At 73.1% G+C, this 57,671-nt stretch carries 47 protein-coding genes and 1 tRNA gene (1 of these 48 running past the window's edge); 40 read left to right on the forward strand and 8 right to left on the reverse strand.

What is annotated here, in order from left to right:
- Positions 1–145 precede the first annotated feature (145 nt).
- The 22 genes from JN535_RS05980 to JN535_RS06085 all read left to right on the forward strand — a co-directional run bounded on the left by JN535_RS05980 (position 146) and on the right by JN535_RS06085 (position 26,539).
- The gene (locus JN535_RS05980) at positions 146–346 is read left to right on the forward strand and encodes a ubiquitin-like protein Pup (RefSeq protein ID WP_205203701.1); all 201 of its coding nucleotides are present in this window, start codon (positions 146–148) and stop codon (positions 344–346) included.
- 19 nt (positions 347–365) lie between these two features.
- Positions 366–1,301 (forward strand): proteasome subunit beta, encoded by a 936-nt coding sequence (gene prcB, locus JN535_RS05985; RefSeq protein WP_205203709.1) that lies wholly within the window; start codon positions 366–368, stop codon positions 1,299–1,301.
- Positions 1,298–2,077 (forward strand): proteasome subunit alpha, encoded by a 780-nt coding sequence (gene prcA / locus JN535_RS05990; RefSeq protein WP_205203717.1) that lies wholly within the window; start codon positions 1,298–1,300, stop codon positions 2,075–2,077. Before prcB ends, prcA begins: the two co-directional genes overlap by 4 nt.
- A 7-nt stretch (positions 2,078–2,084) precedes the next feature.
- On the forward strand, positions 2,085–3,446 hold the full coding sequence (gene pafA / locus JN535_RS05995) for a Pup--protein ligase (RefSeq protein ID WP_205203725.1): 1,362 nt from the start codon (positions 2,085–2,087) through the stop codon (positions 3,444–3,446).
- Between the two features lie 13 nt (positions 3,447–3,459).
- On the forward strand, positions 3,460–4,494 hold the full coding sequence (locus JN535_RS06000; RefSeq protein WP_307868284.1) for an FKBP-type peptidyl-prolyl cis-trans isomerase: 1,035 nt from the start codon (positions 3,460–3,462) through the stop codon (positions 4,492–4,494).
- Positions 4,491–5,261: an imidazole glycerol phosphate synthase subunit HisF gene (gene hisF / locus JN535_RS06005; protein WP_205203727.1), complete on the forward strand. Its 771-nt coding sequence runs from the start codon at positions 4,491–4,493 to the stop codon at positions 5,259–5,261. Before JN535_RS06000 ends, hisF begins: the two co-directional genes overlap by 4 nt.
- A gap of 287 nt (positions 5,262–5,548) precedes the next feature.
- Entirely contained in the window at positions 5,549–7,462 is a 1,914-nt protein-coding gene (locus JN535_RS06010) for an ABC transporter ATP-binding protein (protein WP_205204620.1), read from the forward strand.
- Complete coding sequence (locus JN535_RS06015; protein WP_205203729.1) at positions 7,459–9,339, forward strand: ABC transporter ATP-binding protein; 1,881 nt, start codon at positions 7,459–7,461, stop codon at positions 9,337–9,339. Before JN535_RS06010 ends, JN535_RS06015 begins: the two co-directional genes overlap by 4 nt.
- A gap of 84 nt (positions 9,340–9,423) precedes the next feature.
- Positions 9,424–9,885: a phosphoribosyl-AMP cyclohydrolase gene (gene hisI, locus JN535_RS06020; RefSeq protein ID WP_205203737.1), complete on the forward strand. Its 462-nt coding sequence runs from the start codon at positions 9,424–9,426 to the stop codon at positions 9,883–9,885.
- Entirely contained in the window at positions 9,882–11,459 is a 1,578-nt protein-coding gene (locus tag JN535_RS06025) for an anthranilate synthase component I (RefSeq protein WP_205203739.1), read from the forward strand. The genes hisI and JN535_RS06025 overlap by 4 nt, the downstream gene beginning before the upstream one ends.
- Complete coding sequence (locus JN535_RS06030) at positions 11,456–12,109, forward strand: Trp biosynthesis-associated membrane protein (protein ID WP_205203741.1); 654 nt, start codon at positions 11,456–11,458, stop codon at positions 12,107–12,109. Before JN535_RS06025 ends, JN535_RS06030 begins: the two co-directional genes overlap by 4 nt.
- Before the next feature lie 107 nt (positions 12,110–12,216).
- The gene (locus JN535_RS06035) at positions 12,217–12,465 is read left to right on the forward strand and encodes an HGxxPAAW family protein (protein WP_205203743.1); all 249 of its coding nucleotides are present in this window, start codon (positions 12,217–12,219) and stop codon (positions 12,463–12,465) included.
- Entirely contained in the window at positions 12,462–13,010 is a 549-nt protein-coding gene (locus JN535_RS21495; RefSeq protein ID WP_205203745.1) for a DUF4190 domain-containing protein, read from the forward strand. The genes JN535_RS06035 and JN535_RS21495 overlap by 4 nt, the downstream gene beginning before the upstream one ends.
- Positions 13,011–13,021: 11 nt before the next feature.
- The gene (locus JN535_RS06045; protein WP_205203747.1) at positions 13,022–13,453 is read left to right on the forward strand and encodes a DUF2752 domain-containing protein; all 432 of its coding nucleotides are present in this window, start codon (positions 13,022–13,024) and stop codon (positions 13,451–13,453) included.
- A gap of 175 nt (positions 13,454–13,628) precedes the next feature.
- Positions 13,629–14,441 carry an indole-3-glycerol phosphate synthase TrpC gene (gene trpC, locus JN535_RS06050; protein WP_024840197.1) on the forward strand — a complete coding sequence of 271 codons (813 nt, stop codon included), beginning with the start codon at positions 13,629–13,631 and terminating at the stop codon, positions 14,439–14,441.
- A 127-nt stretch (positions 14,442–14,568) separates the two neighbouring features.
- The gene (trpB, locus tag JN535_RS06055) at positions 14,569–15,837 is read left to right on the forward strand and encodes a tryptophan synthase subunit beta (protein ID WP_307868400.1); all 1,269 of its coding nucleotides are present in this window, start codon (positions 14,569–14,571) and stop codon (positions 15,835–15,837) included.
- Positions 15,834–16,748 (forward strand): tryptophan synthase subunit alpha, encoded by a 915-nt coding sequence (gene trpA, locus JN535_RS06060; protein ID WP_205203750.1) that lies wholly within the window; start codon positions 15,834–15,836, stop codon positions 16,746–16,748. The genes trpB and trpA overlap by 4 nt, the downstream gene beginning before the upstream one ends.
- A complete protein-coding gene (gene lgt, locus JN535_RS06065) occupies positions 16,745–17,758 on the forward strand; it encodes a prolipoprotein diacylglyceryl transferase (RefSeq protein ID WP_205203752.1) in 1,014 nt (337 codons plus the stop codon). Before trpA ends, lgt begins: the two co-directional genes overlap by 4 nt.
- Before the next feature lie 140 nt (positions 17,759–17,898).
- The gene (gltB, locus tag JN535_RS06070) at positions 17,899–22,482 is read left to right on the forward strand and encodes a glutamate synthase large subunit (RefSeq protein ID WP_205203754.1); all 4,584 of its coding nucleotides are present in this window, start codon (positions 17,899–17,901) and stop codon (positions 22,480–22,482) included.
- The gene (locus tag JN535_RS06075) at positions 22,475–23,941 is read left to right on the forward strand and encodes a glutamate synthase subunit beta (protein WP_205203756.1); all 1,467 of its coding nucleotides are present in this window, start codon (positions 22,475–22,477) and stop codon (positions 23,939–23,941) included. Before gltB ends, JN535_RS06075 begins: the two co-directional genes overlap by 8 nt.
- A gap of 112 nt (positions 23,942–24,053) precedes the next feature.
- Positions 24,054–25,484, forward strand: coding sequence for a pyruvate kinase (pyk, locus tag JN535_RS06080; RefSeq protein ID WP_205203758.1), 1,431 nt, complete (start codon positions 24,054–24,056; stop codon positions 25,482–25,484).
- A gap of 233 nt (positions 25,485–25,717) precedes the next feature.
- Positions 25,718–26,539, forward strand: coding sequence for a nucleotidyltransferase domain-containing protein (locus tag JN535_RS06085; RefSeq protein ID WP_307868287.1), 822 nt, complete (start codon positions 25,718–25,720; stop codon positions 26,537–26,539).
- Between the two features lie 14 nt (positions 26,540–26,553).
- Here the strand turns inward: JN535_RS06085 and JN535_RS06090 are convergent.
- Positions 26,554–26,627: transfer RNA gene (locus tag JN535_RS06090), tRNA-Leu, on the reverse strand.
- Between the two features lie 190 nt (positions 26,628–26,817).
- Between JN535_RS06090 and JN535_RS06095 the strand changes: the two genes are divergently transcribed.
- On the forward strand, positions 26,818–27,438 hold the full coding sequence (locus tag JN535_RS06095; RefSeq protein ID WP_053370758.1) for an ANTAR domain-containing response regulator: 621 nt from the start codon (positions 26,818–26,820) through the stop codon (positions 27,436–27,438).
- A gap of 234 nt (positions 27,439–27,672) precedes the next feature.
- Positions 27,673–28,341, forward strand: a complete 669-nt coding sequence (locus JN535_RS06100; RefSeq protein ID WP_205203762.1) for a GNAT family N-acetyltransferase — start codon at positions 27,673–27,675, stop codon at positions 28,339–28,341.
- 42 nt (positions 28,342–28,383) lie between these two features.
- On the opposite strand, the gene JN535_RS06105 is transcribed toward JN535_RS06100, so the two are convergent.
- Positions 28,384–28,773: a hotdog fold thioesterase gene (locus tag JN535_RS06105; RefSeq protein WP_205204622.1), complete on the reverse strand. Its 390-nt coding sequence runs from the start codon at positions 28,771–28,773 to the stop codon at positions 28,384–28,386.
- 58 nt (positions 28,774–28,831) lie between these two features.
- Between JN535_RS06105 and polA the strand changes: the two genes are divergently transcribed.
- On the forward strand, positions 28,832–31,537 hold the full coding sequence (gene polA, locus JN535_RS06110; protein ID WP_205203763.1) for a DNA polymerase I: 2,706 nt from the start codon (positions 28,832–28,834) through the stop codon (positions 31,535–31,537).
- 10 nt (positions 31,538–31,547) lie between these two features.
- Here the strand turns inward: polA and JN535_RS06115 are convergent, their stop codons facing one another.
- On the reverse strand, positions 31,548–32,411 hold the full coding sequence (locus tag JN535_RS06115) for a class I SAM-dependent methyltransferase (RefSeq protein ID WP_205203765.1): 864 nt from the start codon (positions 32,409–32,411) through the stop codon (positions 31,548–31,550).
- Between the two features lie 227 nt (positions 32,412–32,638).
- Between JN535_RS06115 and JN535_RS06120 the strand changes: the two genes are divergently transcribed.
- Both JN535_RS06120 and rpsA read left to right on the forward strand, forming a co-directional pair.
- On the forward strand, positions 32,639–33,664 hold the full coding sequence (locus JN535_RS06120) for a 6-phosphofructokinase (RefSeq protein ID WP_205203767.1): 1,026 nt from the start codon (positions 32,639–32,641) through the stop codon (positions 33,662–33,664).
- A gap of 203 nt (positions 33,665–33,867) precedes the next feature.
- Positions 33,868–35,346: a 30S ribosomal protein S1 gene (gene rpsA / locus JN535_RS06125; RefSeq protein WP_205203769.1), complete on the forward strand. Its 1,479-nt coding sequence runs from the start codon at positions 33,868–33,870 to the stop codon at positions 35,344–35,346.
- A gap of 114 nt (positions 35,347–35,460) precedes the next feature.
- Here rpsA and JN535_RS06130 read toward each other — a convergent pair whose 3' ends face one another.
- Positions 35,461–37,371, reverse strand: a complete 1,911-nt coding sequence (locus tag JN535_RS06130; RefSeq protein WP_205203771.1) for an ABC transporter ATP-binding protein — start codon at positions 37,369–37,371, stop codon at positions 35,461–35,463.
- 156 nt (positions 37,372–37,527) lie between these two features.
- Between JN535_RS06130 and JN535_RS06135 the strand changes: the two genes are divergently transcribed.
- From JN535_RS06135 to JN535_RS06145, 3 genes are read left to right on the forward strand one after another with little or no spacing between them, the layout of a single operon-like run.
- On the forward strand, positions 37,528–38,076 hold the full coding sequence (locus JN535_RS06135) for a MarR family winged helix-turn-helix transcriptional regulator (protein ID WP_205203773.1): 549 nt from the start codon (positions 37,528–37,530) through the stop codon (positions 38,074–38,076).
- 59 nt (positions 38,077–38,135) lie between these two features.
- Complete coding sequence (coaE, locus tag JN535_RS06140) at positions 38,136–38,777, forward strand: dephospho-CoA kinase (RefSeq protein ID WP_205203775.1); 642 nt, start codon at positions 38,136–38,138, stop codon at positions 38,775–38,777.
- On the forward strand, positions 38,774–39,391 hold the full coding sequence (locus JN535_RS06145; protein ID WP_205203777.1) for a pyroglutamyl-peptidase I family protein: 618 nt from the start codon (positions 38,774–38,776) through the stop codon (positions 39,389–39,391). Before coaE ends, JN535_RS06145 begins: the two co-directional genes overlap by 4 nt.
- Positions 39,392–39,463: 72 nt before the next feature.
- Here the strand turns inward: JN535_RS06145 and JN535_RS06150 are convergent, their stop codons facing one another.
- A complete protein-coding gene (locus JN535_RS06150) occupies positions 39,464–40,810 on the reverse strand; it encodes a choice-of-anchor A family protein (protein WP_205203779.1) in 1,347 nt (448 codons plus the stop codon).
- 246 nt (positions 40,811–41,056) lie between these two features.
- Between JN535_RS06150 and uvrB the strand changes: the two genes are divergently transcribed.
- From uvrB to JN535_RS06165, 3 genes are all read left to right on the forward strand, one after another.
- Positions 41,057–43,165 carry an excinuclease ABC subunit UvrB gene (gene uvrB / locus JN535_RS06155; protein WP_205203781.1) on the forward strand — a complete coding sequence of 703 codons (2,109 nt, stop codon included), beginning with the start codon at positions 41,057–41,059 and terminating at the stop codon, positions 43,163–43,165.
- Positions 43,166–43,450: 285 nt separating this feature from the next.
- Complete coding sequence (locus JN535_RS06160; protein ID WP_205203783.1) at positions 43,451–44,455, forward strand: TerC family protein; 1,005 nt, start codon at positions 43,451–43,453, stop codon at positions 44,453–44,455.
- Entirely contained in the window at positions 44,455–45,585 is a 1,131-nt protein-coding gene (locus tag JN535_RS06165; RefSeq protein WP_205203785.1) for a TerC family protein, read from the forward strand. The genes JN535_RS06160 and JN535_RS06165 overlap by 1 nt, the downstream gene beginning before the upstream one ends.
- A gap of 203 nt (positions 45,586–45,788) precedes the next feature.
- Here the strand turns inward: JN535_RS06165 and JN535_RS06170 are convergent, their stop codons facing one another.
- The gene (locus JN535_RS06170; protein WP_205203787.1) at positions 45,789–46,088 is read right to left on the reverse strand and encodes a YciI family protein; all 300 of its coding nucleotides are present in this window, start codon (positions 46,086–46,088) and stop codon (positions 45,789–45,791) included.
- A gap of 62 nt (positions 46,089–46,150) precedes the next feature.
- Positions 46,151–46,858, reverse strand: coding sequence for an MBL fold metallo-hydrolase (locus JN535_RS06175; RefSeq protein WP_205203789.1), 708 nt, complete (start codon positions 46,856–46,858; stop codon positions 46,151–46,153).
- 165 nt (positions 46,859–47,023) lie between these two features.
- Between JN535_RS06175 and uvrA the strand changes: the two genes are divergently transcribed.
- Positions 47,024–50,014 (forward strand): excinuclease ABC subunit UvrA, encoded by a 2,991-nt coding sequence (gene uvrA, locus JN535_RS06180; RefSeq protein WP_307868290.1) that lies wholly within the window; start codon positions 47,024–47,026, stop codon positions 50,012–50,014.
- A gap of 65 nt (positions 50,015–50,079) precedes the next feature.
- On the opposite strand, the gene JN535_RS06185 is transcribed toward uvrA, so the two are convergent.
- Complete coding sequence (locus tag JN535_RS06185) at positions 50,080–50,565, reverse strand: OsmC family protein (RefSeq protein WP_205203807.1); 486 nt, start codon at positions 50,563–50,565, stop codon at positions 50,080–50,082.
- A 118-nt stretch (positions 50,566–50,683) separates the two neighbouring features.
- Between JN535_RS06185 and uvrC the strand changes: the two genes are divergently transcribed.
- The 6 genes from uvrC to JN535_RS06215 form a co-directional block, all read left to right on the forward strand.
- Positions 50,684–52,813, forward strand: a complete 2,130-nt coding sequence (uvrC, locus tag JN535_RS06190) for an excinuclease ABC subunit UvrC (protein ID WP_205203809.1) — start codon at positions 50,684–50,686, stop codon at positions 52,811–52,813.
- Positions 52,814–52,833: 20 nt separating this feature from the next.
- On the forward strand, positions 52,834–53,820 hold the full coding sequence (gene rapZ, locus JN535_RS06195; protein ID WP_205203811.1) for an RNase adapter RapZ: 987 nt from the start codon (positions 52,834–52,836) through the stop codon (positions 53,818–53,820).
- On the forward strand, positions 53,817–54,791 hold the full coding sequence (locus JN535_RS06200; protein WP_205203819.1) for a gluconeogenesis factor YvcK family protein: 975 nt from the start codon (positions 53,817–53,819) through the stop codon (positions 54,789–54,791). The genes rapZ and JN535_RS06200 overlap by 4 nt, the downstream gene beginning before the upstream one ends.
- Positions 54,792–54,874: 83 nt before the next feature.
- On the forward strand, positions 54,875–55,855 hold the full coding sequence (whiA, locus tag JN535_RS06205) for a DNA-binding protein WhiA (protein ID WP_205203827.1): 981 nt from the start codon (positions 54,875–54,877) through the stop codon (positions 55,853–55,855).
- Positions 55,856–56,196: 341 nt separating this feature from the next.
- A complete protein-coding gene (gap, locus tag JN535_RS06210) occupies positions 56,197–57,201 on the forward strand; it encodes a type I glyceraldehyde-3-phosphate dehydrogenase (protein WP_205203836.1) in 1,005 nt (334 codons plus the stop codon).
- A 158-nt stretch (positions 57,202–57,359) separates the two neighbouring features.
- Positions 57,360–57,671 carry the 5' end (the start) of a phosphoglycerate kinase gene (locus JN535_RS06215; RefSeq protein WP_205203838.1) on the forward strand. It continues 888 nt past the right edge of the window, so only the first 312 of its 1,200 coding nucleotides appear in the window; its start codon is at positions 57,360–57,362; its stop codon lies beyond the right edge, outside the window.

Genomic DNA, 57,671 nt, shown 5'->3' on the forward strand with positions numbered 1-57,671 from the left:
CGACTAGGCTGGACGTACGACGGCGCCCCGCCCTTCGCGGAACGGGCGCCGTGTGCGAGCAGGGCCGGGAAGGGCGCGAGCCCCGACCGGGTTGGAACGGACAGAGCGTTGGCGCGGCACCGGGCCGACGGACGAGGAGGCAGCCATGGCGGGTACCGAACGCACCCACGCGTCGCACGAGGACCGGCGTCCCGACGACGAGCCCGAGGGCCCCGAGGTCCCGGTCGCGCCGCAGGCGCAGGCGCGCGACGCCGAGGTCGACGCGCTCCTCGAGGAGATCGACGAGGTGCTGGAGACGAACGCGGAGTCCTTCGTCCGGGGCTTCGTGCAGAAGGGCGGCGAGTAGGAAGGGTGACGGCAACCCGATGAGCACGGACCAGTCCGGGCGCCTGCCCGACGCGTTCACGACCCCCGGGTCGTCGTCCTTCCTGGAGTTCCTGGCCGGGCACGCCCCCGACCTGCTGCCGTCGCGTCGCGCCGCCGGCCACGCGTCCGCGGGCGCCGCCCCGGACGCGCCGCACGCGACGACGATCGTCGCCCTCACGTTCGGCGCCGAGGGCGTCGCGGGCGGCGTGGTCATGGCCGGCGACCGGCGCGCGACGATGGGCTCGATGATCGCGAACCGCGAGATCGAGAAGGTGTTCCCCGCGGACGAGTACTCGGCCGTCGGGATCGCCGGGACGGCGGGCATCGCGGTCGAGCTCGTGCGCCTGTTCCAGCTCGAGCTCGAGCACTACGAGAAGATCGAGGGCTCCCTGCTCTCGCTGGACGGCAAGGCCAACCGCCTGTCGACGATGATCCGGCAGAACCTCGGCCTCGCGATGCAGGGGCTCGCGGTGGTCCCGCTGTTCGCCGGGTTCGACCTCGACCGCGGCGGCGGGCGCATCTTCTCCTACGACGTGACCGGCGGTCGGTACGAGGAACGCGCCTACCACTCGGTGGGGTCCGGGTCGGTGTTCGCGCGGAGCTCGCTGAAGAAGCTGTGGCGCACCGAGCTCGACCGGGACGCATCGGTGCGCGTCGCGGTCGAGGCCCTGTACGACGCGGCGGACGACGACTCGGCCACGGGCGGCCCCGACCCGGTGCGCCGCATCTGGCCCGTCGTCGCGGTCGTGACGCAGGCCGGGTACGAGCGCGTCCCCGACGACGAGCTCGCCGCCGTCGTCGAGCAGATCGTGGCCGAGCGGTCCGGGACGGGCGTGGCGCGTCGTCGCCCTGCCGCGACGAACGCCGAGGCGGTGCCGCACGACCCGCCGCACGACCTGTCGCAGGGACCCGCGTCGGGAGGTGACGCCGAGTGAACATGCCCTTCTACGTCTCGCCCGAGCAGCTCATGAAGGACCGGGCGGACTTCGCGCGCAAGGGCATCGCGCGCGGCCGCTCCGTCGTCGTCCTCGCGTACGAGGACGGGATCGCGTTCGCCACGGAGAACCCCTCGCGCGCGCTGCACAAGATCTCCGAGATCTACGACCGCATCGCGTTCGCCGCGGTGGGCAAGTACAACGAGTTCGAGAACCTGCGGGTCGCGGGCGTGCGCTACGCGGACCTGCGCGGGTACTCCTACGACCGCACCGACGTCAACGCGCGCGGGCTCGCGAACGCGTACGCCCAGACGCTCGGGACGGTGTTCACCACGGAGTCCAAGCCGCTCGAGGTCGAGCTCGTCGTCGCGGAGGTCGGACGCACCTCGGCGCAGGACCAGCTCTATCGGATCTCCTACGACGGCTCCGTCGCCGACGAGCAGGGCGTCGTCGTCATGGGCGGGCAGGCCGACCAGCTCGGCCGCGTGCTCCAGGACGCGTGGCAGCCCGGCCTCGGCCTGGCCGAGGTGCTGCGGCTCGCCGTGCGCGCGCTCGGTGCGGGGGGCGACGGGGAGGAGGCGCGGACCATCCCGGCCGCGCAGCTCGAGGTCGCCGTCCTGGACCGCACGCGCCCGCGGCGCGCGTTCCGCCGGATCTCCGGGAGCGCGCTCGAGGACCTTCTCGCAGACGGTGCCGGACCGGCGGCGGCCCCCGACGCCGAGACCGACGACGCGGGGGGCGCGACGGGCGCCGGCCCGGCGACGGACGAGGGGTAGGACCGCGATGGACCGCAGGATCTTCGGGCTGGAGACCGAGTACGGCGTGACGTGCGCGTCCGACGACGGCCGGGGGCTGTCGGCCGACGAGGTCGCGCGGTACCTGTTCCGCAAGGTCGTGGCCTGGGGGCGCTCGTCCAACGTGTTCCTGCGCAACGGGTCGCGCCTGTACCTCGACGTCGGCTCGCACCCCGAGTACGCGACGGCCGAGTGCGACGACGTGCACCAGCTCGTCGCGTACGACCGCGGCGGCGAGCGGATCCTCGAGGGTCTCGTCGCGGACGCGCAGCAGCGTCTCGAGCACGAGGGACTGCCCGGACGGATCCACCTCTTCAAGAACAACACGGACTCTGCGGGCAACTCGTACGGGTGCCACGAGAACTACCTCGTGCGGCGCCAGGGCGACTTCGCGCGGCTGTCCGACGTGCTCGTGCCGTTCCTCATCACCCGCCAGGTGCTCACGGGCGCCGGGAAGGTCCTCGCGACGCCGCGTGGCGCGGTGTACTGCCTGTCGCAGCGCGCCGACCACATCTGGGAGGCCGTCTCCAGCGCGACGACGCGGTCCCGCCCGATCATCAACACGCGCGACGAGCCGCACGCCGACGCCGAGAGCTACCGGCGGCTGCACGTGATCGTCGGCGACTCGTCGATGGCGGAGACGACGACGATGCTCAAGGTCGGCTCGACCGACCTCATCCTGCGCATGGTCGAGGCGGGCGTGCCGATGCGCGACCTGGCGCTCGAGAACCCGATCCGGTCGATCCGCGAGATCAGCCACGACATGACGGGCAAGCAGCCCGTCCAGCTCGCGAGCGGCCGGACGGTCACCGCGATCGACCTCCAGGGCGAGTACCTCCAGCGCGTCAAGGAGTTCGTCGAGCAGGACGTCTCGCCGACGCCGGTCGTCAAGCAGGTCCTCGACCTGTGGGAGCGGGGGCTGCGCGCGCTCGAGACGGGCGACCTCTCGCTGGTCGAGCGCGAGCTCGACTGGGTCATCAAGTACCGGCTGATCCAGCGGTACCAGGCCAAGCACGGGCTCGAGCTCGACGACCCGCGGATCGCGCGCCTGGACCTCGCCTACCACGACATCTCGCGCACCGAGGGGCTGTACAACCTCCTCGCGGCGCGCGGCATGGTCGAGCGCGTCACGACGGACCTCGAGGTGTTCGAGTCGACGGCGGTCCCGCCGCAGACGACGCGCGCCAAGCTGCGCGGCGACTTCGTTCGTGCCGCGCAGGAGGCGCGCCGGGACTACACGGTCGACTGGGTGCACCTCAAGCTCAACGACCAGGCGCAGCGCACGGTCCTGTGCAAGGACCCGTTCCGGAACGTCGACGAGCGCGTGGAACGCCTCATCGAGTCGATGTGATGCAGGACCTGATGTGACGAACCTGGCTCTCGCGGCCGGGCGCCCCGAGCGGGGCGCGCGGCCCGTCCGCCGTCGCGCGCCCGCGCTCCGGGCAGCCCTCGCGCTGCTCGCGGCGCTCGTCGCGACCCTCGTCCTCGCCGCGTGCACCGAGCCGGAGGACGCGACCCCGACGCCGCTCAACACCGACCTCGCGGTGATCGGCTCGTCGGGCGCGCCGCCCGAGCTCCAGTACCGCGCCCCGCTCGACGTCCCCGAGCCGACCTCGGAGGTCGTGTGGCCGGGCGCGGGCGCCGAGCTCGTCGACGGCGGGCCGCTGCTGCTCAACCTCTATGCCGAGGACGTGAGCGACGGGACGGTCCTCCAGAACACGTACACCGACGCGCCGCGCTGGCGCGCGCTGACGGACGAGTCGGTCGGGCGCGACCTGCGCGACCTCCTGCGCGGCCAGAGGGTGGGCGCGCGCCTGCTCCGGCTCGAGGAGGACGACGGCGTCCCCGTCGCGCTGGTCGTGGACGTGCTGCCGACGCGTGCGTCGGGCGAGGCGGTCGCCCCCGTCGAGGGGCTGCCGACCGTGACGCTCGCCGACGACGGGGCGCCGAGCATCACGGTGCCGCCCGAGACCGCGGCCCCCGCCGGGCTCGTCGTGCAGCCTCTGATCCGCGGCGACGGCCGCCAGGTCGAGGTGGGTCAGGTCGTCACCGTCCGGTACACGGGCGTGCGCTGGTCCGACGGCGAGGTGTTCGACTCGACATGGGCCGACGGCGCCGCGCCGACGTCGATCATGATGGGCCTCGGCGAGGTCATCGAGGGCTGGGAGCAGGGCCTCCTCGAACAGTCGGTCGGCAGCCAGGTGCTGCTGGTCGTGCCGCCCGACCTCGCCTACGGCGGGACGGCCAACCCGCTCGGGGGCGAGACCCTCGTCTACGTCGTGGACATCCTCGACGCCCAGTTCCCGGTGACCGCGGAGGAGGCCGCCTCGGGCGGCCCGGACGGCACCGGCACCGACACGACCGGCGACGCGCCGGCCGACCAAGGAGAGTCCTCATGACCGTCGCGATCCGCGTGATCCCGTGCCTCGACGTCGACGCGGGGCGCGTCGTCAAGGGCGTGAACTTCGAGAACCTGCGCGACGCGGGCGACCCCGTCGAGCTCGCCTCCCGGTACGACGCCGAGGGCGCCGACGAGCTGACGTTCCTCGACGTCTCGGCCTCGTCGGGGAACCGGGAGACGACCTACGACGTCGTGCGGCGCACGGCCGAGCAGGTCTTCGTCCCGCTCACCGTCGGTGGCGGCGTGCGCTCGGCGGAGGACGTGGACCGACTCCTGCGCGCCGGCGCGGACAAGGTCGGGGTCAACACGGCGGCGATCGCCCGCCCCGAGCTCATCGCCGAGATCGCGGACCGCTTCGGGAGCCAGGTGCTCGTCCTGTCCGTCGACGCGCGGCGGACGACGGGCGACGTGCGCACGGGCTCCGGGTACGAGGTCACGACGCACGGCGGCCGCCGGGGGACCGGCATCGACGCCGTGGAGTGGGCCGCGCGCGCCGCCGAGCTCGGGGCCGGTGAGATCCTCCTCAACTCGATGGACGCCGACGGGACGACGGCGGGCTTCGACATCGAGATGCTCGCGGCGGTGCGCTCCGAGGTCCGGGTCCCGCTCGTCGCGAGCGGAGGCGCCGGGACGCCCGAGCACTTCGTGGCCGCGGCACGCGCCGGGGCGGACGCCGTCCTCGCGGCGAGCGTCTTCCACTTCGGTGCGCTGACGGTCGCCCAGGTCAAGGACGCGATGCGCGCGCGGGGCGTCGAGGTGCGCTGAACCCGCTGCCCGGCCCTGCGGGGCCGACCCGGTCGCGCCGTCGGGTTCCGTCGGGGCATGTCAGGGGTGCATGAGAAGATCGTGCAACCCCCTGAACGAAAGACGAGGACCGTCCCGTGCCCGGCAGCAGGACGCGCCCCACCGGCGCCGACGCCCCGCCCGCCCCGACCGACCTGCCGGCCCCGGTGGACCGGCCCGACCCGCCTCCGGACCTGCTCCCCGACGAGCCGACCGTCCGCCGCCCGCACGCCCTCACCGGGTCGCGCGTGCGCCGTTCGCTCGCGCTCATGGGCCGCGGCATCCGCGACGAGCCGCGCACCTACGCGCTGGCGATCGGGTCCTCCGCGCTCTTCGGGGCGCTCACCGTGGCGGTGAGCAGCGCGATCGGCACCGCGACGGACGAGGTCGTCGTCCCGGCGCTCGCGGGCGACGCGGCCGCACGCGGCCGCATCTGGCTCGCAGGGCTCGTGCTCGCCGGCATCGCCGTCTCGCTCGCGGCGAGCGTCGCGGCCCGCCGCATCTTCGCCGGCAACGGGTACGCCGCGCTCCAGGCGCGGCACCGCACGGCGGTGACGCGCCAGTACCTGCGCCTGCCCATGTCGTGGCACCGCTCGCACCCCGCGGGCCAGCTCCTGTCGAACGCCAACTCCGACGTCGAGGCGGCCACGGGCGTGTTCAACCCGCTCCCGTTCGCGCTCGGTGTCGTCGTCATGATCGGCGTCGCCGCGGTGATGCTCTTCCGGGTGGACGTCTGGCTCGCGTGCGCCGCGCTCGTCGTCATCCCGCTCGCGATCGCCGTGAACATCGTGTTCCAGCGCTACATGTCGCCCGCCATCACGCGCGCGCAGCAGCTCCGGGCCGAGGTGTCGGACGTGGCGCACGAGAGCTTCGAGGCCGCCCTGCTCGTCACGTCGCTCGGGACGGCGGACCGTGAGGAGCGTCGGTTCGCCGAGCGCACCGACGAGCTGCGCGCCGCGAACGTCCGGGTCGGCGTCGTTCGCGCGTTCTTCGACCCGGTCATCGAGCTCCTGCCGTCGCTCGGCACGCTCCTCGTGCTGGCCGTCGGGACCGTCCGCCTCACGTCGGGCGGCGTCGCGGCGGGCGACATCGTCACCGCCGCCTACCTGCTCACGATCATGGCCGTCCCCGTCCGCGCTTTCGGCTGGGTCCTCGGCGAGCTCCCGCGCGCCCTCGTCGGGTACGAGCGCATCAGCCGCGTCGTCGACGCGGGCGGCGTGCTGCGCCCCGGCACGGGTGGGCTTCCCGGCTCCGGGTCCGGGCTGGGCGTGCGCCTCGACGGCGTCGGCGTGGACGTCCGAGCGGGGGGTCGGGAGATCACGCTGCTCGACGGCGTCGACCTGGACGTCGCGCCGGGCACCACGGTCGCGGTCGTCGGCCCGACGGGTGCGGGCAAGACGACGCTCGTGTCCCTGCTCGCCCGGCTCTCCGACCCGACGCGCGGTCGCGTGCTGCTCGACGGCACCGACGTGCGCGCCGTGCGGGAGGCCGACCTCACCGCCCAGGTCGCGCTCGTCGCGCAGCAGGCGTTCGTCTTCGAGGACACCGTCCGTGCCAACGTCACGCTCGTCGACGACGGCGACCCCGGACCGGACGACGACCAGGTCTGGGAGGCGCTGCGCCTGGCGCGGGTCGACGACGTCGTCGCCCGGCTGCCCGAGGGCCTCGACGCCCCGCTCGGGGAGCGGGGAGCGAACCTCTCGGGCGGCCAGCGGCAGCGGCTCGCCATCGCCCGCGCCCTCGTGCGGCGCCCGCGCCTGCTCGTGCTCGACGACGCGACGTCCGCGGTGGACCCGCGCGTCGAGCAGCAGATCCTCGCCGGCCTCGCTCGTGAGGGGACGGACCGCCCGACCGTGGTGATGGTGGCCTACCGCATGTCGAGCGTCGCGCTCGCGGACGTCGTCGTGCACGTCGAGTCCGGCCGCGTGGTCGACGTCGGCACGCACCACGAGCTGCTCGCCCGCGACCCCGGGTACCGCGAGCTCGCGACCGCGTACGCGCGCGAGGCCGAGCGGCGCGAGCAGGAACGTGCCGACGCCACGGACGACACGGGGCGCGAGGCGGCCGAGGACGGCCGGGAGGCGCACCACGAGGACCGTCGGAGCGACGACCTCGAGCGGCGGGAAGAGATCGAGGAGGACGACGTCGTGCGGCACGTCGAGACGGGGGCGCTGGAGGAATGAGCCGGACCACCACGCAGAGCGAGCGCACGGACGCCCGGAGCGCCGTGCCCGCTCCCGACGCGCCCGGTCGTGCCGCCGACGCCCGCATCGCCTCGGCGAGCTCGCTGGGCGTCCTCGCCACCCTGCGCCGAGGCGTCCAGGTCTCGCCGCAGATCCTCGACGGCATCTGGGTCACGCTCGGGCTCGCGGTCGCGGCCGCGCTGGGCCGCGTCGTCGTCCCGGTGACCGTCCAGCAGACCGTCGACACCGGGGTGCTCGCCGACGGCGGGCCGGACACGACGCGCGTCGCCGTGCTCGTCGGCGTGGCCGCGGTCGTCATCGTCCTCGCGGGCCTGTGCTCGGCCTTCGTCAACGTCCGGCTGTTCCGCTCGACCGAGGCGGGCCTGGCCGGCCTGCGCGTGCGGGCGTTCCGGCACGTGCACGACCTGTCCGTCCTCACGCAGAACACCGAGCGGCGCGGCTCGCTCGTCTCGCGCGTGACGAGCGACGTCGACACGATCTCCCTGTTCGTCCAGTGGGGCGGCATCATGCTGCTGGTCTCGGTGCTGCAGATCGGCGTCGCGACGATCCTCATGGCCGTCTACTCGTGGCAGCTCACGCTCGTGGTCTGGGCGTGCTTCGTCCCGCTGTTCCTCGTCCTGCGCCCGGCGCAGGCGCGCGTGAACGACGCGTACACGCAGGTCCGGGCGCGCGTCGGCGGGATGCTCGGGGCCATCTCCGAGTCGATCGTCGGCGCCGAGACGATCCGCGCGTACGGCGCGGGCGCGCGCACCGCGCGGCGCATCGACGCCGCGGTCGACGCGACCCGGCGCGCCATGGTCCGGGCGCAGAAGCTCGTCGCCGTCGTCTTCTCGAGCGGCGTGCTCGTCGCGAACCTCGTGCTCGCCGTCGTGGTCGTCGTGGGGTCGTACCTCGGCGTGGCCGGCGACGTCTCGGTCGGCCAGCTCCTCGCGTTCCTCTTCCTCGTGCAGCTCTTCACGGGTCCCGTGCAGATGGCGACCGAGATCCTCAACGAGCTCCAGAACGCCGTCGCCGGCTGGCGGCGCGTGCTCGCGGTCCTGGAGACGCCCGTCGAGGTCGTCGACAAGGGGGACGCGGGGGAGCGCAGCCCGCGCGGCCCTGCCCACGTGCGGCTCGAGGGCGTCCGGTTCGCCTACCCCGACGGCCCGGAGGTGCTGCACGGCGTCGACCTCGACCTCCCGGCGCGCGCGTCCGTCGCCGTCGTCGGCGCGACCGGCTCCGGCAAGACGACGATCGCCAAGCTCGTCACCCGGCTCATGGACCCGACGGCCGGCCGCGTGCTGCTCGACGGCACCGACCTGCGCGACCTCGCAGTCGACTCCCTGCGCGAGCGCGTCGTGCTCGTGCCTCAGGAGGGCTTCCTCTTCGACGGCACGCTCGCCGACAACGTCGCCTACGGCCTGCGCGGCGCCGCCGAGCAGGAGCCTGACGCCGCGCGTCGCGCCCGCATCGAGGCCGCCGTCGAGCGGCTCGGGCTCACCGACTGGGTCGCGGACCTGCCCGCCGGGCTCGACTCCCCGGTCGGGCAGCGCGGCGAGTCGCTGTCCGCCGGGGAGCGGCAGCTCGTCGCCCTGATGCGCGCGTACCTCGCCGAGGCCGACCTGCTCGTCCTCGACGAGGCGACGTCCGCCGTCGACCCGGCCACCGAGGTCCGCATCGCCCGCGCCCTCGCGTCCCTCACGGCGGGCCGCTCCACCCTGACCATCGCCCACCGCCTCTCCACCGCCGAGGCGGCCGACCTCGTCGTCGTCGTGGACGGGGGCCACGTCGTCGAGGTCGGTCACCACGACGACCTCGCCCGCGCGGGCGGCGTCTACGCCCGCATGCACGACGCCTGGGTCTCCCAGACCCGCTGAGCCGCGTTCGACCTGGTGCGACGGAGGTGGGACGGGGCCGAGACGGGGGATCGAGCTCGCTCCGGCGTCTGGCAGGATTCTCGGGTGCCCGACTCCACGACCGGCCCCACGACCGACACGTCGAACCGCGCTGCGCTCGACCCCGAGATCGCCGCGCGGCTCAAGCGCGACGACGCCGGACTCGTCGCCGCGATCGTCCAGCAGCACGACACGGGCGACGTGCTCATGCTCGGCTGGATGGACGACGAGGCGCTGCACCGGACGCTGACGACCGGTCGCGTGACGTTCTGGAGCCGGTCTCGCCAGGAGTACTGGCGCAAGGGCGACACGTCCGGGCACGTGCAGGTCGTGCGTTCGGTCGCCCTCGACTGCGACGGTGACGCGCTGCTCGTCCGCGTGCACCAGGTGGGGGCCGCGTGCCACACCGGCACGCGCACGTGCTTCGAGGCCGGGGGCGACCTGGGCGCCGTCGTCGGCGACCTGCCTGCCGGCACGGCCGACGCCGCGACCACGCCCGATCCCGATCCTGAGGAGGAGAACCAGTGAGCGCGACCGTCGACCCGGCCGAGGCCACCACCGTCCCCGCGGGCGGTCCCGCGTGGGGCGCGACGTGGCCCGTGCTCGACGGCTTCCGCGCGCTGGCCGCGTCGCGCCGGGTGATCCCGGTCGTGCGGCGCCTGCTGGCCGACGACGTCACGCCCGTCGGGCTGTACCGCACGCTCGCGCAGGGCCGGCCGGGCACCTTCGTCCTGGAGTCCGCCGAGTCGGACGGGCGCTGGGCCCGGTACTCGTTCGTCGGCGTCGCGTCCCGCGCGACGCTCACGGCGCGCGACGGCCGGGCGGTCTGGTCCGGTGACGTGCCCGCGGGCGTCCCGCTGGAGGGGGACGTCGTGGACGTGCTGGAGGCGACCCTCGACGTGCTCCGGACGCCCGCCGTCGAGGGCCTGCCGCCGCTCACGGGCGGGCTCGCGGGCGCGATCGGCTGGGACGTGATCCGGCACTGGGAGCCGACCCTGCCGTCGCACGCGCCCGACGAGCTGGGCGTGCCCGAGCTCACCCTGTGCCTCGCGACGGACCTGGCGGTCGTCGACCACGCGGAGGGCAGCGTGTGGCTCGTCGCCAACGCGATCAACTTCGACGACACGGACGAGCGCGTCGACGAGGCCTACGCGGACGCCGTCACGCGCCTGGATGCCATGCAGGCGCGCCTGGTGGCCGGCGGGGCGCACGTCGCGTCGGTCGTCGCGCCGGACGTCGCCGAGCCCGCGCTCGAGTTCCGCTCGACGCGGGACGAGTTCGAGGCGTCGGTCGTCGCGGGGAAGGACGCGATCCGCGAGGGCGAGGTGTTCCAGGTGGTGCTGTCCCAGCGCCTGGACCTCGACTGCCCGGCGGACCCGCTCGACGTCTACCGCGCGCTGCGGACGATCAACCCGAGCCCGTACATGTACTACTTCCAGCTCACGGACGCCGAGGGGCGGGACTTCGCGGTCGTCGGGTCCAGCCCGGAGACGCTCGTGAAGGTCGAGGACGGCCGCGTCACGACGTTCCCGATCGCCGGATCGCGTCCGCGCGGCGCGACGCCGGAGGAGGACGTGGCGCTCGGCGAGGAGCTCCTCCGGGATCCCAAGGAGCTCGCCGAGCACATCATGCTCGTGGACCTGTCGCGCAACGACCTCGTCAAGGTGTGCGAGCCGACGTCGGTCGAGGTCGTCGAGTTCATGGCGACCAAGCGGTTCAGCCACATCATGCACCTGTGCTCGACGGTCGTCGGGACGCTGCGCGACGGCGCCACCGCGCTCGACGCGTTCCGGGCGACGTTCCCGGCCGGCACGCTCTCGGGGGCGCCCAAGCCCCGCGCGATCGCCCTCATCGACGAGCTCGAGCCCGCGTCGCGCGGGATCTACGGTGGGACGGCGGGGTACTTCGACTTCGACGGGAACATGGACATGGCCATCGCGATCCGGACGGCGCTGATCCGCGACGGGCGGGCGAGCGTCCAGGCCGGCGGCGGGATCGTCGCCGACTCGGTGCCGGCGCTCGAGTACGCGGAGTCGCGCAACAAGGCGGCCGCCGCGGTCCGGGCCGTCCAGGTCGCCGCGCGGCTGCGAGGGCCGGCATGAGCCGACCTGGCGGCCCGAGCCGCCGGACCGCGATCTGGGTGCTGCTCCTCCTCGGGGGCGCGACGCTCGCGACGGCCGTGCCGACCTGGCTCAGCACGACGGGCGCGACGGCTCTCGAGCCGCAGGTCGAGGTGCCCGTCGCCGGGACGTCGGCCGCCCCGGGCGTGAGCGCGTCCGCGCTCGTGCTCGTCGCCGCCGCGCTCGCCCTCGGGCTCGTCGGCCGGGTCGGCCGGTGGGTCGTCCTCGCCGTCGCCGCGGCGAGCGGCGTCGTCGCGACCGTCTCCGCGCTCGGCGTCGCGCTCGACCCGGAGCCGAGCGCGCGCTCGGCCGTCGCGGACGCGACGGGGGTCACGGAGCTCACGGCCCCGGTCGACCTGACCGTCGCGCCCTGGCTCGCCGCGGCGCTCGGCGTCCTCACGGTGCTCGCGGTGGTGTGGGTCGCCGTCGGCTCGCGGTCGTGGGCCGGTGCGTCGACCCGGCACGAGCGTGCGTCCGGCGCGACGTCGCCCGCCGCCCCGGCGGCGGGGACGGCCGCCACCGAGGAGGGGCAGGAGCCGTCCCGGGGTGCGGAGCCCGCCGCGCCCGACGACCTCACCGACCACGACGCCTGGGACGCGCTGTCCCGCGGCGAGGACCCCACGGACCGCTGAGCAGCGCGGACGTCCCTCGCGTCGTCGCCCCGCGCGCCGGCGCGGGGGACGGGCACCTGCCCCGTCCGATAGGCTCAGACCACATCTTGACGAAAGGCACGACCCTCATGGCCGAGAACCAGCAGACCACCGAGATCGCCTACCTGCCGCCTGCGGCACCGCCCACGAACCACGGTCACACCGTCGCCGCCTGGTTCACCATGATCGGCATCATGGTCGGGGCACTCGTGGCCGCGATCGGGGTGGTCATCGCCGCCGTCTGGCTGTTCTGGGTCGGCATGGGCGTCGTGGCCGTCGCGCTGATCGGTGGGCTCGTGCTGCGGAACGCGGGCTACGGCCAGAAGCAGGCGCGGTGACGCAGCCGCCGGGCCCCGGCCCGTACGACCCCGCAGGCCCGCAGGACGGGTCCCAGGCGCCGTACGGCTCGTCGGCGCCCGGCGGCTCCCCGCAGCATCCCGGGGGCGACCCCGCCGGGGCCTCGTACGCGGCGCAGCCGCCGTATCCCGGCCAGCAGCACCCCGGTGAGCAGTACCCCGGCCAGCAGTACCCCGGCCAGCAGTATCCGGCGCAGCCGCAGTACCCGGGCCAGCCGTACCTGGCCGGCGCCTACGGTGCGCCGCCGTACTACCCCAAGAACAGCCTGGCCATCTGGTCGCTCGTGCTCGGGATCGCCGCGTTCGTCCTGAGCTGTGGCTTCTTCACCGGCATCCCCGCGGTGATCGTCGGTAACGCCGCGAAGCGCGCGGTCGCGGAGGGGCAGGCGGACAACGACGGCATGGCGACGGCGGGCATCATCCTCGGCTGGGTCGCGATCGGCCTGTCCGCGGTCGGCCTGGTCTTCCTGCTGATCTTCTTCCCCGCCTTCTTCGCCTGGGTCGGCACGATCCCGGACCAGTACTGACGGGCGCGCACGTGACGTCCGAGGCCGTGCGACGTCGACGGGTCCCGCGCGCGGCGCGGGCCCCGCTCGCGGTGGGCGTCCTGGTCGCCGCGGCCACGGCCTACGTCGGTGCCGTCGACCCGAACCGCCCGGGGCACTACGTCACCTGCCCGCTCCTCGCGCTGACCGGCCTCGCGTGCCCGGGGTGCGGCGGCCTGCGGGCCACGCACGACCTGGTGCACCTCGACCTCGCCGCCGCGTGGTCCATGAACCCCCTGTGGGTCGTGGTCGCGCCACTGCTCGTGGCGCTCTGGGCCGCGTGGCTCGTCCGGGCCTGGCGCGGGCGCCCGGCTCCCCGCCTCCCGGCGTGGCTCGCGTGGGCCTCGCTGGGGATCCTCGTGCTCTTCGGCGTCCTGCGCAACGTGCCCGCCCTCGTCCCGTGGCTCGGCCCGGTGGCGGTCTGAGACGGTCGGGCAGCCTTGCGGCGGTCGTCTCGGGGGCTGGGCCGTGGTCATCGTCACTCGGCGTCGGCTCTACGATGGCAGGTACCTCCCTGTCAACGGGTCGGCCGAACCTGTGGATGCACGACGGCCGACCGGCCCGGCCGGGGGGCGGGACGACACGGGGAGTGGTGGCACGATGACGGTTCTGGACGACATCGTCGCCGGCGTGCGCGAGGATCTCGCGGTGCGTCAGGCGGCGACCTCGCTCGACGAGCTGAAGGAACGTGCCGCCCGTGTCCCCGGTGCGCTGGAGTGCGTGAGCCGCCTCAAGGCGGACGACGCCGTGGCGGTCATCGCGGAGGTGAAGCGCTCGAGCCCGAGCAAGGGCGCGCTCGCGGCGATCTCCGACCCGGCCGAGCTCGCGGGGGAGTACGAGAAGGGCGGCGCCGCCGCGATCTCCGTGCTCACCGAGCAGCGCCGCTTCAACGGGAGCCTGGCCGATCTCGACGCGGTGCGCGCCCGGGTCGACGTCCCCGTGCTCCGCAAGGACTTCGTCGTGACGCCGTACCAGGTGTGGGAGGCGCGCGCGCACGGCGCGGACATCGTGCTCCTCATCGTCGCCGCGCTCGAGCAGACGGTCCTCACGTCGCTCGTCGAGCGCGTCCACTCGCTCGGCATGACCGCGCTCGTCGAGGTGCACACGCTGGACGAGGTCTCGCGCGCTCTCGACGCCGGTGCGCGGGTCGTGGGCGTGAACTCGCGCGACCTCAAGACCCTCGACGTCGACCGCACGACGTTCGCGCGCCTCGCACCCGCCATCCCGGACGAGGTCGTCCGCGTCGCCGAGTCCGGCGTGCGCGGTCCGCACGACGTCATGGACTACGCCCGCTCCGGTGCGCACGCGGTGCTCGTCGGCGAGGCGCTCGTGACCGACGACGCCCCGCGCGCGTCCGTCGCGGACCTCGTCGCGGCCGGGTCGCACCCGTCGCTGTGGTCCGTGCGGCCCTGAGGCACGACGGCTCCGTCCGTCACGCCGCAGGCGCCGCGCCCCGGCCCAGCACACCCCACCACGCAGGAGGACCGGCCCCGTGCCCGACTCGACGTCTTCGACCACCCCCCGCAGTGCCGAGCACTCCGTGCGCGCCGACCTGACGCGCTCCCTCGCGACCCAGGAGGGTCCCTACTTCGGCGAGTTCGGCGGACGCTTCGTCCCCGAGGCGCTCATCGCCGCGCTGGACGAGCTGGAGACCGAGTACCGCAAGGCGCTCGACGACCCGGCGTTCGTGAACGAGCTCGCGCGTCTCCAGCGCGAGTACACCGGGCGCCCCAGCCCGCTCACCGAGGTGCCACGCTTCGCGCAGCACGCGGGCGGCTCGCGCGTCTTCCTCAAGCGCGAGGACCTCAACCACACCGGCTCGCACAAGATCAACAACGTGCTCGGCCAGGCGCTGCTCGTCAAGCGGATGGGCAAGACCCGCGTGATCGCCGAGACCGGGGCGGGCCAGCACGGCGTCGCGACGGCGACGGCCGCGGCCCTGCTCGACCTCGAGTGCGTCGTGTACATGGGCGAGGAGGACACGCGACGCCAGGCGCTCAACGTGGCCCGGATGCGCCTGCTCGGTGCCCAGGTCGTCCCCGTGACGATCGGGCAGCGCACGCTCAAGGACGCGATCAACGAGGCGCTGCGCGACTGGGTCGCGAACGTCGACACGACCCACTACCTCCTGGGCACGGTCACGGGCCCGCACCCGTTCCCCGAGATGGTGCGCGAGTTCCACCGTGTCATCGGCGAGGAGGCGCGCACGCAGATCCTCGACCGCATCGGGCGGCTGCCGGACGCGCTCGCGGCGTGCGTCGGCGGTGGCTCCAACGCGCTCGGCCTGTTCAACGCGTTCCTCGACGACGAGGGCGTCGAGCTCTACGGCTTCGAGGCCGGGGGCGAGGGCGTGGAGACCGGCCGGCACGCGGCCCGCTTCAGCGGAGGAGCCCCGGGCGTCCTGCACGGCGCGCGCTCGTACCTGCTCCAGGACGACGACGGTCAGACGCTCCCGAGCCACTCCGTCTCGGCGGGGCTGGACTACCCGAGCGTCGGCCCGGCGCACTCGTGGCTGCACGACCTCGGTCGCGCGACCTACGAGCCCGTGACCGACACCGAGGCGATGGACGCGTTCCGGCTGCTGTGCCGCACGGAGGGCATCATCCCCGCGATCGAGTCGGCGCACGCGCTCGCGGGCGCGCTGCGGATCGGTCGCAGGGCTGCCGAGGCCGGTCGCACGGACCACGTGATCCTGGTGAACCTCTCGGGGCGCGGGGACAAGGACGTCGCGACCGCCGCCCGGTGGTTCGACCTCGTGGACGACGACGCGATCGCCGAGACGGCGACGGGCACGGAGGGACAGCTGTGAGCGCGGCGCAGACCAAGGACGCCCCCGGGGCACCGGTCGCAGGGACGACGTCGGTCACGGCGCGTCGCCTGCTCGAGCTCCGCGCGGAGGGCCGTGCCGGGCTCGTGGGCTACCTGCCGGTCGGGTTCCCGACCGTCGACCGCTCGATCGAGGCGGCGCTCGCGCTCGTCGACTCGGGCGTCGACGTGCTGGAGCTCGGCATCCCGTACACCGACCCGGTGATGGACGGACCGGTCATCCAGGCCGCCGCCCAGACCGCGCTCGACGCCGGCGTCCGCGTCGCGGACGTGTTCCGCGTCGTCGCCGCCGTCACGGAGCGGACGGGCGGGCGGGTCCCCGTCCTCGTCATGACCTACTGGAACCCGGTGCTGCGGTACGGCGTCGACGCGTTCGCGCGCGACCTCGCCGCCGCCGGGGGCGCCGGGCTCATCACGCCCGACCTCGTCCCCGACGAGGGCCGTCCGTGGCTGGACGCCTCGGAGGCGCACGGGCTCGACCGCGTCTTCCTCGTCGCGCCGAGCTCGACGGCCGAGCGGCTGCGGCTCACCGCGCGCGCGTCGCGCGGGTTCGTCTACGCCGCCTCGACGATGGGCGTCACGGGAGTGCGGGCGGCCGTCGGGCCGCAGGCGGCACGGCTCGTCGCCGACACGCGCGCCGCCGGGGCCGACCTCGTGTGCGTCGGGCTCGGCGTCTCCACGGGCGAGCAGGCCGCCGAGGTGGGGCGCTACGCCGACGGCGTCATCGTCGGCTCCGCGTTCGTCCGCCCTCTGCTGGCGGACGCCCCGTGGGACGAGCGGATCGCCGCCCTCGAGCAGGTCGCGTCCGCGCTGGCCGCCGGCGTCCGCACGGGCAGGGAGGGGGCCGGCGACGACGTCCCGGCCGCGACGACGTCCGGAGAGGTGGTCGCATGAGCGCCGCGCTCGCCGTCGGGCAGCTCGTGGAGGCCGCGGGGGCCCTGCCCGCCGCGATCCCGAGCCCCCCGCAGCACACGTGGTACCTCGGTCCGTTCCCGATCCGCGCGTACGCGCTCGCGATCCTCGCGGGCATCGCCGTGGCCCTGTGGCTCACGCGGCGCCGCTGGGTGGAGCGCGGGGGAGAGGCGGACGACGTCCTGGAGATCGCCTTCTGGGCGGTTCCCTTCGGGATCGTCGGGGGTCGGCTGTACCACGTGTTCTCGACGCCGGACCCGTACTGGGGACCGAACGGCGACCCCGTCCGCGCGCTCTACGTGTGGGAGGGCGGCCTCGGCATCTGGGGCGCGGTCGCGCTCGGTGCCGTGGGCGCGTACATCGGGTGCCGCCGCCAGCGCGTGAGCTTCCCCGCGTTCGCCGATGCTCTCGCGCCCGGGCTGCTGCTCGCGCAGGCCGTCGGCCGCCTCGGCAACTGGTTCAACCAGGAGCTGTTCGGCTCGCCCACGACGCTGCCCTGGGGCCTGCGGGTGGACGACTCGGTCGCCGCCGCCGCCGGCTACCCGCCGGGTACCTTGTTCCACCCGACGTTCCTCTACGAGATGGTCTGGAACATCGCCGCTGCCCTGCTCCTGATCTACCTGGACCGTCGGTTCCGGCTGGGTCATGGTCGGGTATTCTGGCTCTACGTCTTCGTCTACACGCTCGGTCGGGTGTGGATCGAGATGCTGCGCATCGACGAGGCCGAGCTCGTCCTCGGCCTCCGGCTGAACGTCTGGACCTCGATCCTGGTCGGCGTCGGTGCGTTGATTGCGTTTATCGTTGTCGGGCGTCGTCACCCCGGGCGCGAGGAGACGGTGTCCCTCGACGCGCCGGGCGAGGCGCCCACCACGGAGTCCGAGGAGCCGGTCGAGGAGTCGACCGACGCCGAGGGCACCGAGAAGACCGAGGACTCCGACGACTCGGAGGAGTCCGAGCCGGCAGATGCCGCGCGACCAGACCCCGGTCGCTGAGCATCCGTCATTCATAGGCGAATCCGCCGGGCGACCGCCCGGTGGGTTCTGTCATGTCCACGAGGGCCGACGACGTCCCGAACCCCCCCAGCTGGAATTAGCCCGGCCGACTCGGTCGGGCGCCTGTGAGGACGGTGTTGATGACCACGCCGCAGTATCGGGACGCGCACCGGGCACCCGCCCTGTCCGCCCCTCCCACGGCATCCGGTCTGTACGACCCCGCCGCCGAGCACGACGCGTGCGGCGTCGCCTTCGTGGCGACGCTCCGCGGCACGCCCGGACGCGACATCGTTGACGCGGGCCTGACGGCCCTGCTCAACCTCGACCACCGCGGCGCCGTCGGCGCCGAGGAGAACAGCGGCGACGGCGCCGGGATCCTCACGCAGATCCCCGACGCGTTCGTGCGCGACGTGGTCGACGCGGAGCTCCCGCCCGCCGGGCACTACGCCATCGGCATGGCGTTCCTCCCGCAGGACCCCGAGGCGGCCGCGACCACGGCCCGCGCGGTCGAGGCGATCGCCGCCGAGGAGAAGCTCGAGGTCCTCGCGTGGCGCGACGTCCCCGTGACGGCCGACCTCGTCGGCCCGAGCGCGCGCGCGTCGATGCCGCTGTTCCGTCAGGTCGTCGTGGCCGACCCGTCGCGCGAGCTGGCCGGCGTCGACCTCGACCGCCGCACGTACCGTCTGCGCAAGCGGGCGGAGAACGAGCTCGGCCTCTTCTTCGCGTCGCTGTCGGCGCGCACCCTCACCTACAAGGGCATGCTCACCACGGCGCAGCTCGAGCCGTTCTTCCCGGACCTGTCCGACCCGCGGTACGCGAGCGAGATCGCCCTCGTGCACTCCCGGTTCTCGACGAACACGTTCCCGTCCTGGCCGCTCGCGCAGCCGTTCCGCATGATCGCGCACAACGGCGAGATCAACACGGTGCGCGGCAACCGCAACTGGATGGCGGCGCGCGAGGGCACGCTCGCGAGCGACGCCATCGGCGACCTCGGGCCGCTGCTGCCGGTGTGCTCCGAGGGGTCGAGCGACTCGGCGAGCTTCGACGAGGTCCTCGAGCTCCTGCACCTGTCGGGCCGCTCGCTGCCGCACGCGGTGCTCATGATGGTCCCGGAGGCGTGGGAGAACCACGCCGAGATGGACCCGGACCTGCGGGCGTTCTACGAGTACCACTCGACGCTCATGGAGCCGTGGGACGGGCCGGCGTGCCTGAACTTCACCGACGGGACGCTCATCGGCGCGGTCCTGGACCGCAACGGTCTGCGCCCGGGGCGCTACTGGGTGACCGAGGACGGCCTCGTCGTGCTCGCGAGCGAGGCGGGCGTGCTCGACCTCGACCCCGCGACGATCGTGCGCAAGGGCCGCCTCGAGCCGGGGCGCATGTTCCTCGTCGACACCGGCCAGGGCCGGATCGTCGAGGACGAGGAGATCAAGTCCCAGCTCGCCGCGCAGCGCCCGTACGCGCAGTGGGTCGCGGAGAACGCGGTCTACCTCGACCAGCTCCCCGAGCGCGAGCACGTCGCGCACAGCCCCGCGTCCGTCGAGCGCCGCCAGCGCGCCTTCGGGTACACGCAGGAGGAGCTCAGGGTCATCCTCACCCCGATGGCGAACACCGGGGCGGAGCCGCTGGGCGCGATGGGCACCGACACGCCCATCGCCGTCCTCGCGAAGCGCCCGCGCCTGTTGTTCGACTACTTCACGCAGATGTTCGCGCAGGTGACGAACCCGCCGCTCGACGCGATCCGCGAGGAGCTCGTCACGTCCATCGGCGGGGCGATCGGCCCGGAGCCGAACCTCCTCGTCGACACGCCCGAGCACGCGCGCAAGCTCATGCTGCCGTTCCCCGTGCTCGACAACGACCAGCTCGCCAAGATCATCCGCGTCGACAAGGACCCGCAGCTCGCGGGCATCTTCCGCGCGGTGACGATCAAGGGCCTGTACCGCGTGGCGGGCGGCGGCGAGTCGCTGCTCGCCCGGCTCGAGGAGATCTTCGCCGAGGTCGACGCGCACGTCGCCGCGGGCGCGAGCTTCATCGTGCTCTCGGACCGCGACTCGGACGCCGAGCACGCGCCGATCCCGTCGCTGCTGCTGTCGAGCGCGGTGCACCACCACCTGCTGCGCCGCCACACGCGGACGCAGGTGTCGCTCGTCGTCGAGGCCGGCGACGTGCGCGAGGTGCACCACGTCGCGCTCCTCATCGGCTACGGCGCGGCCGCGGTCAACCCGTACCTGGCCATGGAGACCGTCGAGGACCTCGCGCGCCGCGGCTACCTCGCGGTGGACCCGGCGAAGGCCGTCGCGAACCTCATCAAGGGGCTCGGCAAGGGCGTGCTCAAGGTCATGAGCAAGATGGGCATCTCGACCATCTCCTCGTACCGCGGCGCCCAGGTGTTCGAGGCCGTGGGCCTGTCCCACGACCTCGTGCAGGCGTTCTTCACGGGCACGACGTCGCGCCTCAGCGGCATCGGGCTCGACGTCGTCGCGGCCGAGGTCGCGGCGCGCCACGTCGACGCGTACCCCAAGTCCGGCAACCACCGCCCCCACGTGCGCCTCACGACGGGCGGCGAGTACCAGTGGCGCCGGGACAGCGAGGAGCACCTGTTCGACCCGGAGACGGTCTTCCGCCTCCAGCACTCCACGCGCGAGCGCCGGTTCGACATCTTCCGCCAGTACACGCACCGCGTGGACGAGCAGTCCTCGCGCCTCATGACGCTGCGCGGCCTGCTCGAGCTCCGCGAGGGCGAGCGTCCCGCGGTGCCGCTCGACGAGGTCGAGCCGGTGAGCGAGATCGTCAAGCGCTTCAACACGGGCGCGATGTCCTACGGCTCCATCTCGGCCGAGGCGCACGAGACGCTCGCGATCGCCATGAACCGCCTCGGCGGGCGGTCCAACACGGGCGAGGGCGGGGAGGACCCCGAGCGCCTGTACGACCCGGAGCGGCGCTCCAAGGTCAAGCAGATCGCGTCGGGCCGGTTCGGCGTCACGAGCGAGTACCTGACGAACGCCGACGACATCCAGATCAAGCTCGCCCAGGGCGCCAAGCCGGGCGAGGGCGGTCAGCTCCCGGGGCACAAGGTGTACCCGTGGGTCGCCAAGACCCGGCACTCGACGCCGGGCGTCGGTCTCATCTCGCCGCCGCCGCACCACGACATCTACTCGATCGAGGACCTCGCGCAGCTCATCCACGACGCGAAGAACGCGAACCCGGCCGCGCGCATCCACGTCAAGCTGGTCTCCGAGTTCGGCGTCGGGACCGTCGCGACGGGCGTGTCCAAGGCGCACGCGGACGTCGTCCTCATCTCGGGCCACGACGGCGGCACGGGCGCGAGCCCGCTGACGTCGCTCAAGCACGCCGGCACGCCGTGGGAGATCGGCCTCGCCGAGACCCAGCAGACGCTCGTGCTCAACAACCTGCGCGACCGCATCGTCGTGCAGGTCGACGGCCAGATGAAGACCGGCCGCGACGTGGTCGTGGCGGCGCTGCTCGGGGCCGAGGAGTTCGGCTTCGCGACCGCCCCGATGGTCGTGTCGGGCTGCGTCATGATGCGCGTGTGCCACCTGGACACGTGCCCGGTCGGCGTCGCGACGCAGAACCCCGAGCTGCGTGCCCGGTTCACGGGCAAGCCGGAGTTCGTCGTGAACTTCTTCGAGTTCATCGCCGAGGAGGTGCGCGAGTACCTGGCGCGCCTCGGCTTCCGGAGCATCGAGGAGGCGATCGGCCACGTCGAGTACCTCGACACGCGCAAGGCGATCGACCACTGGAAGGCCCAGGGTCTCGACCTCGGGCCGATCCTCGAGAAGCCGGTGCCCGTCGAGGGTGCGTCGCTGCGCAACACCACGACGCAGGACCACGGTCTCGAGAAGGCGCTCGACAACCAGCTCGTCGCGCTCGCCGCGGACGCGCTCGAGCGACGCGAGCCGGTCCGCCTCTCGCTCCCGGTGCGCAACGTCAACCGCACCGTGGGCACGATGCTCGGTCACGAGGTGACCAAGCGCTTCCGCGGCGAGGGCCTGCCCGACGACACGATCGACGTGACCCTCACCGGGTCCGCCGGTCAGTCGCTCGGCGCGTTCCTGCCGCGCGGCGTCACGCTGCGCCTGTTCGGCGACGCGAACGACTACGTCGGCAAGGGCCTCTCGGGCGGGCGCATCATCGTGCGCCCGGACCGCAACGCGGTCCTCACCGGGTCGAGCAACGTCGTCGCGGGCAACGTCATCGGCTACGGCGCGACGTCCGGCGAGATCTTCCTGCGCGGACGGGTCGGCGAGCGCTTCGGCGTCCGCAACTCGGGCGCGACGCTCGTCGTCGAGGGCGTGGGCGACCACGGCTGCGAGTACATGACGGGCGGCACGGTCGTCGTGCTCGGCCCGACGGGGCGCAACTTCGGCGCAGGCATGTCCGGCGGCACCGCGTACGTGCTCGACCTGCGGGAGGGCGCCGTGAACACGAGCGCGCTCACGACCGGCGAGCTGGGCCTGAGCCCGCTCGAGGACGCCGAGGTGGAGCTCGTCGAGCAGCTCGTCCGTCGTCACCACGAGGAGACCGGGTCGCCGCTCGCGGCCGAGCTCCTCGAGGACTTCCCCGCGGCCGTCCAGCGCTTCACGCGCGTGCTGCCGACCGACTTCGCCCGCATGCGCTCGGCTCTCGAGAAGGCCGAGTCGGCCGGGCTCGACCCCGCGGCCCCGGGCGTGTGGGACCAGATCTTGGAGGTGGCCCGTGGCTGACCCCCGCGGATTCCTGAAGGTGCGGGAGCGTGAGCTCCCGCCCAACCGCCCGGTGGCCGTGCGCCTGCGGGACTGGAAGGACGTGCACGCGCACCTCGAGGAGGGGCAGCCGTTCCTCAAGGAGCAGGCGGGCCGGTGCATGGACTGCGGCATCCCGTTCTGCCACCAGGGCTGCCCGCTCGGCAACCTCATCCCCGAGTGGAACGACCTCGTCTACCGCGACCAGTGGGCCGACGCGATCGACCGCCTGCACGAGACGAACAACTTCCCCGAGTTCACCGGTCGCGTGTGCCCGGCGCCGTGCGAGTCGAGCTGCGTGCTCAGCATCAACCAGCCGGCCGTGACGATCAAGAACGTCGAGGTCTCCATTATCGACGAGGCGTTCGCCCGCGGTTACGTCACGCCGCAGGTGCCGCAGCGCCTCACGGGGTCGACGGTCGCCGTCGTCGGCTCGGGCCCCGCCGGGCTCGCGGCCGCGCAGCAGCTCACGCGCGCCGGCCACACGGTCGCCGTGTACGAGCGGGACGACGCGATCGGCGGGCTGCTGCGCTACGGCATCCCCGACTTCAAGCTCGAGAAGCACCACATCGACCGCCGCGTGGCGCAGATGGAGGCCGAGGGCACGCGCTTCCGCCCAGGCGTCGAGATCGGCGTCGACATCACGTGGGACGACCTGCGTGCGCGCTACGACGCCGTCGTGGTCGCCACGGGCGCGACGGTCCCGCGCGACCTGTCGATCCCGGGTCGCGAGCTCGACGGCATCCACTTCGCCATGGACTTCCTGCACCAGGCGAACGCCGTCGTGGCCGGTCGCGAGGTCGCCGACCAGATCACCGCGACGGGCAAGCACGTCATCGTCATCGGCGGCGGCGACACCGGGTCGGACTGCCTCGGCACCTCGCTGCGCCAGGGCGCGGCGAGCGTGACGACGCTCGCGATCGGCAAGCGGCCGCCGCTCGAGCGGTCCGCGACCCAGCCGTGGCCGACCGACCCGATCCTGTTCGAGGTGTCCTCCTCCCACGAGGAGGGCGGCGAGCGCGAGTTCCTCGCGTCGACCGTCGAGTTCCTCGGTGACGAGAACGGGGCCGTGCGCGCGCTGCGCGTCGCGGAGACCGAGTACCTGCCCGACGGCCGTCGCGTGCCCAAGGAGGGCACCGAGCGCGAGATCCCCGCGGACCTCGTGCTCGTCGCGATGGGCTTCACCGGGCCGGAGACGGCGACCCTCACGACCCAGGCCGGCGCGGACCTCACGAGCCGCGGCCTCGTGGCGCGCGGCGACGACTTCGCGTCGTCGCTGCCGGGGGTCTTCGTGGCCGGCGACGCGGGTCGTGGGCAGTCGCTGATCGTGTGGGCGATCGCCGAAGGGCGGGCGGCGGCGGCTTCCGTCGACGCCTACCTTCAGGGAGGGACCGAGCTGCCCGCGCCCGTGCGCGCGAACACCGTGTCCTTGCGCGCTTGACGTGCACCCCGACGTCGGGTGTCCGGCGCCGGGACGATGAGCGGGGCATCCTAGGGAGGGGCACCCCGCGACGACCGGCTCCCGGCCGGTCGGAAGACTAGAGGCTGGAGATATGCGCAGAGCAAAGATCGTCTGCACCATCGGACCCGCGACCGAGTCGAAGGAGCAGCTCCGCGCGCTCGTCGACGCCGGGATGGACGTGGCGCGGATCAACCGCAGCCACGGCAGCGCCGAGGAGCACGCGGCCGTCTACCACGGCGTGCGCGAGGCCGCCGCCCAGTCGGGCCGCTCCGTCGCGGTGCTCGTCGACCTCCAGGGGCCGAAGATCCGCCTGGGCCGCTTCGGAGGAGACGAGAAGCACTGGCTCGAGGAGGGTGACACCTTCACGATCACGACCGAGGACGTCGTCGGCACCAAGGAGCTCGTCTCCACGACGCACAAGGGCCTGCCCGGCGACGCGCGCGTCGGCGACCCGATCCTCATCGACGACGGCAAGGTGCTCGTCCGCGTCACCGCCGTCGAGGGTCCGCGCGTGGTGACGCGCGTCGAGGTCGCCGGCCCGGTGTCGAACAACAAGGGCCTGAACCTCCCGGGCGTCGCGGTCTCCGTGCCGGCGCTCTCCGAGAAGGACCAGGACGACCTGCGCTGGGCCCTCCGGCTCGGCGCGGACATCATCGCGCTCTCGTTCGTGCGGTCCGCGAAGGACTTCGAGGACGTCAAGCGGATCATGGACGAGGAGGGCCGCACGGTCCCGGTCGTCGCGAAGATCGAGAAGCCGCAGGCCGTCGAGAACCTCGCCGAGATCGTCGACGCGTTCGACGGCGTCATGGTGGCGCGCGGCGACCTCGCCGTCGAGCTCCCGCTCGAGCAGGTGCCACTCGTCCAGAAGCGCATCGTCGAGCTCGCGCGTCGTAACGCCAAGCCCGTCATCGTCGCGACGCAGGTGCTCGAGTCCATGACGAACTCGCCGCGCCCGACGCGTGCCGAGGCGTCCGACTGCGCCAACGCCGTCCTCGACGGTGCCGACGCGGTCATGCTCTCGGGCGAGACCAGCGTGGGCGAGTACCCGATCCTCACGGTGCAGACCATGGCCCGCATCATCGAGGCGACGGAGGAGGCCGGCCGCGAGCGCATCGCGCCGCTCGGCTCGACGCCGCACACGCGCGGTGGCGCCATCACGCGCGCCGCCGCCGAGATCGGCGAGATCCTCGGTGCGAAGTACCTCGCCACCTTCACGCAGTCGGGCGACTCCGCGCGCCGCATGTCGCGCCTGCGCTCGTCCATCCCGCTGCTCGCGTTCACGCCGCGCGAGCACGTGCGCAACGTCCTGTCGCTCACGTGGGGCACCCAGACGTACCAGGTGCCGGAGGTGGAGAACACCGACGCGATGGTCGGCCAGGTCGACACGACCCTCCAGGCCAACGGCCTCGCCGAGGTCGGCGACCTCGTGGTCGTCGTCTCCGGCGCCCCCGTGGGCCAGCCGGGCACGACGAACTCGATCCTCGTGCACAAGATCGGGGACCACACCGACACGCGCGCCTGACGCGCTCGCGCCCGAGCAGGCGTAGACCGCGCACGACGCCGGACGGCGGCGCCCCTCTCGCAGGGACGTCGCCGTCCGTCGTCGGCGGCCCGAGCGCGCAGCCAGCCCCGGCCACCCGGAGGTGCCCGCGCGTCGTCGGCACGCGCCACGACGGAATGGGCACGACATCCGTGCCTGGGTGGCCGTACCGTCGCGGGGTGCGTGCCGTGCCGGACTCCTTGGACCCTGCGGTCGTGCGTCAGGTCGACGCGCGGCTGGACGACGTCGTGCGCGAGGAGCGGGTCGCGATCCCGCTCGCGGTGGAGAGCGGGAGCCGCGCGTGGGGGTTCCCCTCGCCGGACTCGGACTACGACTGCCGGTTCGTGTACGTGCGCTCGGTGGCCGACTACCTGGACCCCTGGCCGCGGCGCGACGTCGTCGAGACGCCGCTGGACGCGGTGCTCGACGTGAACGGGTGGGACCTGCTCAAGGCGGTGCGGCTGCTCGTGCGGGGGAACGCGACCCTGTTGGAGTGGCTGCGCTCGCCGATCGTGTACCGCGCGGACGACGCGTTCCGGGCCGAGCTGGTCGCGCTCGCGGAGCGCGTCGTCGACCGCGACGCGCTGCGGAGGCACTACCTGCACGTCGCGCTCGGTCAGCGGGACCGGTGGTGGGCGGTGCCCGAGGTGCCGTACAAGAAGGTCTTCTACGTGGTGCGCCCGGCGGCGACGCTGCGGTGGCTGCGCGTGCACCCCGACGCCGCCGTACCGCCGATGGACCTCGCGACGCTGCTCGCGGAGGGGGCGGCCCCCGGGGACGTGGTGCGGGCCGCGTCGGAGCTCGTCGCGCTCAAGGCGGTGTCGCGCGAGATGGGCGCGGGTGCCGTCCCGGGATCACTGGTGCGGTTCGTGGACGACGAGCTGGCGCGCGCGGCGGAGGCGGTCGAGCGCGGCGCGAGCCGAGCACGTGCGCGCACGCGCGCGGCGGAGGCGTTCCGCTCGATGGTCGTCCGGCACGGCCCGGAGCCGTCGGCGGCCGGGACGGCGCGTCGCCTCGCGCCGGGCGTGGCGTGGTGACGGGGGAGAGGAGGTGCCCCGGGTGGGATTCGAACCCACACTGGATCGGGTTTGAGCCGAACGCCTCTGCCGGTTGGGCTACCGGGGCGGTGCGCGTCGAGGCCGGTCTCGGGTCCGCCGCGCGTGCACCATCGAACCACACGTGTGCGCTTTCACGAGAATCACACTCCTCCGAGGGCGAAACGCGCGGGCGGCAGGGGGTGCGGCGCACTACAGTGAACCTCGTGAGTGACCAGACAGCGCAGCCCGAGGACAAGCAGCCGCTCGACCTGCCCCCGATGATCGAGCCCGAGCCCGCCGCGACCCCCGCCCCGTCGGGCCGTCCCGCGCGCCGCGCGGTCGTCGCCGAGGACGAGGCCCTGATCCGTCTCGACGTGGTCGAGACGCTGCGCGACGCCGGGTTCGACGTCGTCGGCGAGGCCGGCGACGGCGCGACGGCGGTGAAGCTGGCGCTCGAGCTCAAGCCCGACGTCGTCGTCATGGACGTGAAGATGCCCGAGCTCGACGGCATCTCCGCGGCGGAGCAGATCGGCAAGGCGCACGCCGCGCCCGTCGTCCTGCTCACCGCGTTCTCGCAGGCGGAGCTCGTCGAGCGGGCGCGCGACGCCGGGGCGATGGCCTACGTCGTCAAGCCGTTCACGCCGGCGGACCTGCTGCCCGCGGTCGAGATCGCGATCTCGCGGTACTCGCAGATCACGGCGCTCGAGTCCGAGGTCGCGGACCTGGCGGAGCGCTTCGAGACGCGCAAGCGCGTGGACCGGGCCAAGGGTCTGCTCATGACCAAGATGGGCCTGTCGGAGCCGGAGTCGTTCCGATGGATCCAGAAGACGTCGATGGACCGTCGCCTCACCATGCGCGAGGTCGCGGACGCCGTCATCGAGCAGGTGGGCGGCGCCTGAACCCCTCGGCGACCGGCAGGCCGTGGCCGGTGTCCTGAGCAGGACCTTTGTCACGGCGCCCCGGAGCGGGCTATCGTCTTGGACTGGCGTCCAGTAGTTCCCGGGGCGGTGGACACGCGGTCGCCACGTAGTGCTCAGTCGACGGCCGACGGCGCCGTCCGAGCGACGTGGACCATCTCACGCCCCACGTCCCTCGGTGCCGCCGGTCCCACGGTGCGAACGAGGAGGAGCGCGGTGCGCCCAGCAGTGGAGGTCAGGCCCGCGGTCGGTGACGACCTGCCGGGGATCGCTGTGCTGTGCTCGGAGGCACGTCGCGAGTCGGCGTCCGGAGCCCAGATCTGTGCCCCCGACGAGGACCGCCTGGTGCGGCACCTGTCGGTGCTGCTGACGTTGCCCGGCGGCAACGTCCTCGTCGCCCTGCACGACGGCCGCCCCGTCGGGTTCGTCCTGGCACGCGTCCTCGAGCCGCACCTGTTCGCCGACGAGCCGAGCCTGTACGTCGAGGCCGTGTACGTGGGCGAGGACGCACGCCGTCGCGGCGTGGGTCACGCGCTCCTCAGCGCCACGGCCGAGCTCGCCGCCTCCGCCGGCGCGACGCACGTGTACTCGGTGCCGATCCCGGGCTCCCGGGGCGTGCAGCGTTTTCTCGCCCGGCTCGGCTTCGGCCCGGTGGCCGGCCACCGCGTCGTCTCGACGGCGGTCCTGCAGCGGCGTCTCGCAGCCGACCTCACGCCGGCCCGTCGCGGCACGCGATCGCTCGAGGACCTCATCGCGCGCCGTCGTCGGGCCCGCACCGAGACGATGTCGGGGCCGGTCGACCTGCGCGAGTTCCAGGCGGAGTACCGCAACCGGACCGGCGTCGTGACGACGCCGGTCGAGGCACGCGAGATCCTGCCCGGCTGAGGCGGGACTCCGCCCGTCCGGCTACGGGGCTCGGCGAGCGCGTCAGGCTCGGGCCAGGTCGAGGATCATGCACGTCAGGCGCGCCGTGCACACGCGACGACCCTCGTCGTCGGACACCACGATCTCGTAGCTCGCCGTCGTGCGGCCCCGGTGCACCGCGACCGCCTCTCCGTGGACCCAGCCGTCACGCACCCCCCGGTGGTGCGTCGCGTTGACCTCGATCCCCACGGCCGCTCGGCCGGGGCCACCGTGGAGCTGGGCGGCGATGGAGCCGAGCGTCTCCGCGAGCACCACCGACGCACCCCCGTGGAGCAGCCCGGCGGGCTGCCTGTTGCCCGCCACCGGCATGCGCGCCGTGACGCGCTCGGCGCCGACCTCGTCGAGCTCGATGCCCATGCGCTCGATGAGCGTCCCGGCGGTGTGCAGGCCCATGGCCTCGTAGGCGTGGCGAGGGGCGTCGGGCGTCCGGTCGGGGCCGTGCGTGTCGGTCATGGACTGTAGGTTGGCACCCGTGACGACCTCCGCGCGACCTCGCCTCCTGCTCATCGACGGACACTCCATGGCCTACCGCGCGTTCTTCGCGCTCCCGGCGGAGAACTTCTCGACGACCACGGGGCAGCACACGAACGCGGTGTACGGCTTCACGTCGATGCTCATCAACCTCCTGCGCGACGAGGAGCCGACGCACGTCGCGGTCGCGTTCGACGCCGGGCGCCAGTCGTTCCGCACCGAGATCCTCCCGAGCTACAAGGGCACGCGGGAGTCCACGCCCGAGCCGTTCCGCGGCCAGGTGCCGCTCATCAAGGAGATCCTCGAGACGCTCCGCATCCCGACGCTCGAGCGCGAGGGCTACGAGGCCGACGACATCTTCGCGACGCTCGCCACGCAGGGCGCCGCCGCCGGGATGGAGGTGCTCGTCTGCTCGGGGGACCGGGACTCGTTCCAGCTCGTCGGTCCCGACGTGACGGTGCTCTACCCGAAGAAGGGCGTCTCGGAGCTCGCGCGCATGGACAGCGCCGCGGTCGTCGAGAAGTACGGCGTGCCGCCCGAGCGCTACCCGGACCTCGCCGCGCTCGTGGGCGAGACGTCGGACAACCTGCCGGGGATCCCGGGGGTCGGCCCCAAGACGGCGGCCAAGTGGATCACCGCGTACGGCGACCTCGACGGCCTGCTCGACCACGCGGAGGAGATCAAGGGCAAGGCGGGGGAGAACCTGCGCGCCCACCTCGAGCAGGTCCGCCTCAACCGGCAGCTCAACGCGCTCCTGCGCGACCTCGAGCTCCCGGTCGGCCCGGACGACCTCGTGACGCGCCCGTGGGACCGCGAGGCCGCGCACCGCGTGCTCGACGCCCTGGAGTTCCGTGTCCTGCGCGACCGGCTCTTCGCGATCGCGCCCGAGGGCGAGGTCGAGGCCGAGGCGGGGTTCGACGTCGCGCTGACCGACGTCCTGCCCGGCGGCCTCGGCGCGTGGCTCGCCGAGCACGGCACGCGTCCCCTGGGCATCGAGGTGGCCGGCAAGGCCGTGCCGGGCGGCGGGGACGCGTGGGGCCTCGCGCTGTCCGACGACGCCGGGGCGGCCGTCGCGCTCGAGCTCGCCGACGTGGCGGGCGCTGACGACGAGGCGCTCGCCGCGTGGCTCGCGGACCCGGCCCGGCCCAAGGTCGCGCACGGCGCGAAGTCGGCCTGGCACGAGCTCGCCGCCCGTGGCTACGACCTCGCGGGCGTGACGTTCGACACCGAGCTCGCCGCGTACCTGTGCCACCCCGACCAGCGTGGGTACGACCTGGGTGACCTCGTCGTGCGGCACCTGCACCGCGAGCTGCGCCCGGACACCGAGGCGGGCAGCGATGCGCAGGGCGCGCTCGACCTGTCGCTCGACGGCAACGGGGAGCAGGAGCGCGACGCGATCCGCGCGCTCGCCGTCGCCCAGCTCGGCGACGTCCTCGCGGGCGAGCTGGAGGACCGCGGCGCGACGACGCTCCTCACCGACCTCGAGCTCCCGCTGTCCCGGGTGCTCGCGCGCATGGAGCAGCGCGGCATCGCGGCCGACGTCGCGTACCTGCGCGAGCTCGAGCAGCACTTCGGCGACCTCGTCGCGACCGCCGCCTCGGAGGCGTACGCCGTCATCGGGCGCGAGGTGAACCTCGGTTCGCCCAAGCAGCTCCAGGAGGTCCTCTTCGACCAGCTCGGGATGCCCAAGACGAAGAAGATCAAGACGGGTTACACGACCGACGCGTCGGCGCTCGCGGACCTCTTCGCCAAGACCCAGCACCCGTTCCTCGAGCACCTGCTCGCCCACCGCGACGCCTCGCGCCTGCGCCAGACCGTCGAGGGTCTGCTCAAGTCCGTCGCCGACGACGGCCGCATCCACACGACGTTCCAGCAGACGATCGCGGCGACGGGCCGGCTCAGCTCGACCGACCCGAACCTGCAGAACATCCCGATCCGCACGGAGGCGGGCCGGCGCATCCGGCGCGCGTTCGTCGTCGGAGAGGGCTACGAGACGCTCATGACGGCCGACTACAGCCAGATCGAGATGCGCATCATGGCGCACCTCTCGGGCGACGAGGGCCTGATCGACGCGTTCCGGTCCGGGGAGGACCTGCACTCCTACGTCGGGTCGCGCGTGTTCGAGGTCCCCGCGGCCGAGGTCACGCCCGCGATGCGGTCGAAGATCAAGGCGATGTCCTACGGCCTCGCGTACGGGCTGTCGGCGTTCGGGCTCTCGCAGCAGCTCACCATCGAGGTGGGCGAGGCCCAGAAGCTCATGGACGACTACTTCGAGCGCTTCGGCGGCGTGCGCGACTACCTCACGGGCGTCGTCGACGAGGCGCGGGCCACGGGCTACACGGCGACCATCCTCGGGCGCCGTCGGTACCTGCCCGACCTCACGAGCGACAACCGCCAGCGACGCCAGATGGCCGAGCGCATGGCCCTCAACGCGCCCATCCAGGGCAGCGCGGCCGACATCATCAAGGTCGCGATGCTCAACGTGCAGCGCGCGATCGACGAGCGCGGGCTGCGCTCGCGGCTGCTCCTCCAGGTGCACGACGAGCTCGTGGTCGAGGTCGCGCCGGGCGAGCGGGACGCCGTCGAGGAGGTGCTGCGCGCGCAGATGGGCGCGGCGGCGGACCTCGACGTGCCGCTCGACGTCTCGGTCGGCGTCGGCGCCACGTGGCACGAGGCGGGCCACTGAACCGGTCGCGTCAGCCCGGGAGGCGCGCGCGGAAGATCGCCGTCCCGGGCAGGTAGGCGCCGCGCACCGGGCCCCAGCCGCCCCACACCTCGGTGTTGTCGGCGGGCCAGCCCGGCTCGACGACGTCGCGCAGCTCCAGCCCTGCCGCGACCACCTCGCGCACGTGGTCGCCGAGCGTGCGGTGGTACTCCGCGTAGACGACCCGGCCGGCGTCGTCCGTCTCGACGTAGGGGCGCCGGTCGAAGTAGGAGCGGTTGGCCGTGAGCCCGTGCGTGCCGGGGTCGTCGGGGAAGGCCCAGCGCACGGGGTGCGTGACGGAGAACGTCCACGTGCCGCCGGGACGCAGGACGCGCGCCACCTCGCGATGGATCGCCTCCGCGTCCGGGACGAACGGGATCGCGCCGAACGACGTGAACGCGACGTCGAACGCGTCCTCCGCGAACGGCAGGCGGCGCGCGTCCGCCTGGACCGCTGGGACCCGGACCCCGGTCGTCCGGTCGAGCGCCGCGCCCGCGGCGAGCATCCCCCGGGAGACGTCCGTCGCGACCACGTGGGCGCCCTGGGTGACGAGCCAGCGCGAGCACTGGGCAGCCCCAGCGCCGACCTCGAGCACGCGGAGCCCCGCCACGTCGCCGAGCAGGCGGGCGTCGCGCTCGCGCAGCCCCTCGGGGCACCAGCAGAAGTCGGCCGCGCCGAGGAACGCCCCGTGCTCGTCGAGGTACTCCTGCGCGTTCGCGTCCCACCACCCGCGCCCGGCGCGACCGCCCTCGGCGGCGGGCACGTCCCGGTAGCCGGCGTCGGCCGTCGGTCCGGGCGGGGCGACGTCGTACGGGGCGGAGCTCTCGCGGGGCACGGGGGGCGGGGTCGCGCTCATGCGGCCATTCTCCCGGGACGTGCCGGTCGAGGCCTCCGTCGCGCGCCGCACGGCCCGGGCGCTCGGGACCTTGGTCGTCGGCGTGCCCGAGGACCGGGACGGACGGTGACCGACGGCGCGGGGTTGACTAGGGTTGAGGGCGACGCGGTGCCGCGGAGGTCGGCGCCTCCGTCGGCGCCGGGAACGCGCGCGAGGACGCGCGACGGGACGACGAGACGGAGGAACAGGTGCGCATCGGACTTCTCACCGGCGGAGGCGACTGCCCGGGCCTGAACGCGGCGATCCGGGCCGTGGTCAAGCAGGGGACGGGGGAGTACGGGCACACCATCATCGGCTTCCGCAACGGGTGGCGCGGCGTGGTGGACGGTGACGTGCACCCGCTCGGGCGCCAGGACATCCGCAACGTGCTCCCGGTCGGCGGCACGCTGCTGGGCACGGCGCGGTTCCACCCGCGTGCGGAGGACGGCAGCATGGACGCCGTCCTCGCGACGGTCGAGGCGGAGCACCTCGACGCGCTCATCTGCATCGGCGGCGACGGCACGCTGCACGCCGCAAGCCGCGTCGCCGAGGCGGGCGTCAAGATCGTGGCGATCCCCAAGACGATCGACAACGACGTCGAGGGCACGGACCTGTCCATCGGGTTCCACACCGCGGTGAACATCGCGACCGAGGCCCTCGACCGCGTGCACACCACGGCCGAGAGCCACAACCGGGTCATGGTCGTCGAGGTCATGGGCCGCCACGCGGGCTGGATCGCCGTGAACTCCGGCATCGCGGGCGGTGCGGAGGTCGTCCTCGCGCCGGAGCAGCCGTTCGACATCGACCAGGTCGTGAAGTTCCTCCGCCACCGGCACCGCGCGCACGCGAACTTCTCGATCGTCGTCGTGGCCGAGGGCGCCGTGCCGCGCGAGGGGTCGTCGATGGAGTTCACGCAGCAGCTCGGTCGCTTCGGCGAGATCGTCGCGGGGTCGATCGGCGAGCGCGTGAGCGCCGAGATCGCGGAGCGCACCGGGTTCGACACGCGCCTCACCGTGCTCGGGCACGTGCAGCGGGGCGGGGAGCCGACGCCCACCGACCGCATCCTCGGCAGCCGGTTCGGCGTCGCGGCCGTCGACGCGGTGAGCGCGGGGACGTCGGGCGTGATGACGGCGCTGCGCGGGGAGCGAGTCGAGCTCGTCTCGCTGGCCGAGGTGGCCGGGCGCCCCAAGCGCGTGCCCGAGGAGCTGCTGCGCGTCGCGCGGGTCCTCGCCTGACGCCGGAACGCACGAAGCCCGCGCGACCGCCACAGCCACGTTGACCACCGGGGTGACACCCGGATAAGGTGGACGGCGGTGCGTTGCGCCTGCCTTCGTCCCGGAACACGACGCCAACCATGACGTCCACGGGTCAGCGGCGGCGGCGCGCCGAGAACCCTACCCGCTCGACTACACCTGTCCGCATCGGAGCATCGAACTCAATGACCATCTCTACCCCCGCGAAGTCCGCACCCCAGGTTGCCGTCAACGACATCGGCACCGAGGAGGACTTCCTCGCCGCCGTTGACGCGACCATCAAGTACTTCAACGACGGCGACATCGTCGAAGGCACGATCGTCAAGGTGGACCGCGACGAGGTCCTCCTCGACATCGGCTACAAGACCGAGGGCGTCATCCCCTCCCGCGAGCTGTCGATCAAGCACGACGTGGACCCCGGCGAGGTCGTCAACGTCGGCGACGCGGTCGAGGCCCTCGTCCTCCAGAAGGAGGACAAGGAAGGCCGTCTGATCCTGTCCAAGAAGCGCGCCCAGTACGAGCGCGCCTGGGGCACGATCGAGAAGATCAAGGAGGAGGACGGCGTCGTCACCGGCACCGTCATCGAGGTCGTCAAGGGTGGTCTCATCCTCGACATCGGCCTCCGTGGCTTCCTCCCGGCCTCCCTGGTGGAGATGCGTCGCGTCCGCGACCTCCAGCCGTACGTCGGCAAGGAGATCGAGGCGAAGATCATCGAGCTCGACAAGAACCGCAACAACGTCGTCCTCTCGCGCCGCGCCTGGCTCGAGCAGACGCAGTCCGAGGTCCGCTCCACCTTCCTGCAGACGCTGCAGAAGGGCCAGGTGCGCCCCGGTGTCGTCTCCTCGATCGTCAACTTCGGTGCGTTCGTGGACCTCGGCGGCGTCGACGGCCTCGTGCACGTCTCCGAGCTGTCCTGGAAGCACATCGACCACCCGTCCGAGGTCGTCGAGGTCGGCCAGGAGGTCACGGTCGAGGTCCTCGACGTCGACTTCGACCGCGAGCGCGTCTCGCTGTCGCTCAAGGCGACGCAGGAGGACCCGTGGCAGACGTTCGCCCGGACCCACGCGATCGGTCAGGTCGTGCCGGGCAAGGTCACCAAGCTCGTCCCGTTCGGTGCGTTCGTGCGCGTCGAGGACGGCATCGAGGGCCTCGTGCACATCTCGGAGCTGGCCGTGCGCCACGTCGAGCTGCCGGAGCAGGTCGTCAACGTCGGTGACGAGGTCTTCGTCAAGGTCATCGACATCGACCTCGAGCGCCGTCGCATCTCGCTGTCGCTCAAGCAGGCCAACGAGGGCGTCGACCCGGAGTCGGACGACTTCGACCCCGCGCTCTACGGCATGGCCGCCGAGTACGACGAGCAGGGGAACTACAAGTACCCCGAGGGCTTCGACCCGGAGACCAACGAGTGGCTCGAGGGCTTCGAGGCGCAGCGCGAGGCCTGGGAGGCGGAGTACGCCAAGGCGCACGAGCGCTGGGAGGCGCACCGCAAGCAGGTCGCCGAGGCCGTCAAGGCCGACTACGACGCCGCGTCGGGCGACTCGGGCTCCTCGAGCTCCGCGTCCTCGAGCACGTCCTACTCGTCGGCCCCGGCCGCCGAGGCCACGGGCACGCTCGCGTCGGACGAGGCGCTCGCCGCGCTCCGCGAGAAGCTCACCGGCAACTGATCTCCCCTGACGCTCCGCCGTCGGGCGGAACCGTCGCAGGTCGCACGAAGGCCCGCCACCCGCTGGGTGGCGGGCCTTCGCCGTACTCGGCGTTCGACAACCGCATGCTCGGTGTCAGGCCACGGGCACGGAGGGCGAGTCCGCGAACTGCGTCCGGTAGAGCGCGGCGTACCGGCCGTCACGGGCGAGCAGCTCTGTGTGCGTGCCCGTCTCGACGACGCGGCCGGCGTCGAGGACGACGATGAGGTCCGCCTCGCGCACGGTCGAGAGCCGGTGCGCGATGACGAGCGACGTGCGCCCGCGCAGCGCCTCGGCGAGCGCCGCCTGGACCGCCGCCTCGGAGCCGGAGTCGAGGTGCGCCGTCGCCTCGTCGAGGACGACGAGCTGCGGCGCCTTGAGGAAGACGCGGGCGATGGCCAGTCGCTGGCGCTCGCCGCCGGACATCCGGTAGCCGCGGTCGCCCACGACGGTGTCCATCCCCGACGGCAGCGCCGCGACGACGTCCCACACGTGCGCGCGCCGCAGCGCGGCCTCGAGCTCGGCGTCGGTCGCGTCCGGCTTGGCGTACCGGAGGTTCTCCGCGATGGAGTCGTGGAAGAGGTGGGCCTCCTGCGTAACCACGCCGACGGCGTCGTGCAGGCTCTCCTGCGTGACCTCGCGCAGGTCGCGACCGGCGATCCGCACGTGGCCCGCACTCGGGTCGTACATGCGGGTGACGAGCTGGGACACGGTCGTCTTGCCCGCCCCGGACGAGCCGACGAGCGCGACCATCGCCCCCGCGGGGACGGCGAACGAGACGTCGCGCAGCGTGTCCGTCGTAGGGTCCGTCCCCTCGACGGCGACCGACTCGAGCGACGCGAGGGAGACCTCGGACGCGCTCGGGTAGCGGAACGTCACGCCGTCCAGCTCGAGGCTCGCGCCGTCCCGTTCGATGTCCGCGGCGAGGTCGTGGGCGTCGGGCGCGTCCGTGACCGTCGGCTCGAGGTCGAGCACCTCGAGCACGCGCTCGAAGCTCACGAGCGCGGTCATGACGTCCACCTGGACGTTGGACATGGCGGTCAGCGGGCCGTAGAGGCGCCCGAGGTAGGCGGTGAGCGCGACGACGGTGCCGACCGTCAGCGTGCCGGAGATCGCCATGACGCCGCCGAGCCCGTAGACGATCGCGACGGCGACCGAGGCGACGACGGTGAGGCCCACGCGGAAGACCGTGCCGTACATGGCCTGCTTCACGCCGATGTCGCGGACGCGGCGGGCCTGGGTGGCGAACCGGGAGGACTCGCGGCCCGGGTCGCCGAAGACCTTGACGAGGTGGGCCCCCGCGACGTTGAACCTCTCGTTCATGGTCTGCGCCGCCTCGGCGTTGAGCTCGTAGCTCTCGCGCGTGATCGCGGCGAGGCGCTTGCCGACCCAGCGGGCCGGGAGCACGAACGCAGGCAGCAGCGTCAGGGCGAGGAGCGTGAGCTGCCAGGACATGGAGAGCATCGCGGCGAGGACGAACACCACGGTGAGGAGGTTCGAGAAGACGTTGGAGAGCGTCGAGGTGAACGCCTGCTGCGCGCCGAGGACGTCGCCGTTGAGACGCTGGAGGAGCGCCCCGGTCCGGGTGCGGCTGAAGAACGCGAGCGGCATGCGCTGCACGTGGTCGAACACGGCGGTGCGCAGGTCGACGATGAGACCTTCGCCGATGCGCGAGGAGAACCAGCGCTGGGCGACGCCGAGGGCGCCGGAGAGCACCGCGAGCCCCGCGGCGACGAGCGACAGCGCGACGACGACGCCGACGTCCCCGGCGGTGATGCCGTCGTCGATGATCCGCTGGAAGAGCAGGGGCGTGACCGCGCCCGCGGCGGCGTCGATCGAGATGAGCACGAGGAAGGCCGCGAGCTGGCGACGGTAGGGCCGGGCGAACGTGAGGACGCGTCGGATCGTGCCGCGGCGCAGCCGGCGAGAGGCGACGGAGGAGTCCTGGCGGAACGAGCGCATGCCGCGCCCGCCGCCGGAGCCGGGAAGGGGGGAGGTAAAAGACATGGGGCCTCCTGGGTGGGGGAGGGGCGCGTCGTCCGTGGCGGTCCGGGCCTGCCGGCGGGCGCGGTCTGGTGGCCGCAGGCGCGCGAAATCGATAGTGAGTCTACCTCACTATGAGTGCTTGCCACAAGTGGTTCCTCCGCGGGTACGCTCGGTCTCGTGACGAGCGATGCGACACCGCGCGCCGCGACCGGCGTGCCCCTCACCGGCACGGCCTCGACGACCGACGAGGCGGGGGAGTTCCTCGCACTCCTCCACGGGGCGCTGCGCACCGTGCGCCGCGAGGCGAGCGAACGGCTCGAGCCGGCGGGGACGACTCCCGGCCAGTTCCGCATGCTGCGCTTCCTCGCGCGGTGCGACGGGCCCTGCCGTCTGGGCGCGGTCGCGTCCGCGCTCGACGTCGCGCCGCGCTCGGTGACGTCCAAGGTGGACGACGCGGAGCAGGCGGGGCTCGTCCGGCGCACACCGGACCCGTACGACCGGCGGGCCACCCTCGTCGAGCTCACCCCGCGCGGGCGCGACGTCGTCGAGCAGGTCGGTGCGGAGCGGTCGTCCAGCGCGGGGACGATGCTCGCCCGTCTCGACGCCGCCGAGCGTGCCGAGCTCCTCCGGCTACTGCGCGCGGTCGCGGGAGAGCGGGACGTCGACCCGCGGCGTCCGGAGGCGGACGCCGGCGAGAACGCGAGCGGGTCGCGCGGCCACCGCTGAGCGGTCATGACGCCCCGACGTCCTCGGCGGGGCCACGCTGCGGCTGGCAGGATGGGCGCATGTTTCGCATCGGGCTGACCGGAGGAATCGCGGCGGGGAAGTCCGTCGCGCTCGCACGCTTCGCCGAGCTCGGCGCCGTGGTCGTGGACTACGACCGTCTCGCGCGGGATGCCGTCGCACCCGGGACGGTCGGCCTCGACGAGGTCGTCGAGGCCTTCGGGCCGGGCGTCCTCGACCGCGACGGCGCGCTCGACCGGGCTGCGCTGGGGAGCGTCGTGTTCGGCGACGACGGCGCGCGCGAGCGGCTCAACGCGATCGTCCACCCCGAGGTGCGCCGGCTCGCGGCCGAGCGCGAGGCCGCTGCGGGGGCGGCCGACCCTCGAGCCGTCGTCGTGCACGACATCCCGCTCCTCGTCGAGACGGGGGACCCGGCGCGGTTCCACTGCGTCGTGGTCGTGCACACGCCCGAGGACGTGCGGGTGAGCCGGCTCGTCGAGGGGCGCGGCCTGACGGAGGACGAGGCCCGGGCGCGCCTCGCCGCGCAGGCCGACGACGCGTCGCGCCTCGCCGCCGCGGACGTCACGCTCGACGGGTCCGGCCCGCCCGAGGCGCTGCGGGCGCAGGTCGACGAGCTGTGGGTGCGGGTGCGGGCCGAGGTCGACGCGGAGGTCCGGGCCGAGCTCGAGGAGCACGAGGCGTGACGGTCGTCGTCAGCGGGTTCGAGCCGTTCGACGGTGCAGGCGGCAACCCGTCGTGGGAGACTGCCGCGCGGCTCGCCGAGCGGGGGCAGGAGCTCGTGGGTGATCGTGTGGTGGCCGTGCGGCTCCCCGTGACGTTCGGTGGCGCGTGGCAGGTGCTCGACGCGGCGATCCGTGCCCACGACCCGGACGTCGTGGTCGCCCTCGGCCTCGCGGGTGGGGCGACCCGCGTGCGCCTGGAGCGGGTCGCGGTCAACGTGCGTGACGCCCGGATCCCCGACAACGGGGGAGCGCAGCCGGTCGACGTCCCGGTGGTCGCCGGCGCGCCGGTCGGGTACTGGTCGACGCTCCCGCTCAAGGCGTCGCTCGCCGCGATCCGGGCGGCGGACGTCCCGGTGGAGGTGTCGAGCACGGCGGGGACGTACGTGTGCAACGACGTCTTCTACGCCCTCATGCACCACTGGGGTGCCGGGCCGGGACGGCGAGCCGGGTTCGTCCACGTCCCCGGGTCCGACGTCGTCCCGATCGAGGATCAGGCCATGGCCGTGGCCGCCGTCGTGCGGCACGCGCTCCTCGGGACCCCCGACCCCGTCCTCGCGGGCGGCACGGAGAGCTGACCCGAGCGCGGGGACGCCGAGGGCCCGGCAGGTCGTCCTGCCGGGCCCTCGGTGCGTGCTCGTGCCCGAGCGTCAGCTGGTCGCGCGCCGCCGCCCCACGACGAGGATCGTCGCGCCACCGGCGAGCAGCAGCGCGGCCACCACGGCCAGCACGACGACCGAGCCGCCCGTCGTCGCGAGGCCGCTCTCCGGCGCGTCGGAACCCTTCTCGGCCGGCGCGGGGGGCGCGTCGACGCCGGGGGCAGGAGTCTCGGCAGCAGGGGTCGCCTCCACGGAGGGTTCGCCCGGCTCCACGGTCCCCGGGGTCTCCTCGGTCGTCGGCGGCGTGGTCACGTCCTCGCCCGGGACGGGGCCCTCCGGCGAGGGCTCGGGCTTCGGCTCCTCGACGAACGGCGTCGACTCGCACGGGCCGGCGAACGGGTAGTTGTGGTGCTCGATGCCGGCGCCCCCGGTGTAGGAGACGGCGCCGTTCGACAGGATGCGCCCGTTGGTCGAGGTCGCGACGGTGAGGGTCGCGTCCGTGCGCGGGACGACGATCGTCCCGGGGAACTGGTCGTTCGTGCCGAGCCTCACCTGCGTCGCGTCGGGGAAGCTCCAGAGGAAGTGCGCCGAGAGGTACTGGGTGTCCTGGTGCACGCGCACGCCGCCGTACTCCACGTGCTTCAGGCCCGGCACGTCCACGGTGGACCCGGTGACGGTGAGGAGCACCGGCCCGGTCCCGGTGACGTACAGGGTGCTCAGGGTCGACGCCTGGTCGGCCGTCAGCGTGTACCGGGCGCCGGCCTCGACCGTCAGGACGCCGCCGCGAGGCGTGGCCGCGACGGCGCCCTCGGCCGCGTCGGCCGCCAGGCCCGTCACGAGCGCGGGGAGCGCCGTGTAGGGGCGCAGCGCCGTGTCGCGGCCGACGCCCTGCGTGACGGTGCCCGCGCGGCCGGAGGCGTTGCGGCTCTCGGTGCTCGGGGTCGCGCCGGTGATCGCGCCGCCGACGACGACGTTGCCGCCGCTCGACGCGTGGAAGCCCACCTGGGTGTCGGCCGCGGTCGCGAGGTCGCCGCCGACCACGAGCATGTCGGTCCCGCCCGGCGGGGTGATCGCCGAGCCACCGCCACCAGCCGTGCCGATGTTCAGGCTGGCGGCGCCGGAGAGGTCGGCGTCCCCGCCGACGACGACACGGCCCTCGAGCTCGGTCGCCGTCGTGACGGTGAGGTCGCCCCCTGCCCAGATGCCGACGCCTGCGTCCTCCACGGCGGTGAGCTCGTACACGCCGACCGGTCGCGTGGACGGGTCCGCGGTGCAGACGTCGTCGGCGGTGACCGTCGGCGCGGCCGCGGCGGGGGCGGCGACGCCGACGGCGGTCAGGGCGAGCGTGGCGAGGCTGAGCAGGGGGATTCCGCGGGGGCGCGCGGGGTGCAGGCGCATGGTGTCGGCTCCAGGTCGAAGGTTCGCTAGCGGTGCTGACTTACTGCGGACGGACTCCGTCGCCCGTGATCCGTGCTGTCGTGCTGCTCCATGGGCGTCGGGGAGCGCGGCAGGGTCGAGGCGACCCTAGGGGTTCCGAATGACGCCTTCCAAATTACGTCGAGGTGATTTCACCGGGCTGCGCGGAGTGTCGCCTCGACCGTGCCCCGGGGGACTCGTGTGGGTGGCTCGACGTACCGTGGAGTCATGCGTCCCGTGACCGATCTCCAGCGCGCCACCGCCCCGTTCGAGGTCATCTCCGAGTACCAGCCGTCGGGCGACCAGCCGACGGCGATCGCGGACCTCTCGCAGCGCATCCGCGCGGGGGAGAAGGACGTCGTGCTCCTCGGCGCGACCGGCACGGGCAAGTCGGCCACGACGGCGTGGCTCATCGAGGAGCTGCAACGCCCGACGCTGGTCATGGCGCCCAACAAGACCCTCGCGGCGCAGCTCGCGACGGAGTTCCGGGAGCTGCTGCCCAACAACGCGGTCGAGTACTTCGTCTCGTACTACGACTACTACCAGCCCGAGGCCTACATCGCGCAGACGGACACCTACATCGAGAAGGACTCGTCCATCAACGACGAGGTCGAGCGGCTGCGGCACTCGGCCACGAGCTCGCTGCTCACCCGACGCGACGTCGTCGTGGTCGCCTCGGTGTCCTGCATCTACGGCCTCGGGACGCCGCAGGAGTACGTCGACCGCATGGTCCGGCTCGACGTCGGCATGCAGGTCGAACGCGACGACCTGCTGCGCCAGTTCGTGACCATGCAGTACACGCGCAACGACATGGCGTTCACGCGCGGCACGTTCCGCGTGCGGGGAGACACCGTCGAGATCATCCCGGTGTACGAGGAGCTCGCGGTCCGCATCGAGTTCTTCGGCGACGAGATCGAGAGCATCCAGACCCTGCACCCGCTGACGGGCGAGGTGATCCGGTCCGAGCCGAGCATCCACCTGTTCCCGGCGACGCACTACGTCGCAGGCCCGGAGCGCATGGAACGCGCGATCTCCTCGATCGAGGCGGAGCTCGCGGAGCGGCTCGACGAGCTCGAGCGGCAGAACAAGCTGCTCGAGGCGCAGCGGCTGCGCATGCGCACGACGTACGACATCGAGATGATGCGCCAGATCGGCACCGCGTCCGGGATCGAGAACTACTCGCGGCACATCGACGGGCGTGAGCCCGGCTCGCCGCCGAACACGCTGCTCGACTACTTCCCGGAGGACTTCCTCCTCGTCATCGACGAGTCGCACGTGACCGTGCCGCAGATCGGGGCGATGTTCGAGGGCGACATGTCGCGCAAGCGCAGCCTCGTGGACCACGGGTTCCGCCTGCCGAGCGCGATGGACAACCGGCCGCTGCGCTGGGAGGAGTTCGTCGAGCGCATCGGCCAGACCGTCTACCTGTCGGCTACCCCGGGCGACTACGAGCTCTCGATGGCGGACGGCGTCGTGGAGCAGATCATCCGTCCGACCGGCCTCGTCGACCCCGAGGTGATCGTCAAGCCCACGACGGGCCAGATCGACGACCTGCTGCACGAGATCCGCGAGCGCGTCGAGCGTGACGAGCGCGTGCTCGTGACGACGCTCACCAAGAAGATGGCGGAGGACCTCACCGACTACCTGCTCGAGAAGGACGTCCGGGTCCGCTACCTGCACTCGGAGGTCGACACGCTGCGGCGCGTCGAGCTCCTGCGCGAGCTGCGCCTCGGCGAGTACGACGTCCTGGTCGGCATCAACCTGCTGCGCGAGGGGCTCGACCTGCCCGAGGTGTCGCTCGTCGCGATCCTCGACGCCGACAAGGAGGGCTTCCTGCGGTCGCCCAAGTCGCTCATCCAGACGATCGGCCGCGCGGCCCGCAACGTCTCGGGCCAGGTGCACATGTACGCGGACAAGGTCACGCCGGCGATGGCCGCGGCGATCGAGGAGACCGAGCGCCGCCGCGAGCGGCAGATCGCGTACAACACGGAGCACGGCGTCGACCCGACCCCGCTGCGCAAGCGGATCTCCGACGTGACGGACATGCTCGCGCGCGAGGACGTCGACACGGCCGAGCTGCTCGCCGGCGGGTACCGGCAGCCGGGCAAGGGCGCGAAGGGCAAGGCGCCGGTGCCCGGCGCGCCCAAGGAGGGCGCGTCGTCGGGCAACCGGCTCGCGGGCGCCGCGGCGAGCGACCTCGCCGAGCTCATCCAGGAGCTCAGCGACCAGATGCACGCGGCCGCGGGCGAGCTGCAGTTCGAGCTCGCCGCCCGGTTGCGCGACGAGATCTCGGGCCTCAAGAAGGAGCTGCGGCAGATGCAGGCCGCGACCGCCTGAGCGGCGGCCGTCTCGGGGCCCGTGCGCGCACCGCCTACCGGCGCCCGAGGAACAGTCCACGGTGGTGTGGTGTTGTCACCTCAGGAGGAGCGATGGCCTATGCTGGCTCCTCGTTGAAGGGGAGTATTCCTCCGCGGTGATGTCGTCATCACGGCCGGCGCAGTCGTCGGCCCGGTGTCACCGGTCCCGCAACCACCAGCCCGCGTCCCGTGCGGGTGCGCGTGGCGGTGCGTGGCGGAAGAGACCTTCGGTACACAGTGCTCCCCACGTACCGGAGGAATCTTCATGGATGTGCCTGTCTGGGTCTGGCTCGTCACCATCGGCGTGATCCTCGCGATGCTCGCCGTCGACTACGTCGGCCACGTGCGCACCCCGCACGCCCCGAGCCTGCGCGAGGCGACCTGGTGGTCCGCCGGCTACGTCGCCGTCGCGGTCGCCTTCGGCGGGATCGTCTGGGCCGTCTGGGGTTCGACCTACGGCGGCGAGTACTTCGCCGGCTACATCACCGAGAAGAGCCTGTCGGTCGACAACCTCTTCGTGTTCGTCCTCATCATGACGAGCTTCCGCGTCCCCCGGCTCTACCAGCAGAAGGTGCTGCTCATCGGCATCACGATCGCGCTGATCCTGCGGACGATCTTCATCTTCCTCGGCGCCGCCCTGATCGAGAACTTCAGCTGGATCTTCTACGTCTTCGGCGCGTTCCTGCTCTACACCGCCTGGACGCAGGTCAAGGCGGGCTCGGGCCACGACGAGGAGTTCCACGAGAACGGCGCGCTGAGGCTGACCCGCCGGCTGTTCCCGACGACGGAGACGTACGTCGAGGACAAGATGACGGCGAAGATCGACGGCAAGCGCTACATCACCCCGATGCTCATCGTCATGATCGCGATCGGCAGCGCCGACCTCCTCTTCGCGGTCGACTCGATCCCCGCGATCTTCGGTCTCACGCAGGAGACCTACCTGGTCTTCGCCGCCAACGCGTTCTCGCTGCTCGGCCTGCGCCAGCTCTACTTCCTCATCGACGGACTCCTCGACCGTCTCGTCTACCTCGCGTACGGCCTCGCGGCGATCCTCGGCTTCATCGGCGTCAAGCTGCTCATCCACGCGCTGCACAAGAACGAGGTGCCGTTCATCAACGGCGGTGAGCACATCACCGTCATCCCGGAGATCCCGACCGCGCTGTCCCTCGGGTTCATCGTCGTCGTGCTCACGATCACCACGGTCGCGAGCCTCGCCAAGGACCGCGCCGACCGTCGGCGCTCCGTCGAGAGCTCGGAGGGCTCACGCTGATGGTTCACGAGCTCCCGGTCTGGTTCGAGTGGGCGTCGTTGTCGGCGCTCGCGGTGCTGCTCCTCGTCGACCTGTTCGTCGTGGGGCGCCGCCCGCACGTCCCCTCGATGCGCGAGAGCGCGCTGTGGGTCGGCTTCTACGTCGCGCTCGCCCTCGTCTTCGGGGCGATCGTGGGCGCGGTCGGCGGGGCGGCTCCGGCCGGTGAGTTCTACGCGGGGTGGCTCACGGAGTACAGCCTCTCCGTGGACAACCTCTTCGTCTTCGTCATCATCATGGCGAGGTTCGCGGTGCCGCGGGACCAGCAGCAGCGCGTGCTGATGGTCGGCATCATCGTCGCGCTCGTCCTGCGCGGGGCGTTCATCCTCGCCGGCGCCGCGATCATCGCGCAGTTCGTGTGGGTGTTCTACCTCTTCGGGGCCTTCCTCATCTACACGGCGATCAAGCTCGTGGCGGGCGGGGACGAGCCCGAGGAGTACCACGAGAACCGCGCCGTGCGGGCGCTGCGCCGCGTCCTGCCGCTGGGCACGCAGTACGACGGCGGCCGGCTGCGCACGGTCGAGGACGGCAAGCGGGTGTTCACCCCGCTCGTCGTCGTGTTCCTCGCGATCGGCAGCACCGACCTGCTCTTCGCGTTCGACTCGATCCCGGCGATCTTCGGGCTCACCCAGGACCCGTTCATCGTCTTCACGACGAACGTCTTCGCGCTCATGGGCCTGCGCCAGCTCTACTTCCTGCTGGGCGGTCTGCTCGAGCGGCTCGTCTACCTGCCGATCGGTCTCGCGGTGATCCTCGGGTTCATCGGCGTGAAGCTCGTCCTCGAGGCGCTGCACGAGAACACGCTGCCGTTCATCAACGGCGGCGAGCATCTCGACGCCGTGCCGACGGTCCCGATCTGGCTGTCGCTCGTCGTGATCATCGGTGCGCTCGCCGTCACCACGGTCGCGAGCCTCCTGCGCACGCGGGCGCTGCACGCCCAGGACGACTCCGCCGAGAGGGCCGCGACGGGCGGTGCTGCCACCGTCGTGGAGGACGCGGCCGAGGAGCCCGAGGGCGATGCCGTGGACGGGGGCGCGCCGGTCGGCGAGGCACCGCCGTGGGGCACGGGTCCGCAGGACGGCGCCGCGCGATAGCGCGGGCCCGACGAGCTGCGGGCGAGACGGGGCCGACCCGGTCCGACAGGTCCCGTGGTTCGCGCCCGGCCGCGCGCACGGCGGTCGGCACCATGCTGTCGCTGCACGGCGACCGTCGGCTCCGCGAGCTCGTGGCCGCCGCGGATCGGCCACGGCATCGGTACGGTCGGCGCCGGGACCGCCCCACACGGGCGCGACGCTGGTCAGGCGCGGTCGGCCCAGTCGCCGATGACCGGTGCCCACGGGCGGACCGTGCGCTCGGCGACGAGGCCCGCCCGCCCGAACGGGTCCTCGTCGAGGACCGCTGCGACCGCGTCGGGCGACTCCCCGTCGAGGACGAGGAGGGCACCTGCGGGTGCTCCCTCGTGCGCGGGCAGCGGACCGGACGCCAGCAGCGTGCCCCGGGCGTGAAGCGCGCCCAAGAACGCGCGGTGCTCCGGGCGCAGGGCGTCGAGCTCGGCGGTGCGGTCGGCGTAGACGTAGGTCACGGCGTGGATCGGCATACCGGCAGTGAAGCAGGCAGGCCCGACGGCGCGCGGTCGGGTCCGCACCTCGGTCGTCCGCGCTACCAGCCGCGCTCGCGCCACTCCCCGAGGTGCGGGCGTTCGGCGCCCAGGGTCGTGTCGGCGCCGTGCCCGGGGTAGACGCACGTGGCGTCGTCGAACCGGTCGAAGACCCGTTCGGCGACGTCGGAGAAGAGGGCGTCGAAGCGCGCGGGGTCACGGTCGGTGTTCCCGACCCCGCCCGGGAACAGCGAGTCGCCCGTGAAGAGGTGGACGCGTCCCGCCACCGCCTCGGGCTCCCGGACCTCGTCGGGCTCCCGGTAGGCGAGCGCGATCGACCCGGGCGTGTGCCCCCGCAGCGCGACGACGTCGAGCACGACGTCCCCGGCGCGGACGACGTCCCCGTGGCGGAGCCGTCGCGCGACGTGCACGTCGGTGGCCGCGGCGACGGCGTCGGCGTCCGCGTCGCCCACGACGACCGCGGCGCCCGTGACCGCGACGACGGACGCGAGCGCGCGCAGGTGGTCGGTGTGGCGGTGCGTCGTGACGACGACGTCGAGGCGCGCGCTGGGCGACCCCTCGCGGACGAGGGCCAGGACGTCGTCCGGCGCGTCCGCCGCGTCGATCAGGACCTGGGCGCCCGTGCGCCGGCACGTGAGCAGGTAGACGTCGTTCGCGAGCGGACCGACGGCGAGCTTGCGGATCTCGACCTCGTCGAGGCGGCGCACCTCGCTCGGCCCGCCCACGGCGACCTGTCCGGTGTACGTCATGCGGACAGTCTGCCCCGACGGGCGGCCCGTCCTCGCGCGACCTCCACCCTGGCGGCGACCGCGTGGTCACCTCCCGTGAGGCTCGGGTGAGCGTTCGTCGGTCGACCCGCGAAGGTGACGTCGAACACCTGTGCGATTGTGGGTGGTCGGTCGTACGATGCTGCGGTGAGCAATCGCCTCGTCATCTCCGGTGCCCGCGAGCACAACCTGCGCAACGTCGACCTCGACCTCCCGCGGGACAAGCTCATCGTCTTCACGGGGCTCTCCGGCTCGGGCAAGTCGTCGCTCGCCTTCGACACCATCTTCGCGGAGGGCCAGCGCCGCTACGTCGAGTCGCTGTCCGCGTACGCGCGCCAGTTCCTGGGTCAGATGGACAAGCCCGACGTCGACTTCATCGAGGGCCTGTCGCCCGCGGTGTCGATCGACCAGAAGTCGACCAACCGCAACCCGCGCTCGACCGTCGGCACCATCACCGAGGTCTACGACTACCTGCGCCTGCTGTTCTCGCGCGCCGGCACGCAGCACTGCCCCGTCTGCGGCGAGCGTGTGACCGCGCAGACGCCGCAGCAGATCGTGGACCGTCTCCTCGAGCTGCCGGAGGGCACGCGCTACCAGGTCCTCGCGCCGGTCGTCCGCGGGCGCAAGGGGGAGTACTCCGAGCTCTTCAAGGAGCTGCAGACCAAGGGCTTCGCGCGCGCCCGCGTCGACGGCGAGGTGCGCACGCTCACCGACGTCCCGGCGCTCGAGAAGAAGCTCAAGCACGACATCGAGGTCGTCGTCGACCGCCTCGTCGCGCGCGAGGGCGTGCAGCGCCGGCTCACCGACTCGGTCGAGACCGCTCTCGGCCTCGCGGGCGGCCTCGTCGTCATCGAGCTCGTCGACGCCGACGCGGACGACCCGGCGCGCGAGCGCCGCTTCTCCGAGAAGCGCGCGTGCCCCAACGACCACGAGCTCGCGCTCGACGAGATCGAGCCGCGCACGTTCTCCTTCAACGCGCCCTACGGTGCGTGCCCCGAGTGCACGGGCATCGGCTTCCGCCTCGAGGTCGACCCCGACCTCGTGGTGCCGGACGTGGAGAAGTCGCTGCGCGAGGGTGCCGTCGCGCCGTGGGCGCAGATCTCGTCGGAGTACTTCGAGCGCGTGCTCACGGCGCTCGCGGACGACCTCGGGTTCTCCATGGACACGCCGTGGCGGGCGCTGCCCGAGCGTGCGAGGAAGGCCGTGCTGCACGGGCAGAACCACCAGGTCCACGTGCGGTACAAGAACCGGTGGGGCCGCGAGCGGCAGTACTCGACCGGGTTCGAGGGCGTCATCACGTTCCTGGAGCGTCGGCACACGGAGACCGAGTCGGACTGGTCCAAGGAGAAGTACGAGGCCTTCATGCGTGAGGTCCCGTGCCCGGTCTGCCAGGGCGCACGCCTCAAGCCGGAGGTGCTCGCGGTCAAGGTCGGCGGCAAGTCGATCTGGGACGTCTGCCGCCTCCCGCTGCGCGAGGCCGCGGCGTTCCTCGGCGCGCTCGAGCTCGGCGCGCGCGAGCGCGCGATCGCGACCGAGGTGCTCAAGGAGATCGACGCACGGCTGGGCTTCCTGCTCGACGTCGGCCTCGACTACCTGTCGCTCGAGCGGCCCGCCGCGACGCTGTCCGGCGGCGAGGCACAGCGCATCCGGCTCGCGACGCAGATCGGGTCGGGGCTCGTCGGCGTCCTCTACGTCCTCGACGAGCCGAGCATCGGGCTGCACCAGCGCGACAACCGCCGCCTCATCGAGACGCTCACGCGTCTGCGCGACCTCGGGAACACGCTCATCGTCGTCGAGCACGACGAGGACACCATCCGTACCGCGGACTGGGTCGTCGACATCGGGCCGGGCGCGGGCGAGCACGGCGGGCGCGTCGTGCACTCCGGCGACTACGCGGGCCTGCTCGAGGCCCCGGAGTCGGTGACCGGCGCGTACCTCTCGGGCCGCCGCAGCATCCCGCTCCCCGCGCAGCGGCGTCCGACCGACCCGGGCCGCCAGGTGAAGGTCGTCGGGGCGCGCGAGCACAACCTCACGGGCATCGACGTGAGCTTCCCGCTCGGGACGTTCACGGCCGTGACCGGCGTGTCGGGCTCGGGCAAGTCGACGCTCGTGAACTCGATCCTCTACACCGTGCTCGCCAACGAGCTGAACGGGGCGCGCCAGGTCGCCGGGCGGCACACGCGCGTCACGGGCCTCGAGCACCTCGACAAGGTCGTGCACGTCGACCAGGGGCCGATCGGGCGCACGCCGCGGTCGAACCCGGCGACGTACACCGGGGTGTGGGACCACGTGCGCAAGCTCTTCGCGGAGACGACCGAGGCCAAGGTGCGCGGGTACACGCCCGGCCGCTTCTCGTTCAACGTCAAGGGCGGCCGCTGCGAGGCGTGCTCGGGCGACGGGACGCTGAAGATCGAGATGAACTTTCTGCCGGACGTCTACGTGCCGTGCGAGGTGTGCCACGGCGCGCGCTACAACCGCGAGACGCTCGAGGTCCACTTCAAGGGCAAGACGGTCGCGGACGTCCTGGACATGCCGATCGAGGAGGCCGCGGAGTTCTTCGCGGCCGTGCCCGCGATCTCGCGGCACCTCAAGACGCTCGTCGAGGTCGGTCTCGGCTACGTCCGCCTCGGCCAGCCGGCGCCGACGCTCTCCGGCGGCGAGGCGCAGCGCGTGAAGCTCGCGAGCGAGCTGCAGAAGCGTTCGACCGGTCGCACGATCTACGTGCTCGACGAGCCGACGACCGGCCTGCACTTCGAGGACATCCGCAAGCTGCTCGGGGTCCTGCAGTCGCTCGTCGACAAGGGCAACAGCGTGCTCGTCATCGAGCACAACCTCGACGTCATCAAGAGCGCGGACTGGGTCGTCGACATGGGACCCGAGGGCGGTTCGGGCGGCGGCAAGGTCGTCGCGCAGGGTACGCCCGAGCAGGTCGCGCGCGTCGAGGCGAGCCACACCGGTCGCTTCCTCGCGGAGATCCTCGACCAGCACGACCCCGTGCCCGTCGGCCCGGAGCCGGCGAGCCCGTCCCGTGCGCAGGCGCCCGCCGCGAAGGGTGCCAAGGGCAGGTCGGCCAAGGCCCGTCGCGCGACGGACGAGGGGTCGCGCGCGGGCACGCGGCGCAAGGCGTCCGCGGCCTGACGCCCGGGCGGCGCACCACGTCGGCGCCCGACGGCCGCCGGGCGCTCAGGCGGTCGTCCGGGCGATCACGCGGCCGCGCGCCGCGCCGGCGCGGGATCGACCAGCACGCGGAAGTTGACCGAGCGCGCGATGAAGCAGTGGTCGTGCGCGCGGTGGTGCAGGGTGGCGAGCGACGCCTCGTCGGTCCCGGGACCGTCGTCGACCACGACGCGCGGGTGCAGCGTCACGTCGGTGAACTGCCCCTCGCCCCCGGACTCGACGCGCATGGTGCCGGTGGCCTCGTCCACGTACTCGCGCACGACCACGCCCGCGGCCGCGGCGAGGTGGAGGAACCACAGCATGTGGCACTGCGAGAGGCTCGCGACGAACAGCTCCTCGGGGCTGTAGCGCGTCGGGTCGCCCCGGAACGCCGGGTCCGACGAGCCGGGCAACGGCGGTCGGCCCTCGAGCAGGACGTCGTGGTCGCGGCTGTAGGACGTGTAGGAGGACGTGCCCCTGTCACCGGCGCCGGTCCAGCGGACCGTGGCGGCGTACCCGTGCTGTGCGCTCATGGCCGCCACCCTAACGGGCGGTGACGAGCGTCACACCACGTCCCCGTCCGCCCTGGCCGACGTCCGCTCGCCATCCGTGCGCACCGCACCGTCGGTGCCCTGACCTAGGCTGGAGAACATGGCTGACCCCGCGACGTACCGCCCTGCGCCGGGGGAGATCCCCACCTCGCCGGGCGTCTACCGGTTCCGCGACGAGCACGGCCGCGTGATCTACGTCGGCAAGGCCAAGAACCTGCGCGCCCGGCTGTCGAACTACTTCCAGGACGTCGCGAACCTCCACCACCGCACGCAGACGATGGTGACGACCGCCGCGTCCGTCGAGTGGACGGTCGTCGGTACCGAGGTCGAGGCGCTCGCCCTCGAGTACACGTGGATCAAGGAGTTTGACCCCCGGTTCAACGTCAAGTACCGCGACGACAAGTCCTACCCCTATCTCGCCGTGACGATGGGGGAGGAGTTCCCCCGCGCGCAGGTGATGCGGGGCGCCAAGCGACCCGGCACCCGCTACTTCGGCCCCTACGGGCACGCGTGGGCGATCCGCGAGACGCTCGACCTCCTGCTCCGTGTCTTCCCGGTGCGCACGTGCTCCGCGGGGGTCTTCAAGCGGGCCCACCAGACGGGCCGCCCCTGCCTCCTCGGGTACATCGACAAGTGCTCGGCGCCGTGCGTCGGCCGCATCACGCCGGAGGACCACAAGGCGCTCGCCGAGGACTTCTGCGACTTCATGGCGGGCGACACGCAGCGGTTCGTGCGCCGGCTGGAGCGCAAGATGAGCGAGGCCGCCGCCGCGATGGAGTACGAGGCCGCGGCGCGCCTGCGCGACGACATCGCCGCCCTCCAGCGCGCGACCGAGAAGAACGCGGTGGTCCTCGGGGACGGCACCGACGCGGACGTGTTCGCGCTCGTCGGCGACGAGCTCGAGGCGGCCGTCCAGGTGTTCCACGTGCGCGGCGGGCGGATCCGCGGCCAGCGCGGCTGGATCGTGGAGAAGGTCGAGGACGTGACCGACGCGGAGCTGGTCGAGCACCTCCTCCAGCAGGTCTACGGCGCGGCCGAGGAGGCCGCGGCGGCCGACCCGGCGACCGGCCAGGGCCGGGCCGGCGCGCGCGACGTCGTCCCGCGCGAGGTGCTCGTCCCCGTCCTGCCGCCCGATCCCGACCAGGTGACGACGTGGCTCTCGGGGCTGCGGGGCGCGCGCGTCGACGTCCGCGTGCCGCAGCGCGGCGACAAGAAGGAGCTCGCGGCGACCGTGCGCGCGAACGCGGAGCACGCGCTCGCCCTGCACCGCACGCGCCGTGCGGGCGACCTCACGACGCGCAGCCAGGCGCTGCGCGAGATCCAGGAGGCGCTCGACCTCGAGTCGGCGCCGCTGCGGATCGAGTGCTACGACGTCTCGCACAACCAGGGCACCTACCAGGTCGCGTCCATGGTCGTCTTCGAGGACGGTCTCGCGCGCAAGAGCGAGTACCGGCACTTCACGGTGCGCGGGCCGGACGGCGACGGGGCGGCGGACGACACCGCGGCGATGTACGAGGTCATCACGCGCCGGTTCAAGCGCTACCTGTCCGACCGCTCGCGCTCGGGCGAGGTCGAGCTGGACCTCGAGGCCGACGACGTCGCGTCCGGGTCCGACGCCGCGGGCCGGCGCGCGGAGCGGGCGGCGGAGGCTGCGGGCTACGTGCCCCGCAGCGGTGAGGTCGACGCCGACGCGCCCGTGGACAAGCGCGCCAGGTTCGCGTACCCGCCGAACCTCGTCGTGGTCGACGGCGGCCCCCCGCAGGTGGCGGCCGCGGCCCGGGCCCTGGCCGACCTGGGGATCGACGACGTCGCGCTGTGCGGCCTCGCCAAGCGGCTCGAGGAGGTGTGGGTCCCGGGGGACGACTACCCGGTGATCCTCCAGCGCTCGTCGGAGGGCCTCTACCTGCTGCAACGCGTGCGCGACGAGGCGCACCGGTTCGCCATCGCCCAGCACCGGCGGCAGCGCAGCAAGGGCATGACCGCGTCCGCGCTCGACGACGTCCCGGGCCTCGGTCCGGCGCGTCGCACCGCCCTGCTCAAGCACTTCGGCTCGCTCAAGCGCCTGCGCGCCGCGAGCGTCGAGGAGATCGCGAGCGTGCGGGGCATGGGAGAGCGCACGGCGCGCGCCGTCGTCGCCGCGCTGGGCGGGGCGGAGGCAGCGGCTCCGGCCGACGGGCCCGACCGCGACCGGGACACTCCGGTGGGCGACGGGGCCGCGGCCCGGGCGTGAGGGGCTGGCATGCTGGTGCCATGACCTCGGAGCCGACCCCGGACCACAGCCCGCAGGGGCCGCACACCCGCGTGCCGGAGCCCTCTCCGACCACGGTCCCCAGCGGCATCCCCGCGATCGAGGCGGCGACCCACGCGCCCGAGCCCCGCGAGGCGGAGGTGCTCATCATCACCGGCATGTCGGGCGCCGGCCGCACGCGGGCCGCGGCGGTGCTCGAGGACCTCGACTGGTACGTCGTCGACAACCTGCCGCCGCGCATGATCGTCCCGCTCGTGGACCTCATGACGCGGTCGGGCTCGGCGCTCGAGCGCATCGCGGCGGTCGTCGACGTGCGCGGCCGGGAGTTCTTCACCGACCTCGTCGAGGTGCTCGACCACCTCCGCCAGAGCGGGGTGTTCTACCGGATCCTGTTCCTCGACGCGTCCGACGAGGTGCTCGTGCGCCGGTACGAGCAGGTGCGGCGCCCGCACCCTCTCCAGGGGGAGGGGCGCATCCTCGACGGACTGGCCGAGGAACGGCGGCTGCTCGCGAGCCTCGAGGAGCGCTCCGACGTCGTCATCGACACCTCCGAGCTCACGGTGCACGACCTCGCGCGCGAGGTGCGCGCCGCCGTCGCGGACGGCACGCCCGAGACGCTGCGGATCAACGTCGTCTCGTTCGGGTTCAAGTACGGCCTGCCGCTCGACGCCGACCACGTGGTCGACGTGCGGTTCCTCGCGAACCCGTACTGGATCACCGAGCTGCGTCACCTCACCGGACGGGACGCCCCGGTGCGGGACTACGTGCTCGGGCGCCCGGGTGCCCTCGAGTTCATCGACCGCTACGTGAACGCGCTCGAGCCGGTCCTGGCCGGCTACCTGGGCGAGGAGAAGCGCTACGTGACGATCGCCGTCGGCTGCACGGGCGGCAAGCACCGGTCGGTCGCGATCAGCGAGGCGATCGCCGCGCGCCTGCGCGCCCAGGGGCAGCGCGTCATCGTGACCGCGCGCGACCTCGGCAAGGAGTGAGCCGCGTGGTCGCCAAGCGCAATCCCGCCGTCGTCGCCCTGGGCGGCGGCCACGGCCTGTCCGCCAGCCTGTCCGCGTTGCGCCTCATGTCCGACCGGCTGACCGCCGTCGTGACCGTGGCCGACGACGGCGGGTCGTCCGGGCGGCTGCGCGCCGAGCTCGGCGTCCTTCCGCCCGGGGACCTCCGCATGGCGCTCGCGGCGCTGTGCGACGACTCGGAGTGGGGGCGCACGTGGAGCGCCCTCCTCCAGCACCGGTTCACGTCCGAGGGCGACCTCGACAACCACGCCGTGGGCAACCTGCTCATCGTGGCGCTCTGGGAGCTGCTCGACGACCCGGTCGCGGGCCTCGACTGGGTGGGCAAGCTCCTGGGCGCCCGCGGTCGCGTCCTGCCCATGGCGGCCGTCCCCCTCGGGATCGAGGCCGACGTCCGCACGGGGGACCGCCTGGAGACGGTCGTCGGGCAGAGCCACGTCGCGGTGACCCACGGGCGCATCGAGCAGCTCCGCCTCGTGCCCGCCGACCCGCCCGCGTGCCCGGAGGCGGTGCAGGCCGTCGAGGAGGCGGACTGGGTCGTGCTCGGCCCGGGCTCGTGGTTCTCCTCGGTGATGCCGCACCTGCTCGTACCCGACCTCGCGCGCGCCCTGCACGAGACCACCGCGCGGCGCTGCGTGACGCTCAACCTGTCGAGCGAGACGGGGGAGACCTACGGGCTCTCCGCGACGGACCACCTGGAGGCGCTGCACAAGCACGCGCCCGGGCTCCGGATCGACGCCGTCGTCGCCGACCCGTCCGCCGTCGAGGACACGGAGCAGCTCGCGGAGGCCGCAGGGCGCATGGGGGCGCGGCTGCTCCTGCGGCAGGTGCGGCGCGGGGACGGCACGCCGCGGCACGACGCGCTGCGCCTCGCCGCGGCCTACCGGGACGTGTTCGACGACTTCCTCGGCGACGTCGGCTCGCCCGCGCGCTGAGCCGTGCACCGCGGTGCCGGGCGGTCCGCCGAGCGCCCGGTCCGCCGCCGCGGCACCTCGGCATCGGTGGCAGGATGTCCCGCATGGCGCTCACGGCACAGGTGAAGGACGAGCTGGCTCGACTGCGGGTGGACAAGACCTCGTGCCGCAAGGCGGAGGTCTCGGCGATGCTCCGCTTCTCGGGCGGGCTGCACCTCATCTCGGGCCGCGTCGTCATCGAGGCCGAGCTCGACACGGCGATCGCGGCCCGCCGCCTGCGCGAGACCATCGCGGACGTCTACGGGCACACGAGCGAGCTGATCGTCGTGTCGGCGGGCGGGCTGCGCAAGAGCAGCCGGTACGTCGTGCGCGTCGTGCGCGACGGCGAGTCGCTGGCTCGCCAGACGGGCCTCCTGGACCAGCGCGGGCGTCCGGTGCGGGGGCTCCCGCCGCAGGTCGTGTCCGGCGGGGTCGAGGAGGCCGAGGCGGCATGGCGCGGCGCGTTCCTGGCGCACGGGTCGCTCACCGAGCCGGGCCGGTCGTCGGCGCTCGAGATCACGTGCCCCGGACCCGAGGCGGCCCTCGCCCTGGTCGGCGCGGCGCGGCGGCTCGGCGTCGCCGCGAAGTCCCGCGAGGTGCGCGGCATCGACCGGGTCGTCATCCGTGACGGCGACGCGATCAGCGCGCTCCTCACGCGCCTGGGGGCGACCGAGACCGTGCAGGTCTGGGAGGAGCGCCGCGCGCGGCGCGAGGTGCGCGGGACGGCGAACCGGCTGGCCAACTTCGACGACGCGAACCTGCGCCGCTCGGCGCGCGCGGCGGTCGCGGCGGGGGCGCGGGTCGAGCGCGCGTTCGAGATCCTCGGCCCGGACCTTCCCGACCACCTGCGCGAGGCGGGCGAGCTGCGCCTGGCCCACAAGCAGGCGTCGCTCGAGGAGCTGGGGCAGCTCGCCGACCCGCCGCTGACCAAGGACGCCGTCGCGGGACGCATCCGGCGCCTGCTGTCGACGGCCGACAAGCGCGCGGCCGAGCTCGGCATCCCCGACACCGAGGCGGGCCTGAGCCCGGAGCTGCTCGACCTCTGACCGGCCGCACGCTCCGCACCCGGCAGACCCGCCCGGCGCCTGGACGTCATGCACCGGCGGGACGATGGTCCCGAACCGTGGGATCCAGGTCACATGTCGGCGTGGTGTTGGTATAGGCTCGGATGCGTCAGGTGACAACGACGTGCTCCTTCGCTGACACCCCTCGTGGGCGTGGGTGGTCCCGGCTGTCGCCGTGACGGTCCACGGGCACGGAGGGTGCTGTGCCGGGATCCGGGCAGCGGGGCACGGGCGCGATCACCACCTGCGTACGACGGCGTACGTCATCGTTCGGCATCAACCGTGTGCGTCGGGACCAACCGGCGCGCCCTGAGGAGGGCATTGTGACCATCCGCGTCGGTATCAACGGCTTCGGTCGTATCGGACGGAACTTCTACCGCGCCATCGTCGAGTCGGGCGCCGACATCGAGATCGTGGGCGTCAACGACCTCACGGACAACAAGACGCTCGCGCACCTGCTCAAGTACGACACGGTGCTGGGCCGTTTCCCGAAGAGCGTGGACTTCGACGACGAGAACATCGTCGTCGACGGCGTCAAGATCCGTGCCCTCGCCGAGCGCGACCCCGCGAACCTCCCGTGGGGCGAGCTGGGCGCCGACATCGTCATCGAGTCGACCGGCTTCTTCACCGACGCGACCAAGGCGAAGGCGCACATCGACGCCGGTGCCAAGAAGGTCATCATCTCGGCCCCGGCCAAGAACGAGGACGCCACGTTCGTCATGGGCGTCAACTCGGACCAGTACGACCCGGCCGCGCACCACATCATCTCGAACGCGTCGTGCACCACGAACTGCCTCGCCCCGCTGGCCAAGGCGCTCAACGACTCGATCGGCATCGAGCGTGGCCTCATGACCACGATCCACGCCTACACGGGTGACCAGAACCTGCAGGACGGCCCGCACCGCGACCTGCGTCGTGCCCGCGCCGCCGCGCAGAACATCGTCCCGACCTCGACGGGCGCCGCCAAGGCGGTCTCGCTGGTCCTGCCGGAGCTCAAGGGCAAGCTCGACGGCTACGCGCTGCGCGTCCCGGTCATCACGGGTTCGGCCACCGACCTCACCTTCACCGCCTCGCGCGAGGTCACGGTGGAGGAGGTCAACGCCGCGCTCAAGGCCGCGGCCGAGGGCCCGCTCAAGGGCGTCCTCGAGTACGTCGACGACGAGATCGTCTCGAGCGACATCGTCACCAACCCGCACCAGAGCATCTTCGACTCGAAGCTCACGAAGGTGATCGGCGACCAGGTCAAGGTCGTCTCCTGGTACGACAACGAGTGGGGCTACTCGAACAGCCTCGTCGCGCTCACGCAGCTCGTCGGCGACAAGCTCTGAGCAACCCGCCGACGCAGCACAGCACTGCGTAGCAACCATGCGTCCGCGTGCGCGTCCCGGCACCGCCCGGTGACGCGTACGCGGACGTCCTCATGTGCGGGACCGGCCGGCCCTCGGCAGGCGCCCCGTACGACGGCGACCGAACCGTAGGAGACCACATGCTGACCATCGACTCCCTGGGCGACCTGCGCGGCAAGCGCGTCCTCGTCCGCTCCGACTTCAACGTCCCGCTCGACGGGACGACCATCACGGACGACGGCCGCATCCGCGCGGCGCTCCCGACGCTGAAGAAGCTCACCGACGCGGGCGCGAAGGTGATCGTCGCCGCGCACCTCGGTCGCCCCAAGGGCGAGCCGGACGCGAAGTACTCGCTCGCCCCCGTGGCGTCGCGCCTGGGCGAGCTCCTCGGCGTGCCCGTGCACCTCGCGCAGGACGTCGTCGGCGAGTCGGCGCGCGAGACCGTCGACGCG

The organism is Cellulosimicrobium cellulans, from assembly GCF_016921195.1.
GTDB lineage: Bacteria > Actinomycetota > Actinomycetes > Actinomycetales > Cellulomonadaceae > Cellulosimicrobium > Cellulosimicrobium cellulans_F.

Bases quoted from the DNA above. Each gene is read 5' to 3' on its own strand.
- gltB (WP_205203754.1), top strand. From the start codon at position 17,899: ATGACCACGCCGCAGTATCGGGACGCGCACCGGGCACCCGCCCTGTCC.
- JN535_RS06185 (WP_205203807.1), bottom strand. From the start codon at position 50,565: ATGAGCGCACAGCACGGGTACGCCGCCACGGTCCGCTGGACCGGCGCC.
- JN535_RS06150 (WP_205203779.1), bottom strand. From the start codon at position 40,810: ATGCGCCTGCACCCCGCGCGCCCCCGCGGAATCCCCCTGCTCAGCCTC.
- JN535_RS06015 (WP_205203729.1), top strand. From the start codon at position 7,459: ATGAGCCGGACCACCACGCAGAGCGAGCGCACGGACGCCCGGAGCGCC.
- JN535_RS06035 (WP_205203743.1), top strand. From the start codon at position 12,217: ATGGCCGAGAACCAGCAGACCACCGAGATCGCCTACCTGCCGCCTGCG.
- whiA (WP_205203827.1), top strand. From the start codon at position 54,875: ATGGCGCTCACGGCACAGGTGAAGGACGAGCTGGCTCGACTGCGGGTG.
- JN535_RS06165 (WP_205203785.1), top strand. From the start codon at position 44,455: ATGGTTCACGAGCTCCCGGTCTGGTTCGAGTGGGCGTCGTTGTCGGCG.
- hisF (WP_205203727.1), top strand. From the start codon at position 4,491: ATGACCGTCGCGATCCGCGTGATCCCGTGCCTCGACGTCGACGCGGGG.
- lgt (WP_205203752.1), top strand. From the start codon at position 16,745: ATGAGCGCCGCGCTCGCCGTCGGGCAGCTCGTGGAGGCCGCGGGGGCC.
- uvrB (WP_205203781.1), top strand. From the start codon at position 41,057: ATGCGTCCCGTGACCGATCTCCAGCGCGCCACCGCCCCGTTCGAGGTC.
- uvrC (WP_205203809.1), top strand. From the start codon at position 50,684: ATGGCTGACCCCGCGACGTACCGCCCTGCGCCGGGGGAGATCCCCACC.
- coaE (WP_205203775.1), top strand. From the start codon at position 38,136: ATGTTTCGCATCGGGCTGACCGGAGGAATCGCGGCGGGGAAGTCCGTC.
- JN535_RS06160 (WP_205203783.1), top strand. From the start codon at position 43,451: ATGGATGTGCCTGTCTGGGTCTGGCTCGTCACCATCGGCGTGATCCTC.
- trpC (WP_024840197.1), top strand. From the start codon at position 13,629: ATGACGGTTCTGGACGACATCGTCGCCGGCGTGCGCGAGGATCTCGCG.
- rapZ (WP_205203811.1), top strand. From the start codon at position 52,834: ATGACCTCGGAGCCGACCCCGGACCACAGCCCGCAGGGGCCGCACACC.
- JN535_RS06095 (WP_053370758.1), top strand. From the start codon at position 26,818: ATGATCGAGCCCGAGCCCGCCGCGACCCCCGCCCCGTCGGGCCGTCCC.
- JN535_RS06115 (WP_205203765.1), bottom strand. From the start codon at position 32,411: ATGAGCGCGACCCCGCCCCCCGTGCCCCGCGAGAGCTCCGCCCCGTAC.
- JN535_RS06170 (WP_205203787.1), bottom strand. From the start codon at position 46,088: ATGCCGATCCACGCCGTGACCTACGTCTACGCCGACCGCACCGCCGAG.
- JN535_RS06030 (WP_205203741.1), top strand. From the start codon at position 11,456: ATGAGCCGACCTGGCGGCCCGAGCCGCCGGACCGCGATCTGGGTGCTG.
- JN535_RS06175 (WP_205203789.1), bottom strand. From the start codon at position 46,858: ATGACGTACACCGGACAGGTCGCCGTGGGCGGGCCGAGCGAGGTGCGC.
- polA (WP_205203763.1), top strand. From the start codon at position 28,832: ATGGACTGTAGGTTGGCACCCGTGACGACCTCCGCGCGACCTCGCCTC.
- JN535_RS06105 (WP_205204622.1), bottom strand. From the start codon at position 28,773: ATGGGCCTGCACACCGCCGGGACGCTCATCGAGCGCATGGGCATCGAG.
- prcB (WP_205203709.1), top strand. From the start codon at position 366: ATGAGCACGGACCAGTCCGGGCGCCTGCCCGACGCGTTCACGACCCCC.
- JN535_RS06130 (WP_205203771.1), bottom strand. From the start codon at position 37,371: ATGTCTTTTACCTCCCCCCTTCCCGGCTCCGGCGGCGGGCGCGGCATG.
- JN535_RS05980 (WP_205203701.1), top strand. From the start codon at position 146: ATGGCGGGTACCGAACGCACCCACGCGTCGCACGAGGACCGGCGTCCC.
- JN535_RS06010 (WP_205204620.1), top strand. From the start codon at position 5,549: ATGGGCCGCGGCATCCGCGACGAGCCGCGCACCTACGCGCTGGCGATC.
- pyk (WP_205203758.1), top strand. From the start codon at position 24,054: ATGCGCAGAGCAAAGATCGTCTGCACCATCGGACCCGCGACCGAGTCG.
- rpsA (WP_205203769.1), top strand. From the start codon at position 33,868: ATGACCATCTCTACCCCCGCGAAGTCCGCACCCCAGGTTGCCGTCAAC.
- pafA (WP_205203725.1), top strand. From the start codon at position 2,085: ATGGACCGCAGGATCTTCGGGCTGGAGACCGAGTACGGCGTGACGTGC.